The organism is Halomonas sp. THAF5a (genome assembly GCF_009363755.1).
In the GTDB taxonomy this organism is placed as follows: Bacteria; Pseudomonadota; Gammaproteobacteria; order Pseudomonadales; family Halomonadaceae; genus Halomonas.
Window position 1 is genome coordinate 3053244 of the sequence record NZ_CP045417.1, and the last position, 55729, is coordinate 3108972.

The following is a 55729-nucleotide window of genomic DNA, read 5'->3' on the forward strand; positions in this document are numbered from 1 at the left end:
GCTTGAGCGCCTTGAGCACCTTGACCTTCTCGTCGCGGATGGCATCGGCGTCCAGATTGGCCGGCGGATCCATGGCGATCAGGCAGACCAGCTGCAGCAGGTGGTTCTGCACCATGTCCCGCAGCTGCCCGGCCTCGTCGAAGTAGCCCCAGCGCCCCTCGATGCCGACCTTCTCGGCCACGGTGATCTCCACGTGGGAGATATGGTTCTGGTTCCACTGGGTGCCGAACAGCGGGTTGGCGAAGCGCAGCGCGATGAGGTTCTGGACCGTCTCCTTGCCCAGGTAGTGATCGATGCGGTAGACCCGGGACTCGGGGAATACCGCACCGATGGCGTCGTTCACCTCGGCGGAGGAGTCGAGGTCGTGCCCGATCGGCTTCTCGACCACCACGCGGCTCTGGTCGTCCAGGCTGCCGCTGGCCTCGAGATGGCGGCAGATGTCGCCATAGATCTTCGCCCCCACCGAGAGGTAGACGACCATGGGACGATGCAGCCCGTCCTGGCGCCATTCGCGCACGGCGCCGTAGCCCTCGGGCTCGAGAAAGTCGAGCGACCGGAAGTCCAGGCGGGCGAGAAAGCGCTTGGTCACCTCGCGATCGAGCTCCGCGGCCTGCACGTGCGTCTTGAGGGATGCCTCGACCCGAGCCTGGAACCCCGCCCGATCGAGCTCCTGACGCGCCAGCCCGAGCACCCGGGTGCCCGCGTCCAGGAGCCCCTCGCGATCGAGGTGGTAGAGCGCCGGAAAGAGCTTGCGCTGGGCCAGGTCCCCGAGCGCACCGAACAGCGCCAGATCGATTTCAGTACTGCCGGCCTCGGTGGCCCGAGCATGGCCGGGTCGCTTGCGTTGTGTCATGTCCGCCCCGTCTGGTTAACTTACCTAAAAATAGCGCATGCAGCGTAGCTTCTGCAAAATATTTATGTAAGTTTACTACAATCAGGAGTGGCGACGCGATCCTGCCCGCCGCTCCTTTGCGCCTCGCGCTGGATAACCAGCATAATGTAGTTAAATCACCACATCGACCGCGTTTCATTCCGCGCCGCCGAGGGCGCCTCGCCGGAGACTGTACAGCCCATGGTCCGTCACGATCTGCTCGACCGCATCCGCCGCCAGCTCGACGAGCTCAACCGATCCGAACGCAAGGTGGCGGATGTCATCCTCCATGACCCCGCCTCGGCGACGAGCATGAGCATCGCTACCCTGGCCCAGCTCGCCTCGGTCAGCGAGCCCACGGTCAACCGCTTCTGCCGCAGCTTCGACGCCAAGGGCTACCCCGACTTCAAGATCAAGCTGGCCCAGAGCCTGGCCGGCGGCACGCCCTATGTCAGCCAGGCGGTGGAACCGGACGACACCGCCGCGGACTACACCGGCAAGATCTTCGGCGCGACCATCGCGGCCCTCGACCAGGCGCGCCGCGAGGTCGCCCCGGAGCGCATCGAGCGCGTCGTCGACTACCTGACCCAGGCGCGGCAGCTGCACTTCTTCGGCCTGGGGGCCTCCGGCGCCGTGGCCCAGGACGCCCAGCACAAGTTCTTCCGCTTCAACCTCCCGGTCAGCGCCTACGTCGACGTGCTGATGCAGCGCATGGTGGCCGCCGCCTGCCACACCGGCGACGTGGTGGTGATGCTCTCCTGGACCGGGCGCACCCGGGACCTGGTCGACATCGCTCGGCTGGCCCGTGAGAACGGCGCCGTGGTGCTCGGCATCACCGCCCCCGGCTCGCCGCTCGCCGCCGAGTGCACCGAGACCCTGGAGGTCTGGACCCCGGAGGATACCGACTACTACATGCCCATGACCTCGCGGATGATCCAGCTGACGCTGATCGACGTGCTGGCCACCGGCATGACCCTGCGCCGCGGCGAGGACTTCCTGCCCCACCTGAAGAAGATCAAGGACAGCCTCAAGCCGACCCGCTATCCCGCCGACGGCCGCGATCCGGCCTGACGCGATCCGGCCTGACGCGGCCCGGCCCGACGCGAGAGCCGGCATCCCGAGGGTGCCGAGGATCCGCTCGACTTGCCAGGCCGCCGGGCAGGCACAACAATACCCCTCCCGATTTCTACCAGGAGACCGCCCATGCGCTGGATCGCCGCTTCCGCCGCCGCCCTCGCCCTGCTTGCCCAGGGTGCGGCCGCCGACACCTTCCGCTTCACCGCCATTCCCGACGAGGACCAGTCGCGTCTGGTCGAGCGCTTCTCCAAGGTCGCCGACTACCTCGAGGAGCGACTCGACGTCGAGGTGGAGTACGTGCCGGTGAAGTCCTACGGCGCGGCGGTCACCGCCTTCCGCAACGACCAGGTCCAGCTGGCCTGGTTCGGCGGTCTCTCCGGCGTCCAGGCGCGCCGCCTGGTGCCGGACTCCCAGGCCATCGCCCAGGGCGCCGAGGACGCGGCCTTCGAGACCTACTTCATCGCCCACCGGTCGACGGGGCTGGAAGAAGGGGACGCGCTGCCCGACGCGGTCGAGGACATGAGCTTCACCTTCGGCTCCAAGACCTCCACCTCCGGGCGCCTGATGCCCGAGCACTACCTGCGCCAGCGCTTCGGCGAGGCGCCGGACGAGCTGTTCTCCCGGGTCGGCTTCTCCGGTGATCACTCGCGCACCATCGCCCTGGTCGAGGCCGGCACCTACGAGCTGGGCGCGGTCAACTACTCGGTGTGGGACGCCGCCGTGGAGGACGGCCGCGTCGACACCGACCAGGTACAGGTGATCTGGACCACGCCGAGCTACCCGGACTACCAATGGACCCTGCGCGGCGACGCCGACGAGCGCTACGGCGAGGGCTTCTCCGACCGGGTCCGCGAGGCGCTGCTGGAGATGGACGACCCCGAGCTGCTCGACAGCTTCCCGCGCTCGGCCTTCATCCCCGCCGACAACGCCATGTACGCGCCGATCGAGGACGTGGCGGAAGAGCTCGGCCTGCTGCGCTGATGGCGCCGACGGAACACACGAACGAGCCATTGCTGACGCTCGACGGGGTCGATCTCGGCCACGGCGAGCGGGTGGTGCTGCCCCGGGTGCATCTGCACCTGGCACGCGGCGAGCGCGTCGCCCTGCTCGGCCCCAGCGGCGCCGGCAAGTCCACGCTGCTGGCCGCCCTGCGCATGCGACTCGGCGGGGCGGTCGCCTGGTGCCCGCAGCATCACGGCCTGGTGCCGGGGCTGGCGGTCTATCACAACGTCTACATGGGCCGGCTCGCCGAGCATTCGGCGCTGGCTAACCTGTGGAACCTGGTGCGGCCGCTGCGCGGCCCCTGGGGCGAGGTGGCCGCGCTGTGCGAGCGGGTCGGCCTGGACGAGCTGATGCGCCGCCCCGTGGGGCAGCTGTCCGGCGGCCAGCGCCAGCGCACCGCCATCGCCCGGGCGCTCTACCAGCAGCGGGAGGTGTTCCTCGGCGACGAGCCGGTGGCCAGCGTCGACCCCCACCAGGCCCACCGCCTGCTGGGACTGATCGAGCAGCGCCACACCACCAGCGTGATCGCCCTGCACCAGCGCGAGCTGGCGCTGACCCGCTTCGACCGCGTCTGGGGCCTGCGCGACGGCCGGCTGGTGATCGACGCCCCGGCCTCCACGCTGAGCCTTGACGACCTCGACGCCCTCTACCCGGACGCCGACGATACCGCCGCGTCAGCCGAGGCGCCCGAGCCCGCGGCGCCCTCGCCGGAGGCCCTGCCCTGTTCCCGGGGGCGCGCATGAGCGATGCCGCCCTGCCGCGCCGGCCGGCCTGGCTGGCCGGCCGCGCCACGGGCCCGCGCCTGGCCCGCCATACCCTGACGCTGATCGCCCTGGCGCTGCTGCTTGCGCCGCTGGCCGACCTGTCGGTGGTCACCCGGGACCCCTGGACGGAACTCGGGCGGATGCTCCAGGGCCTGGCCTGGCCCGACTTCGCTTCCGTCGAGTCGCCCTTCCACGCCCTGGGGCTGACCGTCTCGGTGGCGCTGTGGGGCACGCTCGCGGGCGTGGTGCTGGGCTTCCCGCTGGCGCTGCTGTTCGCCCGTTCGCGGCTGGTGCGCGCCGGCTGCGCCTTCGTGCGCGCCATCCACGAGCTGTTCTGGGCGCTGCTGTTCCTGCAGGTGTTCGGGCTCTCGGCGCTGACCGCCCTGGCGGCGCTGGCGATTCCCTACGCCGGCATCTTCGCCAAGGTGTTCGCCGAGATCCTCGAGCAGACCCCCCGCGCGCCGGCCGATGCCCTGCCGCCCGGCGTCGGCCGGCTGTCGCGCTTCCTCTACGCCGAGCTGCCGCTGGCCTGGACCCAGCTCGCCGCCTACACCCGCTACCGCTTCGAATGCGGCCTGCGCGCCAGCGTGCTGCTGGGCTTCGTCGGCCTGCCGACGCTCGGCTTCCAGCTCGAGACGGCCTTCCGCGAGGGCCGCTACCCGCAGGCCAGCGCCCTGCTGTGGTGCTTCTATCTGCTGATCGCCACCCTGCCCTGGTGGAGCCACCGGCGGCTGGTGCCGCTGCTGCTGGTCGGCGGCGTCTTCCTGCTCGGCCCCTGGCCGGCGGTGGACGGCGGACTCCTGTGGCGCTTCGTCAGCCAGGACCTGTGGCCCGCACCGCTGCTGGCCGGCGACGGGGCGGGGCTGGTCGACTGGTTCGCCAGCATCCCCGAGCTCGCTCCGGCCATCGGCAACACCCTGCTGCTGGCGCTGCTCGGCACCGTCGGCGCGCTGCTGGTGGCGATGGCGCTGTGGCCGCTGGCCAGCCGCCACTTCGGCCACCCGGCGACCCGGCTGGCCGGCCGCGGGCTGCTGGTGCTGCTGCGCTCGACGCCGGAGCTGATGCTGGCCTTCGTCTTCCTGCTGCTGCTCGGCCCTTCGCTGCTGCCCGCCTGGCTGGCCCTGGCGCTGCACAACGGCGCCCTGATCGCCTTCCTCGCCGCCCGCCACGCCGACGGCCTGGAGCCCGGCATGCCGGGGCTGCCCGCCTCGGGGCGGCTGGCCTACGAGCTGCTGCCGCGGGTCTATCCGAGCCTGCTGGCCCTGCTCTACTACCGGGCCGAGGTGATCCTGCGCGAGACGGCGATCCTCGGCATGCTGGGGGTGGCGACGCTGGGCTACTACATCGACGAGAACTTCCAGTACCTGATGTTCGACACGGCGGCCTTCCTGCTGCTGGTCACCGCCGGCCTCAACATCGCCGTGGATGCGCTCTCGCGCCGGCTCAGGCCCCGGGAGGTGCCGCAGGAAGACCCCTGCCTGCGCTGAGACGATCGCCACGCCGTCCCGCCAACGAAAAAGGCCGACGCGTTCGCGTCGGCCTTTTTCCGTTTCATGGCCGCTCCTGGGAGCGGCGGCTCGAACGCCGGCTCAGGCGTCCTTCACCAGCGCGGTGACCGTGATCTCCACGCGCAGCTCATCGGCCGGCATCGGGGCACAGACGCAGGTGCGGGCCGGGGCATGGCCCTCGGGCACCCAGGCGTCCCAGACGGCGTTCATGGCCGCGAAGTCGCCACCGTCCTTGAGGTAGATCGTCGCCGAGAGCAGATGCTCGCGGTCGGAGCCGATCTCGGCGAGCAGCGCATCGACCCGCGCCAGCATGCTCTCGGTCTGCTCGGTGATGTCGCCGTGGCGGGCCTCGGGGCCGGCCACCTGGCCGCACAGCCAGGCCACGCCGTTGTGGATCACCGCGCGGCTCATGCGGGCCTTGGTGTCGTGACGTTCGATGCTCATGTCGCTCTCCGTGGGAAATCAAGGATGGAATCGCGCGCCACCGCCCGCGCTCGGCGCCGGCCCCGAGGGCCTCCGGCAGGGTCGCGACGGCACATCTTGCCATCGCCGCCGGGCCATCGCACGCTCGGCGTGCCGGCCACTCCCGCGGGTCGACACGACGACACCGGCCCGGGGGCCGGTGTCGTCGAAAGCCGAGGGAGGCGATCAGCGCAGCAGCAGCACCGGCAGGCTGGCGCGGCGCAGCATGGTGGTGGTGGTGCTGCCGACCAGCAGGTGGCGGACCCGGGAGTGGCCGTAGGCGCCCATCACCAGCAGGTCGATGCCGTGCTCCTGCTGGTAGCCGCGCAGGGTCTCCTCGACGTCGCCGGCGCGGATCGCCCCCTCGGCCTCGTGGCCGGCCTCGCGCAGGATCGAGAGCGCCCAGTCCAGCTGGGAGCGGTTGTCCCCGGTCTCGGCGCCGACGATGACCACGTGCACCGGAATGCCGTTGAACAGCGGGCTCCTGGCCAGCATCTCGACTCCCTTGCGGGTGGTCTTGCTGCCGTCGAAGGCGATCATCACCCGCTCGGGACGCGTGAAGGTCTCCGGCGCCATCAGGATCGGCCGGTGCAGGGTGCGCACCACCCGCTCCAGGTTGGAGCCCAGGTGGTCGCTCGCTTGACGGGCGCCCTCGCCGCGCTTGCCGATCACCAGCAGGCGCATGTCGGCCTCGAGGTCGGCCAGGGTCTCCACCAGGGTGCCGTTGCGCTGGCGGGTGGCGGGATCACTCACGCCGTCCTCGACGGCCCGCTCCCTGGCCGCCTTGAGCATCAGCCGGCCCTGCTCCTGGGCCACCTTGGCGCGCTGCTCGTCGAGGTGCGCCAGCTCCTCGAGCAGGTGCTCCCGGGCGCCGAGCCCGAGGTTGCCGGAGAGGTCGGCCTCGGCGGTCTGGGGGTGGTTGTCCACCACGTGCAGGAAGGTCAGCGGTGCGCCGAGCGCGAGGCTCGCCCAGGCCGCGTAGTCGCACACCCCTTCGGAAAACTGCGAGCCGTCGATGGCGGCCATCACCTGTTCTGTCATGGTCTGGTCCTGAAACTGGCGTGAGTAGTCGTCGCTTCCACGTTCTACCGGATCCGTCCGGCGGGTCAATGGCCGCCCATCAGCTTCTCGACGGCCTCCGGGTCGTCATGCACCGCATAGCGGTCGACGATGGTGGCGCTCGCCTCGTTGAGGCCGATCAGCTCGACCTCGGTGCCCTCGCGGCGGAACTTGATCACCACCCGGTCCAGGGTCTGGACGGCGGTGATGTCCCAGAAGTGGGCCCGGGAGAGGTCGATGGTGACCTTCTCGACGGTGTCCTTGAAGTCGAAGGCGGCGCCGAAGCGCTCGGAGGAGGCGAAGAACACCTGACCCACCACCCGGTAGACGCGATGCCCCTCCTCGGGGGTCTCGGCGCCGACGTAGAGGATGTTGCCGACCTTGTTGGCGAAGAAGAGCGCGGCCAGCAGCACGCCGACGAATACGCCGATGGCCAGGTTGTGGGTGCCGACGGTGACCGCCACGGTGGCCAGCATCACGATGTTGGTGCTCATCGGGTGCTTCTTGAGGTCCTTGATGGAGCTCCAGCTGAAGGTGCCGATGGAGACCATGATCATCACCGCCACCAGGGCCGCCATGGGGATCTGCGACACCCAGTCGGACAGGAAGACCACCATCAGCAGCAGCACCACGCCGGCGATCAGGGTGGAGAGGCGCGTGCGGCCGCCGGACTTGATGTTGATCACCGACTGGCCAATCATCGCGCAGCCCGCCATGCCGCCGATCAGGCCGGTGCCGAGGTTGGCCAGGCCCTGGCCCTTGCACTCGCGGTTCTTGTCGCTCGCCGTGTCGGTCAGGTCATCGACGATGGTCGCGGTCATCATCGACTCCAGCAGACCCACCACGGTCAGCATCACCGAGTAGGGCAGGATGATCATCAGCGTCTCGAGGGTGAGCGGCACCTCAGGCCACAGGAACACCGGCAGGGTGTCGGGCAGCTCGCCCATGTCGCCCACGGTGCGGATCTCCATGCCGGAGAGCAGGTAGACCGCGGTCAGCACCAGGATACAGACCAGCGGCGAGGGCAGCAGCTTGCCGACCTTCGGCAGGTAGGGAAAGCCGTAGATGATCGCCAGGCCCGCCGCGGTCATGGCGTAGACGTGCCAGGTAACGTCGGTGAGCTCCGGCAGCTGCGCCATGAAGATCAGGATCGCCAGGGCGTTGACGAAGCCCGTCACCACCGAGCGGGAGACGAAGCGCATCAGGTCGGCCAGGCGCAGGTAGCCGGCGATGATCTGGAAGACGCCGGTGAGCAGGGTGGCGGCCAGCAGGTACTGCAGGCCGTGCTCCTTGACCAGGGTGACCATCAAGAGCGCCATGGCGCCGGTGGCCGCCGAGATCATGCCCGGCCGCCCGCCGGCGAAGGCAATGATCACCGCCATGGAGAAGGAGGCGTAGAGGCCCACCTTGGGATCGACGCCGGCGATGATCGAGAAGGCGATGGCCTCGGGGATCAGGGCCAGGGCCACGACGATCCCCGCCAGGGTGTCGCCCTTGAGGTTGGAGAACCAGCTCCGTTTCAGTGTCTCGTACATGCTGCGGTCCAGTCAGGGGATGGTGGAAGGGCCGTATGGCAGTCGACGCGCGATGCAGGCGTCTTCTCCCCCGCCTGGGCAGGCGCCGAGGGCGGAGCAGGAAGCGTGTCGCTGGAGAAGGCGCGCGGGCGTCGGCGCGCTGCATGCTGCCCGGGCCGATGAGGGCGGGCAGCGCCGAGTTAGAGGGGAGAGAGGCGCCAGGGCGGCGTGGCCGGCCCTGCCGGGGGTGTCATCACGGTCTGCCGACTCCCAGGCTCTGCCTCCGCGGGGCGGCGCGCAGCGAACGTGGCTGACGGCACCCGGCGAAGGCGCCGGAGTCTAGCAGAGATGGGACTAAGGTGCATCCGAGGCGCGCATGTGCTTGAAGGCCTCCATGATGTCCATGGGCAGCGGGAAGACCACGGTGGAGGCGTTCTTGTTGCTCATGTCGCTCATGGTCTGCAGGTAGCGCAGCTGCAGCGCGGCCGAGTTCTCGGACATGACGTTGGCCGCCTCGACCAGTTTCTTGGAGGCCTGCAGCTCGCCCTCGGCGTGGATCACCTTGGCGCGACGCTCGCGCTCCGCCTCGGCCTGGCGGGCGATGGCGCGGATCATGCTCTCGTCGAGGTCGACGTGCTTGATCTCGACGTTGGCCACCTTGATGCCCCAGCTCTCGGCGGAGCTGTCGATGATCTCCTGGATGTCGTCGTTGAGCTTGTCGCGCTCGGAGAGCATCTCGTCCAGGTCGTGCTTGCCGAGCACCGAGCGCAGGGTGGTCTGGGCCAGCTGGCTGGTGGCGTTGACGAAGTTCTCCACCTGGATGATCGCCTTCTCCGGGTCCACCACCCGGAAGTAGAGCACCGCGTTGACCTTGACGGTGACGTTGTCCTGGGAGATGACGTCCTGCTCCGGCACGTCCATGGTGATCACCCGCAGGTCGACCACTTCCATCTTCTGGAGACCAGGGATGATGATCAAAAGGCCCGGCCCCTTCACCGCCTGGAAGCGACCGAGGAAGAACACCACCCCGCGCTTGTACTCGGGCAGGATGCGGATCGAGGCCGCCAGCAGCATGATCAGCAGGACGACCGGAACGAGGTAGGAAAGCAGCATGGTGTCGGCTCCTTGGTTGGGCCGGACGATGCGGATCATCGACCGTGCCGGGCGGGCCTCAGGGCGTCGAGGCCAGCGGTTCGACCTCCAGGGTCAGGCCGTCGACCGCGGTGACGCGGACCGACTGCCCCCGGGCGAGCGGGACGTGGCTGCGCGCCCGCCAGCGCTCGCCCATCAGGCGCACGTGGCCCTGGCCGGTGAAGTCATCGAGGACCCGCGCCTCGCTGCCGACCAGCTCCTCCTGGCCGGTGCGCGGCGGGCGACGCCGCAGGCCGATGAAGCGGGTCATGGCCCACAGCATCAGGCCCGCCGCGAGCAGCGCGATGCCGCCGATCATCGGCAGCGAGATGTTCAGGGTGTCCGCGTCCATCAGTATCACCGATCCGATCACGAAGGCGACGATGCCGCCGATGCCGAGAATGCCGAAACTGGGCATCAGCGCCTCGCCCACGATCAGCCCCAGGCCCACCAGGATCAGCGCCAGCCCCGCGTAGTTGACCGGCAGCACCTGGAAGGCGAACAGCGCCAGCAGCAGCGAGATGATGCCGATGGTGCCCGGCACCAGGCTGCCCGGGTTGGAGAGTTCGAAGATCAGCCCGTAGAAGCCGATGATCATCAGGAAGTAGGCGACGTTGGGGTTGGTGATCACCGCCAGCAGCTTGGTGCGCCAGTCGGGATCGAAGCGCTCGACGGTGAGGCCCGCGGTGGCCAGCACCCGCTCGCCGTCGTCCATCACCACGCTGCGTCCGTCGAGCTGGGCGAGCAGGTCGTCGAGGTCGCGCGCCACTACCTCGATGACGTTTCGCTCGAGGGCATCCCGGGCGGTGAGGTTGACCGCCTCGCGCACCGCCTGCTCGGCCCAGTCGGCGTTGCGGCCGTGGCGCTCGGCCAGCGAGCGGATATAGGCGACGGCATCCTCCAGCACCTTGCGCTCCATGGCCGTCTCGCCGCGGCGCTTGGCCGGCGCCGGGTCGCCCGGCTCGGCGGCCGCCTCGTCCGCCGTCGCCCCGCCCTCGGGCGCCGCGTCGTCGGCGTCCTCCGGGGCCGCCTCTTGGGCGGGTGGTTCGGCCTCCGGGTCGGGCTCGCCGAGGCCCGGCAGGCCGCCCCCGCCGAGCTGCACGGGAGTGGCCGAGCCGAGGTGGGTGGCCGGCGCCATGGCCGCCACGTGGCTGGCGTAGAGCAGGTAGGTGCCGGCGCTGGCGGCCCGGGCCCCCGCCGGCGAGACGTAGAGGGCGACCGGCACCGGGGAGCCGAGCATGGCGCGGATCATGGCGCGCATCGAGGCGTCGAGTCCGCCGGGGGTATCCAGCTGTACCACGACGAGCTCGGCCTCGCGCGCCTCGGCCTCTTCCAGGCCGCGCTGGAAGTAGTCGTCGATGGCCGGCCCGATGGCATCGTCGATGGTCATCGCCAGGGCCACGCCCGACTCCGACGGGGCCTTCTGGGCCTGGGCCTGCCAGGCCAGCAGGACGCCCAGCGCCAGGCACAGCACGCTCAGCCAGAGCAGGACACGACGCTTGGCCGCCGGTCGATTCCCCATCACGCCCCCTCGCCTCGGCATCCCAGGTTACTCCTGTGATGCCGGGCGACGGGATTCGTTCAGGCCTCGCCGTACGCCCCGGGCGTCGTCGCCAGGACGTCGGCACCCGACCCGCGAGCGGTCGCGCTCAGAGGTCGTGGGGCTCGCCGGCCACGCGACGCTGCACCTCCACCATGTAGGCCGCCAGCGAGGCCAGCGCCTCGCTGTCCCAGGCCAGCGGCGCGGCGGCCATCGGGGCGACCATGCAGATCTGCACCATCTCGTCGGCGTGGACCTCTGCCATGCCGAACCGCTCGGCGGCCATCGCCACCCGGTGCGGGAAGGGCTGCTGGAAGGTGGCCTGGTAGCCGGTGTCCTGCCCGTCGCTGCCGTGGCAGCTCGCGCAGGCCAGGCCGTTGCCGCTCAGGGAGGTGTCGTAGTAGAGCGTCTCGCCTCGGGCCAGCATCGCCTCGGGGTTGTCGCCGCGCTCGCTGTAGGCCGGCACGTAGCCCTCGGGCCTGGCGACCACGGCGGCGCCTCCCTCGGCTTCCCCTTCTGCTTCCCCTTCTGCTTCCCCTTCTGCTTCCCCTTCTGCTTCCCCTTCTGCTTCCCCTTCTGCTTCCCCTTCTGCTTCGCCCTCGGCTTCGGCTTCGGCTTCGGCTTCGGCCTCACCCTCCGCCTCGGCGTGATGGCTCGCCAGCAACAGGGACGCCTCGCCCGAGGGGGAGAAGGCCGCCGCGCCAGGAGCGCCGCCCGACGCAGCGCCACCCGACAGATCGCCGCCCGGAGCGGCCTGGAGTGCGGCGCCGCCGGCCACCAGCGCCAGCAGCGGGGCCGTGTAGGCCAGTCGACGCCTCAGGCGGCCCAGCAGCCTGCGGCGTTGTTCGTCGTGCTGTGACATGATCTCGCCCTCCGAGGTTTGTGAGGGGCGCAACGCCGACGATACCGCGCCGCGCTCCCGTTATGTCGCCCCGGGACAGACGGGCTTACAGCCATGTCGTCGAGGTGCGTGTAAGGTGAGGCGCCCTCATGCGACCATCCATGACCATCGTCCCCGAACAAGGAGCGTCATGCCGGACACCGACTCTCGCCGCGACACGCCGCGGGTCCCGTCGACCCTCTGCGACCCGCTGGCCGCGGCCCTGGCCCGCACGGGCCTCGACGCGGGCATCTCCGCGCTGCGCCCGATGGCCGACACCGGCCTCGCCCACCACCATCTGTGGCTCGAGCGGAGCGGGGGCGACTGGGTGGCGCGACTGCCGAAGCAGAGCCAGATGCGCCTCGACCCCGCGGCGAACCTCGCCTACCAGGCGGCCTGCTTCTCCCGCGCCAGCCGCGGCGGCCACGCCCCCGCCCTGCACGGCCTGCTGCCGCCGGACCCGACGCTGCCCCGGGGCGGGCTGCTGGTCGATGCCATCCGCGGCCGCCCGGCGCGCCTGCCCGAGGACCTGCCACGCCTCGCCGAGGCGCTGGCCAGCCTCCACACCCTGGCGGTCCCGGCGACCGAGGCCCGGGCGCCGCTGCTCTCGCCCACGGATCCCTGGGCCGCCATGCGCGAGGAGCTGGACGAGCAGGCGCGCTTCCTCGAGCAGGCGGGTCTCCCGGACGCGGCCCGCGTCCCGATCGAGGCCGAGCTGGCCGCCCTGCCCCGCCGCCTGCCGCCCGGCCCCGGAGCCGAGCCCCGCCTGATCAGCTTCGATGCCCACCCCGGCAACTTCCTGGTCACCGAGGACGGTCGCGCGGTGCTGGTTGACCTGGAGAAGTGCCGCTACGGCCTGGTCGGCTTCGACCTGGCCCACGCCAGCCTCTACACCTCCACCACCTGGGATCTCCATAGCCGTGCCGAGCTGACGCCCGGGGAGGTGGCCGCCTTCTACCACGACTGGCTCGCGGCCACCGGGCTCGCGGGGGAGGTCGAGACCCTGCTGGCGTGCCGGCGCGCCATGTGGCTCTGGTCGCTGACCTGGTGCGCCAAGTGGCGCGCCAGCCATCGGCGGGCTCAGGATGCGCAGCGCCGCGGCGAGGACTGGTCCGCGGCGCTGAGCGACGACGCCCTGATCGCCCACGTGCGCGAGCGCGTCGACCACTACCTGTCGGTGGCCGCCATCGAGCACGTGCGCGGCGAGCATCGCGACCTACAACGCCGCCTTGCATCCTGACGCACGCCCCCTTGCCCCTGTTCACCTTCTCCATGAGGAACTCCACGATGCGCGCACCCTCTCTCCGGCTGGCCGCCCTGCTGCCCGCCCTGCTGACCAGCACGGGGCTCATGGCCGCCCCCGACCCGGCCGACTGGCCGGCCGTGCTCGAGGAGGCCCGCGGCCAGACGGTCTACTGGTACGCCTGGGCCGGCGACCAGCGCACCAACGACTACATCGACTGGGTGGCCGAGCGCGTCGATGAGCGCTTCGACATCGACCTCGAGCACGTCAAGGTCGGCAACACCGCCGAGGCGGTCTCCCGGGTGCTGGCGGAGAAGCAGGCCGGCAACGACACCGCCGGCAACGTCGACCTGATCTGGCTCAACGGCGAGAACTTCGCCGCCATGAAGGAGAGCGACCTGCTGTTCGGCCCCTTCGCCCGTGCGCTGCCGAACTTCGCCCTGACCCGCCCGGCGGACAACCCCGAGGTGGTCACCGACTTCACCCTGCCCACCGAGGGCTACGAGTCTCCCTGGGGCCGGGCGCAGATCACCTACTACTATGACAGCGACGCCTTGCGCGGGAATGGCGACGCCCATGACGCGCTCCCCCAGGACATCGAAGGGCTGCTCGCCTGGGCCAAGGCCAACCCGGGGCGCTTCACCTACCCGCGGATTCCCGACTTCACCGGCAGCACCTTCCTCAAGCAGGCGCTGATCGAGCTCACAGACCGGGACGAGGCGCTCTACGCGCCGGTCGAGGAGAGCGATTTCGCCGCCGTCACCGCCCCGCTGTGGGACTACCTGGATGCCCTGCACCCGCACCTGTGGCGCGGCGGCCGCCAGTTCCCCGCCAGCAGCCCCGAGATGCGCCGCCTGATGGGCGACGGCGCGCTCTCGCTGGCCTTCACCTTCACCCCCTCGGAGCCGGCCGCGGCGGTGGCAGACTACGAGCTGCCCCCGAGCACGCGCAGCTACGTGCCCGACAGCGGCACCCTCGGCAACGTGCACTTCATCGCCATCCCCTACAACTCGCCCCACCAGGCCGGCGCCATGGTCATCGCCGACTACCTGCTGTCCCCGGAGGCCCAGGCGACCAAGCAGGACCTCGACGTCTGGGGCGATCGCACCGTGCTCGACGTCGCCCGGCTGCCGGCGGAGGACCAGGCGCGGTTCGCGCTGGACGCGGAGAACCCGGCGATGCTGCCGGCGGGCGCCCTCGCGCGCACCCTGCCCGAGCCGCACCCCAGCTGGATGACGTCACTGCAGGACGCCTGGCAGGCGCGCTACGTCGGCCGATGAGAACGAGCGCTACCCCCTGCGGTGCGGGCGACGCGGGGCCGACCCCATGATGCTGCGCCTCGCCCCCGCACTGATCGTCACCCTGCTGGTCGCGCCGATCCTGGCGGGCCTCGCCATGGCCCTGCTGCCGGCCTTCGGCTACCTGCCGGCGCTCGGCGGCGAGAGCCTCTCGCTGGCGCCCTGGCGGGCGCTGGCCGCCCAGCCGGGCATCGGCCGCTCGGTCGCCATCAGCTTCGCCGGCGGCCTCGTCGCCACCGCCCTGTCGCTGGCCGTGGTGCTGCTCTACCTGGCCGCGGCGAGCGGCAGCCGGCTCGACCGCTGGATCCGGCGGCTGGTCTCGCCGCTGCTCTCCATTCCCCACGCCGCCGCGGCCTTCGGGCTGGCCTTCCTGATCGCCCCCACGGGGCTGCTCGCACGGCTGGCCTCGCCGGCGCTGACCGGCTGGGAGCAGCCGCCGGACCTGCTGATCGTCCAGGATCCCTGGGGGCTCTCGCTGATCGCGGGACTCGTCATCAAGGAGGTGCCCTTCCTGCTGCTGATGAGCCTGGCCGCGCTGCCTCAGCTCGACGCCGAGCGCCGGGTGGCCATGGCCCGCTCGCTGGGCTACCGCCCCGCCATCGCCTGGCTCAAGGTGGTGGCGCCGGCGCTCTATCCGCTGATCCGCCTGCCGGTGTTCGCGGTGATCGCCTATGCCTCCTCGGTGGTGGACGTGGCGATGATCCTCGGCCCGACCCTGCCGCCGACGCTGGCCGTGTCGATCCTCACCTGGTTCAGCGACCCCGACCTCGAGCAGCGCTTCCTGGCCTCGGCCGGCGCGATCCTGCAGCTCGGCGTCACCGCCGCCGCACTGCTCGCCTGGTTGGGGCTGGAGCGGCTCATGGCGAGGCTGATGACGGCCTGGATCGCCCGCGGCGGGCGCGACCGGGGCGAGGCCGGCCTGCGCCTCGCCGGCAAGCTGCCGATCCTGCTCGCCACCGGGATCGCCTTCGCCGGCGTCGGCGGCCTGGCGATCACCTCGGTGGCCGGATTCTGGCGCTTCCCCGACGCCCTGCCCCGCACCATGACGCTGGATCACTGGGCCCAGGCGCTGCCCGCCCTCGGCGAGCCCCTCGCCTCGACGGCGCTGATCGCGCTGGGCGCCACCCTGCTCGCCGCGGTGCTGGTGCTGGCGGCTCTCGAGAACGAGCAGCGCACCGGGCGCACCGCCTCGAAGGCGCTGTGGCTGCTCTACCTGCCGCTGATCGTGCCGCAGATCGCCTTCCTGTTCGGGCTGGTGGTGGTGATAGAACAGCTCGGTACCCGGCCGTCCCACGGCCTGATCGTCTTCGGCCACCTGCTGTTCGTGCTGCCCTACGTCTTCCTGTCGCTCTCGGAGGCCTACCGGCGGATCGACCCGCGCTGGACCCGGCTCGCCCTGACCCTCGGCGCCTCGCCCAACGCGGTCTTCTGGCGGGTCCGGCTGCCGATGCTGCTGGCCCCGCTGCTCACCGCCTGCGCGGTGGGCCTGGCCGTGAGCATCGGCCAGTACCTCCCCACCCAGCTGCTCGGCGCGGGCCGGGTGAGCACCGTCACCACCGAGGCGGTGTCGCTGGCCGCCGGCGGCAACCGCCGCGTGATCGGGGTCTGGGCGCTGGTCCAGGCGGGCCTGCCGCTGGTGGGCTTCGCGATCGCCATCGGCCTGCCGAAACTGCTATGGTCCCACCGCCGCGACATGCAGGGAGCCCCATGACCACGCCCCATCGACTCGCACTTCGCGACCTCCACATCCGCCTGGGCGACACGCCCCTGGTCGCCCTCGACGCCGAGATCGGCCCGGGCGAGGTGCTCACCGTCATGGGCCCCTCCGGCTCGGGCAAGTCGACCCTGCTGGCCTTCCTGGCCGGCTTCATGGCGCCCGAGTTCGCGGCCTCGGGCCGCATCCTGCTGGACGGCCGCGACATCACGACCCTGCCCGCCGAACGCCGCGGCATCGGCCTGCTGTTCCAGGACCCGCTGCTCTTCCCCCACCTCTCGGTGGCCGGCAACCTGCGCTTCGGCCTCGCCGGCACCGGCGCCGACAAGGCCGCCCGGGTCGAGCAGGCGCTCGCGCACGTCGGGCTGGCCGGGTTCGGCGAGCGCGACCCTGCCACGCTCTCCGGCGGCCAGAAGGCGCGGGTGGCGCTGATGCGCCTGCTGCTCTCGGCCCCCAGCGCGGTGCTGCTCGACGAGCCCTTCTCGAAGCTCGACACCCACCTGCGCCAGGCGATGCGCCGGCTGGTCTTCGAGCACCTGCGCGAGGCCGGCCTGCCGAGCCTGCTGGTCACCCACGACCGCGAGGACGCCGAGGCCGCCGGCGGGCGGGTGATAGAGCTCTCGCCCGCAGGCCGGTGAGGCGATGCCCGGCCGATCCCTCTGGAGCACCGCGATGTCGCCCCCGCCCCGGCTGAGCATCGTGCTGCCGACGCTGAACGAGGCCGCCATCATCGAGGCGACCCTGACCCGCCTGCAGGCGATGAAGGCGGCCGGCGTGGAGCTTCTGGTGGTCGACGGCGGCAGCCGCGACGAGACGCCGGCCCGGGCGCGACCGCTGGCCACGCGGGTGATCGCGAGCGCGCCCGGCCGCGCCCGGCAGATGAATGCCGGCGCCGCCGAGGCCCGGGGCCGAACGCTGCTGTTCCTGCATGCCGACACCGACCTGCCGCCGGGGGCCGAGGCCGCGATCGCCGCGGCGCTGGCCGAGGGGCACGCCTGGGGACGCTTCGACGTGCGGCTGGCCGGGCACCATCCGCTGCTGCCCGTGATCGCCTTCGCCATGAACCGCCGCTCGCGCTGGACCGGCATCGCCACCGGCGACCAGGGCCTGTTCATGACCCGAGCGGCCTTCGACGCCGCGGGCGGCTTCCCCGTTCAGCCGCTGATGGAGGACATCGAGATGTCGCGACGACTCAAGCGGGTCTCGAGGCCGGCCTGCCTGCACGCGCGGGTGACGACCTCGGGCCGGCGCTGGGAGCGAGGCGGCGCCTGGCGAACCATCCTGCTGATGTGGCGGCTGCGCTGGCGCTACTGGCGCGGTGCCTCCCCCGACGACCTGGCCAGGGCCTATCGCCATGTGCGCTGACCCCCGCGACGCCTCCCTGGCGATACTCGCCAAGGCCCCGATCCCCGGGCGCGCCAAGACCCGGCTGATCCCGGCGCTCGGCGCCGAGGACGCCAGCCGGCTCCACGCCGGGCTGCTGCGCCACGCCGTCGCCACCGCCCTGGCGGCGAGCGAGCCTTCGCGCATCACCCTGTGGACGGCGCTCGAGCACGACCACCCGCTGTTCCGCGAACTGGCCGAGCGCCACGGCATCGCGCTTGGCGCCCAGCCCGAGGGCGACCTCGGCGCGCGCATGCACCATGCCCTCGCGGCCATGGGCGCACCGGGGCTCGTGATCGGCAGCGACTGCCCGGCGCTGACCCCGGCGCTGCTGCGACGCTGCGCGGCGGCGCTGATCGAGGCCGACGGCGTCTGCGTGCCGGTCGAGGACGGTGGCTACGCGCTGGTCGGCGCCCGACGCGCCGAGCCCGGCCTGTTCCAGGGCATCGACTGGGGCATGGATCGGGTCATGGCCCAGACCCGCGAGCGCGCCATGGCGATGGGCTGGCGCCTCGCCTGCCCGGCCCGACTCTGGGACGTCGACCGCCCCGAGGATCTCCCCCGGCTGGCCCGCCTGGGCGAGGCGCTCGGCGTCGACTTCCTCGCGCCTCGCCATCAGGGGCACCATGACTCGCGTCCCGCCCTGTAAGGAAGGGCGGCACGACACGACGCAACGCTACCCACGACGCTTTCAACGGAGTATCGCTACACGACGGCAAAACCCTGCTGGTAGACTCGTTCCCCATCACGACGACAAGCGATGGGGATGGCGACCGAGCGATGGACGACAAGGCACACCGAATGGAGCGGCTCACGGCGGTGAGGCCGCGACTGGTCTCCTTCGCCCTCATGCATCTGCGGGATCGAAGCCGGGCAGAGGATGCCGTTCAGGAGGCCATGATGTCCGCCATCGAGAAGAACGACAGCTTCGCCGGGCGCTCGGGCTACGAGACCTGGGTCTTCGGCATCCTCAAGTACAAGATCCTCGACGCCATGCGCGCCCAGAAGCGCCATGGGCAGTGGCAGCCGCTGGCGGACGAGAACGACGACGAGGCGATCGACCGCCAGTTCCAGCAGAGCGGCCACTGGCGGCCAGACGCCAGGCCCCAGAGCTGGGGCGAGCCCGAGGCCGCCTTCGAGAGTGAACGCTTCTGGCGCGTCTTCGACGCCTGCATGATCGCCCTGCCCGACAGCGCCGCGCGGATCTTCTCCCTGCGCGAGCTGATGGGGCTCTCCACCGAGGAGATCTGCCGGGAGCTCGAGATCAAGGAGAACAACTGCTGGGTCATGCTGCATCGCGCCCGGCTGAAGCTGCGCGCCTGCATCGAGCAGGGCTGGCTCGTGGGAGACGCCTCATGATGATGATGTGCAAGGAAGCCACCCGCCTGATGTCGCTGCGCCAGGACCGCCCCCTCAGCTTCCAGGAGCGACTCTCGCTGCGGCTGCACCTCGCCATGTGCGGCGCCTGCCGGGAGTGCGACCGGCAGTTCACGCTGCTGCACGAGGCCGGCCGGCGCTTCGGCCCCGAGGAGAGCGACGAACCGCCGGCTTGAGTCAGCGGCCCGCGGCGGCCCCGGCCAGGCCCTCGAGCACGCCGGCGATCTTCTCCAGGGGCAGCTCACAGCCCTCCAGGCCGTGACGCTCGGCCAGGTAGTGGGGCGAGTTCCACTCCAGGCGCACGCCCTCGTCGGTCTCCCTCACCACCATCTTCTGCGGCAGGTCCAGCGCCATGCTGCCCTGGCACTGCATCATGGGCGTGCCCGCCGCCGGGTTGCCGAACACAAAGGTGCGGGTCGGCGGCAGCGCGAGATCCACGTGCTGCGCATTGGCCGCATGGTCGACCACGGTCATCAGGGTCAGTCCCTTCTCCTCGATCGCCGCGCGCAGCCGCTGGTCGACGCGCTCGAACGCATCGTCCGATGCGAGATGCATGATGCCGTGGGTCTCCGCCTGCACGACCGGCGCCGCGGCCAGCAGCAGGCCCAGGGCCGCCCCGATCATTGCCTTCTTCATGATGTCTGTTCCTTCTCGTTGATGGCCCGCACAGCGTGGCCAACCCCCGCGGCCCTGGCAAGTCCATCCGCCGGGGCGACCGATCAGGGCCGCCGACGACGCTGTAAGGATGGCCCGGCCTCCTCGACCGAGCCCGGTCCCTCGATCCCTGGAGTGCCCCATGACGATTCGATCGCCACGCGTTTCCCGCCAGACATGCCCAGGTCGCCGGACGGGCCGCCGGCGGCTCGCCGCGCTCGCTGCCGGACCGCTGCTGGTCGGGGCCGGCCTGGCCTGGGCGGCCGACGACCTGCACTTCTCGCCGGAGGCGATCCACGACTGGCCGACCCGGGCCTTCGCCGGCGAGACCGAGTACCGGGTCGTCGACCTGGCGGGCACCCGGGCGCTTAGGGCCCGCGCCCGCGGGCAGGCCTCGGCCAAGTACCTGGAGCGCGAGATCGACCTCGAGGCGACGCCCTATCTGCACTGGTGCTGGCGCGTCTCGGAGACCCACCCGGGGCTCGACGAGACGCGCCAGGACGGCGACGACTACCCGGCCCGGGTCTACGTGGCCCGCAAGACGGGGCTGCTGCCCTGGCAGGTGGAGTCGGTGAACTACGTCTGGGCCTCGACCCAGCCGGCCGACAGCGCCTGGCCCAACGCCTTCACCGATCGCGCCCAGCTGCTGGCGCTGCGCAGCGGCGACGCGCGAGTCGGCGAGTGGGTGGCGGAGGTGCGCGACGTCGGCGCGGACTACCGGCGCCTGTTCGGCAGCCGCCCGGCCAGCATCGACGGCCTGGCCCTGATGAGTGACGGTGACAACGCCGGCGTCGATGCCACGGCCTGGTTCACCCACCTCGCCTTCTCCGCCTCGCCCACGCCGCCCGACTGCCCCTGAGGCGCTCAGCCGACGGCGACGCGGCGCAGGCCGCCGTCGCCCCCGACCAGGGGGCCGAGGGGGGACGCGTGCGCTTCGCCGGGCATGCAGACAACCTCCCGTCGCCCGTGGCGCAGGGAAACGAGGGTGAGCATGGTGGTACTTCGGTCGGGGTCGGGGCCGGGGCGGCCCGAAAGCGGGAAAGCCGGGGCCGTCACCCGGGGCGACGGCCCGGCCACTCAGGCATCGGGCGAGGATGAGATCACCCCTCGGCCTCTGCTTCCGCTTCTCCCTCCGCTTCACCTTCGGCCTCGCCTTCCGCTTCTCCCTCCGCTTCACCCTCGGCCTCGGCATGCGCCTCGGCCAGCATCAGGGGCGCCTCCTGGCCGCTGGTGTAGCCGCCGAGGGCCCCCGGGGTCTCGGCGGGCTCGGCGGCCACGGCCTGGAAGGCCGCGCCGCTCGCCACCAGCAGCAGGGCCGGTGCCGTGTCGCCGAGCTGTCGGCCGAGCCGGCCCAGCAGGTGGCGACGTTTCTCATCGTGCGGTGTCATGGTCATGACCTCCTCGATTGGCAGTGTCGGACCGCGGCGTCGACGCTTCCTCGCGCTCGACGTCCGCGTTCGCAACGCACGCGCGACACGCCGGGCGTGTCGCCATGCCACGGGCCGGCCGGCGGGCCGACCCCGTCATCAGCGTCGCCGCGGCGGCGCCGGATGCTCGGGCCCCGCTACTCCCCCGCCGCCGCGGCGCGGTCGACGGGGGCATCGGTCGCCATGCTCTCGGCCAGCCAGGCGGCCAGCGCCGTGCTCGACGGCGCCTCGCTTCCCGCCTCCGCGTCGATCGCGACGGCGCCGAGGGACAGGGTGGCGAGCCAGTCGCCCAGGGCCGTGACGCCCTGGGCCGTCAGTCGCCCCTCACCGGTCAGGCAGTGGGGCAGCAGCGCCCCCAGCGCCTCCAGCATGGCGACCGGGGCCAGAGGCGTCTCGACGTGGGCGCCCGCCGCCAGCAGCACGCCGCGCAGGGTCACGCCCGCCGGGCAGGCCGGCGCCGAGCCAGGCTCTTTCATGGGCGCGTCCAGCGGCTCGGCCCGCGCCGGGTCCGCGAGGTCCAGGCGCACGCCGCGGGTCAGTCGGCCGCCGCCTTCCTCGCACAGCCTCGCGATCAGGGTGCGGCGCGGCGCGCCCTCGGGGAGCAGGCAGAGCACGCCGGTGCCGTCGGGCCCGACCAGCACGGGCGCATCGATCACCGGCCGGTCGGCGCTCGCGACCCGGCGCAGCAGGTGGGCGATCAGCACGGGGACCAACCGGGCCAGGGTCAGCCGTCCGGCGACCAGTCGATCGCCCTCGGCCAGGGCGTAGCCCGCCGCCTCGCGCAGCACCCGCAGCCGCGGTCGCCCGCTCACCTCGCCCTCGACCGGCACCAGTCGCGGCCCGAAGGCGGCCGCAAGCCTCACGAGGGCCGGGCCGCTCGCCGCCTCCAGCCCCCACTCCTGCCCCGCCAGGCGCAGCGTGAAGGCGCGAGGGACGCGGGGCGTGTCGGCCTCGGCGGCCGGCGCGGTCGCCTCCGCGGCCTCCCGCTCGCCCGCCTGGCGGAGCAGGCCGAGGCGGCACCAGTCGTGCAGGGTGGCCCAGACCTCCCGACGCAGGGACTCACGGTCGGCCGTACGCTCGTCGCCCGCCGCCTGGGCGGCGCCCGCCAGCGACTCGACGATGGCCTCGAGGTCGAGCCCCTCGGTCGCCAGCAGCCAGATCAGCGCCGCCGTGTCGTTGGGCCGGTAGAGATCGCCGCGGCGGGTGTCGTAGAGGGCGAGGCACTCCCCGTCGACGATCTCCGCCACGTGGCGCCGGGCCAGACGCGGGGCCGGCAGCGGTTGCCCCGCGAGTCCCGCGGCCAGCCGCCAGTCGGCCAGGCTCGGCAGCGAGAAACAGGGCAGGTAGCGCGCCGGATCGGCGGCCGGCAGCAGCCGCCGGAAGCCCCCGGCGCGCGCCCGCTCCGCCTCGGCCTCGGCGAGGAGCGCCGCGGTCTCGTCCCGGCCCGCCTGCTGGCTCGCCGTCTCGGGGGGCGCCTGGCCGGGGAGGTCGAGCAGCGTCACCAGGTCCCGGACCAGGCCGCCCTTGACGGCCTCCTCGACCCGTCCGCCCGTGTCCGGGGCGGCGCAGATGCCGAGCGACGGGCTCAGGTTGCACTCGAGGATCCAGGGCGTGAGGGTGTCGTCCACCAGGCAGTCGAGGCCCAGCAGCTCGTAGCAGCCGCGCGGGTCGGCGCCGGCCTCGGCGGTGCGGGCACGCATGGCGTCCACGGCGGAGATCGCGGTGAGCGCCACCAGGTCCTCGATGCGCGCGAAGAGCGTCGCGTCGTCGTGCCCCTGGTCGCTCAACCAGGCCCGGTAGCGATCGAGGTCGATGAACTCCACCGGCACCTCGGCGTCGGTGTTCAGGGCGTTGATGTCCGGATTGGTCAGCTGGCTGAAGGGGTTGTCGGCATCGTCGGGGTCCCAGGGCTCCGAGGCCAGCTTGGCGAAGCCCTGGCGGTAGAGATAGACGCGCAGCGGATCGAGGGAAGCGATCAGCACATAGAGGCGCAGCACGTACTTGTGGCCACGGATGGTGTGGGGGTTGGCCAGGTACGCCTGCACCAGCCAGTCCCGGGCCAGGGGCGCCTCGGCGACGTCGGTGAGCACGCGCACGCCCTTGCCCTTGGAGGCATTGGTGGGCTTCAGGATCCAGCGCTGCTCGGGGTGATCCTGGGCGGCCTGCTGCAGCGCGTGGTAGTCATCGGGCATCACGTAGGCGCGGGGAAAGAATGCCAGCCGCCGGGCCAGGGCATGGTCGGGCCCGTGGCTCTCCCTGAGGCGCTCGCGCAGGGCGGCCAGGCTCTCGTGCAGGCGACTCTTGACGGTGAGCGCCGCATTGCCCGGGAAGTGGTTCATCCGGCGCGTCGGCGAGACCCGGCGAAACTGCCCGGCCTGGGGCATGCCGGTGATCCAGGCGGCGTCCCAGTCATCCTCGTCACCGGCCCGCCAGCCCAGGGGCTCCAGGGCCTCCCGGAAGAAGCGATCCTGTTCCTCGGCCCGCTGGCCGCCCAGCCAGAAACGTCTCGGCGAATGCTGCTGCGTCATGCGCGGGTTCTCCTGTGCGGCCCTGGGGGGATGCCGTGGTGATGGTCACCGGTCGTTCGGTCGCCGGGGCTCGGTGCTCCTTACAGCGATAGCAAGTGTCGAGCGATCTGTCGCGTCTCGAGACGCTCGACCCATCGGCAAGCAGGGCACGAGCTCGCGATGGGCAACGGCCAAGGCCGCCGCCTGTCGGACACGATGACGCCCTGGCCGGTCGTCCCGGCCAGGGCGTCATCGTGCGGGGCATCTCGGGGCGACGCTCGCCGGCTCAGCCCAGCCGCTCGGCCAGGGCGTCGAGATCGGGCACGGTGAGGTCGGGGTCGATGCCCCAGGGATCGAAGGGCGCATCCGGGCTGCGCCGCACCCAGGCGGCGTGCAGGCCGGCGTGGCGCGCGCCGATCACGTCGAAGGCGTTGCTGGAGATCAGCCAGGTGTCGCCGGGCTCGCTCTCCAGGCGATAGCGCAGATGGGCGTAGACCGCCGGGTCGGGCTTGAAGCGCTTGACCTCATCGGCGCTAACCACGTCGTCGAAGTGCTGGCGCAGGCCGGACTGTTCGAGCAGCCCCTCGACCGCCTCGCGTCCGCCGTTGGAGAAGGCCACGCAGCTCATCCCCGCCGCGACGAGGCGCGCAAGCGCCGCCGAGGCCTCCGGGAAGGCCGGCAGGCGCGCATAGACGCCCATCAGGTGCTCCTTGTCGGTCTCCGAGAAGCGCGTCTGCAGGGCGCGATCGGTGAACTCCAGCGCCTCGCGGGTGCAGCGGGCGAAGTCGACGTAGGCCCCCATCAGGCCGCGGCGGAAGCTGTACTCGAGCTGCTTGTCGCGCCAGCGCCGCGAGAACTCGGGCGCCAGGTCCGAGCGCTCCTGTCCGGCGAGGCGAAGGGCGAGTTCGTCGACCACGCCGTGGGTATCGATCAGGGTCCCGTAGACGTCGAAGGCGAGTATCGTGGCCATCTCCATGCTCCTTCCATCGGTTAAGGTCTCAAGCGTGCGCCAGGCGGGCCGCCGCGACAAGTCGTCGGGCCGGTCTCAGCCGGCCGCGAGCCGCGACAGGGCGAAGCCCGCGATGGCGGTGTCCTGCACGCCGGTGCCGGTGAGGTCGCACACCGTGATCGTCGCCTCGGAAAGCCGCAGGCGCTGGCCCTCGGCGATCACCCGGCCCAGCTCATGGACCTTGAAGGGCGCCTCGCCGCCGGCGAAGGCCTTGAGCTCGCCGTTGACCTCGCTCTGGGCCCGGGTGTCGCAGACGAAGGCGTCGGCGCGGGTCAGTACCGAGGCGTCGAGCTCGCGCTTCTCGGGGCTGTCCGCGCCCATGGCGGTGACGTGCACCCCTTCCGGGAGGTTCCGGGCGTGAACGAGCGGCGTGCTCGACGGGGTGGCGGTGACGACGATGTCGGCCGTCGCGCAGGCGCTCGCCACCGCGTCGTGCACGGTCACCGCGAGCCCCGCGGCGCGCAGCCGTTCGGAGCAGGCCTCGGCGCCCTCGCGGCGGCGCGCCCAGAGATCCACGGTGTCGATGTCGCGCACCAGCCGCAGCGCGAGGACCTGCTGCTCGGCCTGCTCCCCCGCGCCGAGCACCGCGACCCGGCGGCTGTCCGGGCGCGACAGGTGCTTCGCCGCGATGGCGCCGGCCAGCGCCGTGCGCACCCGGGTAAGGTAGCCCTCGTCGAAGAGCACCGCCTCCACCTGGCCGGTACGGGCCGAGAACACCATCATCAGGCCGTTGAGGCTCGCCAGGCCCAGCCGCGGATTGTCGAAGAAGCCGGGGCTGACCTTGATGGCGAAGCGTTCGGCGCCGCGGATATGGGCGGTCTTGACGTCGACCTCGCCGTTGGCCTCCTCGATGGCCATGGAGAGGATCGGCGGCTGCACCACCTCGCCGCGACCCAGCGCCGCGAAGCCCGCCTCCACGGCGGCGAGGGCCGCGTGGTCGAGGCCGACGGCGGCCTCGATGGCCTCGCGCTGATAGAGCTGCATGGAAAAACCTCCAGACACAAGTCAGGGAGTGGCAAGTAGAAAGTAACAAGTGGAAAGGCATGCGTGGCCAAGCGGCCAAGCGGCCAAGCCCAGGCTCATGTAGCCAAGCCCAGGCTCATGTGGCCAGTGACAGATCGCAAGAGGCGCGTTCTACTCGCTGCCCACTCCTTGGCGGCTCGGCGCTTGCCACTTGGGGCTGTCCGCAGGGCATTCAGCGTCCCGCCAGGGCCCGGGCGCGGTCAAGGGTGGCAAGCGACACCGCGTTGCCGGAGAGGATCAGCGCCACGCGCTGGCCGCGCACGTCGAGGCCGTGCTCGCTCAGCGCCGCGAGCCCCACCGCGGCGGCGCCCTCCACCAGCACCTTCTCGTGCTCGAGGAGCGTCACCATGGCCTCGGCGATGGCGCGCTCCGAGACCTGGCAGTGGTCGTCCATCACCTCGCGCACCAGCGCCAGGGTGCAGCGGTTGTCCGCCCCGATGCCGCCGCCCAGCGAATCGCCCAGGCTCTCGACCTCCTCGACCGCCACCGGGCGGCCCGCCTGGAGGCTTTCCCACATCGCCGCGCCCCGGGAGAGACTCACCCCGGTGACCCGGCAGGCGGGGCGGATCGCCTTCACCGCGGCGCCGATACCGCCCAGCAGGCCGCCCCCGGAGAGCCCGACGATGACGCGGTCGAGATCCGGGGCGTCCTCCATCAGCTCCAGGCCGATGGTGCCCTGCCCCGCCGCGACCAGGGGATCATCGAAGGGCGGGATCAGCGTCATGCCGCGTTCGCGCACCTGCCGGTCGACCTCCTCGAAGGCCTCGTCCTGGCTGGCCCCGACGCGCCTCACCTCGGCGCCCAGCGCCTCGATGGCGGCGACCTTGTCGGGCGGCACCAGGTGCGACAGGCAGATCGCCGCTGGCACGCCCTGGCGCGCGGCGGCGTGGGCCACCGCCCGGCCGTGGTTGCCGGTGGAGGCGGTCACCACCCCGACCGCCAGGGCCTCGCGGCCGTGGCGTTCGATCAGCGCGGCGATCATGTTCGTGGCCCCGCGCAGCTTGAAGGCCCCGGTGGGCTGCAGGGTCTCGAGCTTGAGCAGGATCTCGGCATCGAAACGCGCCGAGAGCGCCGCCGAGCGCACCAGCGGCGTGCGCACCGTCTCGCCGGCGAGGCGGCGGCGCGCCTGGTAGAGATGCGCCAGGGTGACCCCGTGGTGATGCATCCGGTTCTCCCACAACGGCGTCGCCGCGGGCGAGCCCGCGGCGACGAGGAAAGATGGCGCCGGCCCCGGGCGGGACCGGCGCCGGACGGGCCGTCAGGCGCCGGTGACGGCCAGGCCCTTGACGGCGCCCTCGCGGACCAGCTCGTCGAGCACCGCATCCACGGCGCGACGGGCCCGGGCGACGATCTCGTCGACCTCCTCGCGACTGGTGGTCAGCGGCGGCGCGAAGCCCAGGATGTCGCCCTGGGGCATGGCGCGGGCGATCAGGTTCTCCTCGAGCGCCGCGGCGGCGATGCGCGGGCCGACCTTGAGCGCCGGGTCGAAGTCCTGGCGGCGGGCAGGGTCGGCGGCGAACTGCAGCGCCGCCAGCATGCCCACGCCGCGCACGTTGCCGACGATGGGGTGGTCGCCGAAGGCGGCCTGCATCTGCTGCTGCAGGTAGGCGCCGGTCTCGGCGGCGTTCTGGGTCAGCCCCTCGCGCTCGATGATCTCGAGGTTGGCCAGGCCCGCGGCGCAGCCCAGGGCGTGGCCGGAGTAGGTCCAGCCGTGGCCGATCGGGCCGTACTCGCCGGTGCCGGCTTCCAGCACCTTCCAGACGCGATCGCCGACGATCACCCCGGAGAGCGGCTGGTAGGCGCTGGTCAGGCCCTTGGCCACGGTGATCAGGTCGGGCTTGATGCCGTAGAAGTGGCTGCCGAAGTCGGTGCCGATGCGCCCGAAGCCGCAGACGACCTCATCGGCGATCAGCAGCACGTCGTACTTGGCCAGCACCGCCTGGATCTCGGTCCAGTAGCCCTCCGGCGGCGGCACGATGCCGCCGGTGCCGAGCACCGGCTCGCCGATGAAGGCGGCCACGGTGTCCGGCCCCTCGGCGAGGATCATCTCCTCGAGCTTGGTGGCGCAGTGCCTGGAGAACTCGCGCTCGCTCATGCCCTCGAGCTGTGCGGCGCGCTGGTAGTAGAACGGCGCCTCGGTGTGACGGATGGTGTCGATGGGCAGGTCGAAGTGGTCGTGGAACGCCTTGAGGCCGGTCAGCGAGCCGGAGGCGATGCCGGAGCCGTGGTAGCCGCGCATCCGCGAGATCACCTTCTTCTTCTGCGGCAGCCCGCGCACGTTGTTGTAGTAGCGCACGATCTTGAGCTGGGTCTCGTTGGCATCAGAGCCGGACATGCCGTAGTAGACCTTGGACATGCCGGGGCCGGCGAGCTCGAGGACCTTCTCGGAGAGCGCGATCTGCGGCTCGTTGGAGTGCCCCACGTAGGTGTGGTAGTAGGAAAGCTCGAGGGCCTGGCGATAGATCGCCTCGGCCACCTCGGTGCGGCCATAGCCGATATTGACGCAGTACAGGCCGGCGAAGCCGTCGATGAACTCGCGGCCATCCTTGTCGACGATGTGGATGCCCTTGCCGCCGCTGATCACCCGGCCCGGCGCGTCGCCATGGGCGAAGTCGCGCAGGTGGGTGGAGGCGTGGAAGGTCACCTTGCGGTCGCGCTCGATCAGGTCCCGGTGCTGCTGGCTCATCGTGTTCTCTCTTTGATCATCGAAGGCTCCCCGCCGCGGCGGGGAGGGTGGTGATAACGATCTGGCATGGCTCGGCGCCCTTGCCGTGGCGCCCGGGCCTGCGGCTCAGCTCCCGGAGACGGAACCCAGGGCGCCGAGACAGTAGTATTTCGTTTCCAGGTACTCGTCGATGCCGGTGACGCCGCCCTCGCGGCCGAGGCCGGAGTGCTTGACGCCGCCGAAGGGCACCGGGGGGCCGGTCATCTTCACCGAGTTCACCGCCACCATGCCGAACTCCAGGGCCCGCAGGACCTTCCAGATGCGGCGGATGTCGTGGGTGTAGAGGTAGGCCGCGAGGCCATACTCGGTGTCGTTGGCCATCTCGATGACCTGGTCGTCGTCGGCGTAGGCGGTGATCCCGGCCACCGGCGCGAAGCTCTCCTCGTGCCAGATCTTCATGTTGGCGGTCACGCCGGTCAGCAGCACCGGCATGAAGAAGTTCTCGCCCGGCGCCTGGCTCTGGTCGCCGGCCATCAGGGTCGCGCCCTTGGAGATGGCGTCGTCGACGATGGCCGCGGCCTTCTCCACCGCCTGGCGATGGATCAGCGGGCCCAGGTCGACCTCGCTCTCCAGGCCGTTCCCCACGGTCAGGGCCGCCATGCGCTCGGCGAAGTGCGCGACGAAGTCGTCGTGGATCGACTCGTGCACCAGGATGCGGTCCGCGGCGAGGCAGTCCTGGCCGGCGGTCTGGAACTTGGCCGCCACCGCGGCGAAGGCCGCCTCCCGGGGATCCATGTCCGGCCCGACGATGAAGGGCGCATTGCCGCCGAGTTCCAGCGAGACCCGCTTCACGGTGTTCGCGCTCTGCTCCAGCAGCAGCCGGCCGACCCGGGTGGAGCCGGTGAAGGAGAGCGCCTTGACGCGCTCCTCGGCGCACAGGATCCGCGACACCTCGGGCGGATCGCCCAGCACCACGTTGAACACCCCGGCCGGGATGCCGGCCCGCTCGGCGAGCTCCGCCAGGGCCAGCGCCGAGTACGGGGTCTCGCCGGCGGGCTTGACGATCACCGTGCAGCCGGCGGCCATGGCGGCGGCGGCCTTGCGGGTGATCATCGCCAGCGGGAAGTTCCAGGGCGTGATCAGCGCGGCGATGCCCACCGGCTCCTTGAGGGTGCCGAGCGCCGCGTTGGGGATGTGGCTCGGGATGGTCTCGCCGAAGGTGCGCTTGCCCTCCTCGGCGAACCAGCGCACGAAGCTGGCCCCGTACTCCACCTCGCCCCGGGCGTCGGGCAGCGGCTTGCCCTGCTCGAGGGTCATGATCAGGGCGAGGTCCTCGCGGTTCGCCTGCAGCAGGTCGTACCAGGCGAGCAGCCGCTCGCAGCGCTCGTCGGCGCGCAGCGCGCGCCAGTGCACGAAGGCCGCCTCGGCGGCATCCACCGCCGCGGTGATCTGGTGCGACTCCAGCCAGGGGATGTGACCGAGGGTCTCGCCGGTGGCCGGGTCGACGACGGCCTCCTCGCGGTTGCCGTCGCCGTGGGTCCACTTGCCATCCACGTAGGCGTACTGACGGAACAGCCGCGGATCGCTGAGCTTGCTGGACAGAGTCATGCGCTACCTCCCCTGACGCGCCGGCGCGTGTCGGCGCCGGCGATGTTTCGGCGCGGCTCTGGGCGCCGAACGAACGAAGAAACGGTCGAGCCGTCTGTCGCGGGGTCGCGGGACGGCTCGATGGGTACAGGATAAGGGCGATGGCGGGACGAGACTTTTCGTTCACCGACGAAAACGACGCAGGATTTTTTGTCCTGCGCCGCTACGCCGCGGTTTTTTCTGTTGGCGCTTTTTCCCCTGGCCTCGGAAGTCAGCCCAGGGGCGGGTTATTGAGGGCCTCCTCGCTGAACACCAGCAGGCCGAGCTCCGGTCGATAGCCGTGGATCTCGGTCACATCCAGGGCCTGCAGGAAGTGCAGGATCTCCTCGCTGACCACCTGCCCGGGCACCAGCACCGGGAAGCCGGGCGGATAGGGGATCACGAAGCTCGCCGAGACGACGTCGCGGCCGTCGCGCATGCGGGCCTGCAGCTCGCCGTTGTCGAAGCGCAGGTACTCGGTGTTCTCCTCGTCGTAGCTCAGGAAGTAGGCCCGGCGGATGTCGCCCTCCGGCGTGCCGTCCTCGGCCTGGGGGCGGAAGGCGTCGTGGAAGCGGCTGAAGTCGGGCAGCGGCGGCAGCTCCTGGGTCAGCGAGTGGATGCGGTTCTCGATGATCTTGCGCTCGGGGCGACTGCTCTCCTCCCAGCGATACTCAAACTCCTTGGCCAGCTTGATCAGCACGTCGAGCAGGTAGGCGATGGCACCCCGGGAGGTGCCGATATTGGTCATGAACAGCACGGTGTTGCGCGAGGTCTTGTTGATCTGGATGCCGTACTTGTTCATCAGGTATTCATTCTTGAAGGTATCGCCGTCGATGCCGGTGGCGCCGATGGCGATGGTGATGCGACTGGGGTCGACGACGAACTCATCGTTGGCCCAGGCCTCCTCCATCTTGTTCCAGCCGGTGACCGGGTCGTAGAAGGTATCGACGCCGGACTCGCGGTACTCCAGCGGCACCATGTCGCGGTTGATCAGCACCCGGAAGTACTTCTGCAGCAGCGGGTGGGTATAGAGCTGCTCGCGCAGCGACAGCGCGGCCTCGACCTGGGCGTGCACCAGCTCGAAGCCCTCCATCTCGGCCTGCATGCGCCCCACGTCCAGCGAGGCGATGATCTGGTAGTTCGGCGAGGTCGAGGTATGGGTCATGTAGGCCTCGTGGAACGGCGCCTCGACCTTCTGGCGATAGTCCTGATCCCAGATGTGGATCATCGAGCCCTGGCGCAGCGAGGTCAGGGTCTTGTGGGTGGAGTGGGTGGCATAGGCGCGGATGCGCGCGGTGTCGGGGTCGGGCATCAGGCGCCGATCGAGCCAGGTGGCGTCGTCGTCGGGATCGAGGGCGTCGAACTCGGCCTTCCAGGCCGCGTACTCCTCGCGGTAGGCGGCGCTGCGGTAGCGGTCGCGCAGGGTGCGGGCGGCATGCATGGCGGTGCGCGGCCGGTAGGTGGGGTTGAAGCCGGCGAAGGCGAACCACGCCTCGTCCCACAGGAAGACCAGGTCGGGCTTGATCGCCAGGCACTCCTCCATGACCCGCCGCACGTTGTAGACCACGCCGTCGAAGGTGCAGTTGGTGAGCAGCAGCATCTTGACCTTGTCGAGCTGGCCCGAGCGCTTGTAGCCGAGCAGCGTCTTCTTGATCTCGCGCAGCGGCACGGCGCCGTACATCGAGTAGTCGTTGAGCGGGTAGGAGTCCAGGTAGCTGACGTGGGCGCCGGCCAGCACCATGCCGTAGTGGTGCGACTTGTGGCAGTCGCGATCGATCAGCACGATGTCCCGGGGCTTGACCAGCGCCTGCACCACGATCTTGTTGGCGGTGGAGGTGCCGTTGGTGACGAAGAAGGTCTGGCGCGCGCCGAAGGCCCGGGCGGCATACTCCTGGGCCTTCTTGATCGGCCCGTAGGGCTGCAGCAGGGAGTCGAGCCCGCCGGAGGTGGCCGAGGTCTCGGCGAGGAAGATGTTGATGCCGTAGAAGTCGATCATCTGCCCCGCCCAGTGGGAGCGGGTGACCGACTTGCCCCGGGAGATGGGCATGGCGTGGAAGACCCCGGTGGGCTTCTTGCTGTACTCGCGCAGGGCGTCGAAGAAGGGCGTGCGGTAGCGCTTGTCGATCGCCCGCAGGATGGTGTGGTGCTGCTCGATGTAGTCCGTCTCGCGATAGAAGATGCGGTTGAAGTGACGGATGTCGCGGCTGGCCGTGGCCTCCACGTCGCCGCTGGTGACCAGGAACTGGTCGATCTCGGGACGCAGCTCGTGGATCATCGAGCTGAGCAGGATGCTGCGCTCGGCCTCCGACTGCTGCTCCAGGGACTGCTCGGAGAGCCCCTCCAGGTAGCTGCGCAGGGCGCTCAGGTTGTACTTCGACTTGTAGGGAAACTCGTAGCGGATCAGGCAGGCCTGGATATTGGGATTGACCAGTACGGCGATCAGCGCATCCTCGAAGCTTCTCACCGTGACCACGTCGTAGACGAAGCGGTCCTCCGGGCGGCGCATGCTGTGGAAGGCCTCGCGGACCACCTCCTCCTCCGGCGCCGAGAGGTTGTCGACGATCAAGAGCTCGAAGTAGGGCTGGGCCGAGCTGTTGGAGGCGGGGTGACCATGGCGCAGCTGCGCCAGGGCGTCGAGGGTCTCGAGGTCCTCGGCATCGGCGTCGGACTCGGAGAGGTCGACGTGGCGGCGCCGGTAGGACTCGCTGATCAGCGCCCGCACCAGGCGCTTGACCACCTTTTCCAGGAGGCCGTACTCCTCGCGGTCGAACAGCGCCCAGAGGTGGCGGAAATCCTCCTTGGAGGGGAAGGCGTGGTAGTCCTCGATGATCTCGAGCCGCGTCAGCTTGACGTCGATCGCCTTGACCAGGTTCCGGGCCCGGCTGCCGTCCTCCAGGCCGACCAGCTGGCCGAGATCGCGCTTCAGCGCATTCCAGGTGTCGGCACGCAGCTGGGAGATCTTGTGGTAGAAGCCCAATGCCGTGTAGGGCGTCTCGGTTTGCGTCATCTCTTGCATGGCAACACCCATCCATGTTCGTTGTTGTTGAAGAGGCGCGGTGGTTCCGGGATCAGCCGGAGTGCAGACCTCTCACCCCATAGCGCACGGTGATCCGCTCCTCGGGGAAGTGATCGAAGCCCAGGTCGAGGGTCAGGCCGGGCCAGTGGAACTGCGCGCGCCCCGCCGCCGGTCGGTAGACCGCGGTATAGACCGTGCCCAGGCCGCGGCGGTAGTCGTGGCGGAACAGCGGCGGCGACGCGAAGGCGGCGATCAGCCGCTCCTCGGTGGTGGCCTCGTCGTCCACCAGGATCGACAGCTGGCGCTCGCGGATCAGCGTCTCCGAGGCCAGCGCATGGGCGTACCACTCGATCTTCTTCTGGTGGTTGGTCGCCACCGGCACCCGGCGGATGCTGGCGCGACGGTCCGGGCCGATCATCGCCGTGACGTAGCGACCGGCGGAATCGGCGACGGTGATGTTGTAGGCCATGTGGGTGGGGATCCTCGCCAGCACCTCGGCGGCCTCGGGCACGCTGTCGCAGAACTCCAGCAGGTAGCGCAGGATGATCGGCGCGCCGAACCCCTGCCCCACCGACTTGCGCCCGCCGAAGGCCAGCGACACGGCGAGCCCCGCGTCGTTCATGCCGTCGAGCACCCCCCACAGGCAGTCCGTCATGGCGATCACCCGCCGCGCGTTCCAGTGGGTGTAGAGGATGGTCCCCTCGCACAGCTCCGGCGGGTAATCGTAGTTGCGCGCCAGCACCGTCGAATCGGGGCTCGCCAGCACCGCCTGGGAGCAGCCGGTGATGTAGGGCGGCGGCTGGTAGAGGCTCAGGAAGCGCGCGGCGAGATCCCCGCCGCCGGCCAGATCGCAGAGCGCCCGATAGGTATCGAGCAGCTCCGGCATGTGCCGGCGCAGGGCGTTGTAGCAGGCGAGATACCCCGGCCGCTCGCGCTCCCCCTCGCTCAGGTACCACTGCTCATAGGCCGGCCAGTGGTGGGCGAACAGCGCCTGCCAGCGCGGCCCCGCCGTCGCCTCGTGCACGGTGCGAAAATCGAGCATCTTGTCCATCTCGCCCGGCGGCACCTCCCGCGACGAAGGGGAAACGTTCACGCTGTTCACAGGATCTTGAAGTTGCCGCCGCCGACGGCGTGGCTGACGGCCACCTCCTCGACCACCGGGTCCTGGAGCGACTGGCCCGCGTACTGGCCGCGGATACCGTCGATCCATGCCTTGGCGCGCGCGTTGAGCTGGAAGTCATCATCCATCAGGCGCCCGCGGGTGATCAGGATGCCGAGGTCGGCGCCCTCGTAGCGGAAGTCGCCCGCCCCGCTGATGCGCAGGAAGAAGCCCTCGCTCTCGTCCTCGGCGGCGTGGGGGTGGTAGTTGTAATGGTGGTAACCGATGCTGCCGTCGGCGGCCATCTTCCAGACCCCGGTGCGCGGCGCCTGGGTCAGCAGGTCGACGCTCTCGTCGGTGTGCTTGATGACCAGCTGGCTCCAGCTGTCGACGCTCTCCGGATGCGCCCAGCGCTCGTTGATCTCGTTGATGTCGAGATCGAAGTCGACGTCGGAGAACTCCAGCAGGTGAAACAGGAACAGCGGGATGTCGGAGTGGGCGAAGGCCGCCACGTTGGTCAGCGAGCTGGCCCCGGTGACCCGCGGGTTGAGCTCGCCGAGATAGACCTCACCGTTGTCCATGTCGATCAGGAAGTCGAGCTCGAAGTAGCCGCGATAGCCCTCCTCGCGCAGCGCCTCACCGAACTGGAAGGTGTACTCCCGCGCCTTGTCGCGGATCGACTGGTCGAAGGCCCCGGCGAACATCTCGTTGCCGCACCAGCCGCCCTTGTAGGGGGTCAGCGTCTTGAACCCGACCAGCTCGGTCATCAGCGGGCCGACCACGGTGCCGCAGCGGGTGGCGCAGGCCTCGATGGCCGAGCCGCGACAGTTGATGCGCTTCATGATCTTGACCTCGGCCTCGGCCTCGATCTCCTCGGCGTGCTTGTAGTAGTCGTCCTCGCTGGAAATGAAGAAGGTGGTGTGACCGGAGTCGCCGAAGGCGGTCTGCACCACGAGGTCGTCGCCGAGCTCCCGGCTCACCTCGCAGAGTTCCTGGTAGCTGCCCACCTTGGCCAGCACGTTGGGCACGCTGGGCACGCCGGCCTTGTTGCCGATGCGCACCGTCTCGATCTTGTTGTCCATCCGCGAGCGCAGTGCCGCCGGCGGGAAGGCCACCTGGAGGCCGAGCTGCTGGCAGACCTCCTCGGTGTGCTCGTCGAACATCAGGAAGGCGGCCACGCCGGCGTTCTCGCCCTGGGCACGGGACTGGATGAAGTCGATGACCTCCTTGTGCTCGAGGAGGTAGTTGTTGATGTCCTCGATGCTCTCGAAGTCGCGGGGGAACTTCTCCTTGGGCACGAAGACGTTGCGCTGCTGGCCCTCGAAGCAGTCGATGTAGTTGATGTGGCGGAAGTTGCCGACCCAGTCCCCGATCCCCAGCAGGTTGAAGTTGGTGGCCGAGATGAAATAGATCGGCTCCTTGTTATTCAGGAAGTGGCGGCGGACGTCGGCAATGGTTGTTATCTGGCTCATCGTGGTCGCTCCATCGGTTACGGGGGAGGCGCCAGGCGCCTGGTGCGCGGCAGGAGCCGCCGGGGAGTTGCCCAACAGGCGGCGCAGCCATCGAAGCAGTGGGTCCAGCATGGTCTCTCCTCGTCACTGCCCCGCCCGCAGGCGAGAGATCAATAGTCCTCGACGTTGGCGCGGACCGGCTTGGCCAGCGGCCCCAGGGTGTCGAGGAAGGGGGTGGAGCCGGTCTCGCTGCGGTAGAGCGAGAAGTCCACCTTGCGATCGCGGAAACTCTTCAGCGGCTGTCCCAGGCCTCGCAGCCCCGCCTCGCGCTCACGGCGCACCCGCGTCATGTCGACCTCGATCGGCATGATCTCCTCGCCGATGCCGGCCTGGTGTATCACGTCGCCGGAGGGGCCCACCACGATCGAGCGACCGTTGCCGAGGGCGCCGGCGCCGTTGATGTCGAAGAAGTAGCACTGGTTGACCGCCGCATTGGTGCGCGCCATCGACAGCTCGATATCGCGGTCGATGGTGTCGGTCATGGTCGGGTGCAGGATCACCTCGGCGCCCATGGCGGCCAGGGTGCGGGTGGTCTCGGGGAACCACATGTCGTAGCAGATCGAGACCCCGAAGCGACCGACGTTGGGCACGTCGAAGACCACGAACTCGGTGCCGCTCTCGACCCCGACCTCATAGGGCCGGAAGGGGAACAGCTTGCGGAAGCGGTTGACCACCTGGCCATGGGGGTTGATGACCGACAGGGTGTTGTAGATGCCGTCCTCGGCCTGCTCGAACATGGAGCCGGGAATCAGCCAGATGCGGTGCTGCTCGGCGATCTGGCAGAACATCGCCTCGGCATCGCTGGGCAGCGGCGTGGCATGATGCGTCGAGGCGCCCATCGGCATCAGCTCGCTGAACAGCACCATCTGTACCTGGGGGAAGCGGCTCATCAGCACGTCGATGCGATGGCGCATGGCGTCGGTGTTGTCACCGTGGTGCAGGGCGTGCATCTGCACCCCGGCAATCGTGAAGTAGGACATAGGAGCTCTCTGCGTCAGGCGATCTTGAACACTTCCGGGGCACTATCGCACACGAACCGGCACCAGCGGATGCATGCCGGCAGGATCGCCCGGCCGGGTGGGCACACGCCCACCCTCTAGACCAGCTTATGACACATGTTCCGACCTCACATCAACGCTGACATCGCGCTCGACGTGAATTCGTTCAGGCGAGATCGTCGGGACAGAACCCCGGGGCGGGACGCTTCACCGTCTTGGTGACGATGTAGGTGAAGTAGCGCTCGATGCCGGCCTCGCCGCTCAGCCAGGCATCCATGCGGCGCTGGTAGGCATCGATGGAATCGGCCTCGAACTTGATCAGGTAGTCGACGCCGCCGCCGACGGCCACGCACTCGGTGACCTCGGGGGTGGCGTGGACCAGGGCCTCGAAGCGGGCGAAGCTCTCGGCGTTGTGCGCCTTGAGCTCGATCTGCACCCACACCGGGGTGCGCTTGACCAGGGCGTCGGGGTTGAGGCGCGCCGCGTAGCCCTCGATGATGCCGGCCTTCTCGAGCCGCCGCACCCGCTCCCAGCAGGGGCTGACCGAGAGGTTGATCGCCTCGGCCAGCCGCGACTTGGTGATGCGCCCGTCGCGGGAGAGGATCTCGAGGATCTTCAGGTCGTAGCGATCGAGCTTCATGCCAGCGACTCGACCACCTCGGCGATCACCGCGATGGTATCGCCCATGTTGACCTGCGCCGGGAAACGCCGCGCCATCAGCAGCCCGTCGCGCTCGGCGCGATACTCTACCGGCGGTGTGCCGCTGCGCGTCATGTCGTAGACCCGGGCGATCACCTGCCCCTTCTCCACCGGCTCGCCCAGCGCCAGGGTCAGCTCCAGGAGGCCGGAGTGCTCGCTCTGCACGTAGCAGCTGGCATCGGGCATGTCGAGGTAGACCTGGGGCTCGGCCGGCATCTCCACCCGGCCCTCGATCAGCCCGTAGTGGATCAGGACGTTGCGCACGCCGCGCTCGGTGATGGCCAGGCTCTCCGGCGTCGAGGTGCCGCCGCCGCCGAGCTCGGTGGCGACGAAGATCTTGCCCTGGCGCTCCACGGCGGTATCGAACAGCGCCTCGGCGTCGAGCTCGAACATCATCATGGCGTAGGGCGCGCCGAAGGCCTTGGCGCCCTCCAGCGCCCGGCGCTGCTGGTCGGCATTCTCCAGCACGTGGGAGGCGCCGAAGGGGATGATGTCCAGGGTGCGCCCGCCGGAGTGCAGATCAAGCACCACGTCGCTCATCGGCACCATGACCCGGGTGAAGTAGTCGGCGATCTTCTCGGTCACGCTGCCGTCCGGGTCGCCGGGGAAGCTGCGGTTGAGGTTGCCGCCGTCGAGCCCGGAGGTGCGCTTGCCGGCCGTCACCGCCGGGGTGTTCATCATCGGCACGATGATCACCCGGCCGCTGACGTCGGCCGCCTCGAGGGAGCTTGAGAGCTTCATCAGCGCGGTGATGCCCTCGTACTCGTCACCATGGTTGCCGCCGGTCAGCAGCGCCGTGGGGCCCTCGCCGTTCTTGACCACGGTGATCGGGATCATCACCGCTCCCCAGGCCGACTCGTCGTTGGAGATCGGCAGCTTCAGGAAGCCGTGCTGCACGCCGTCGGCGTCGAAGTCGACGGTGGCGGAAATCGGGCTGGGACGCTTGGTCATTATCTGAGACTCCTTGCTCTCTCGCGGCAGGCGACACCACTGCCGCTGCGCCGCTCGGGGCTGATCCGGCAGCAAGCCTGCGAGGAGGCGCTGTAAACCCATCCCTGGGCGCTTCCGACGCCATCCCTGGCGTAGGACCTCCTCTTCGGCTTGCTCCCGGCGCCCCTCGCTAATCGTTAGGGGTTGCTCGGCTCGTACTCACTCAGCGTACGAATAACTGGCGCGGGAAGTCGGCCAGAGTCTCGCAGCCGGTCTCGGTGATCAGGATGCTCTCGGTGATCTCCAGGCCCCAGTCGTCCTCCCACAGGCCCGGCATGAAGTGGAAGGTCATGCCCGGCTGCAGGATGGTCTCGTCCGAGGGGCGCAGGCTCATGGTGCGCTCGCCCCAGTCCGGCGGGTAGCTGATGCCGATGGGGTAGCCACAGCGGGCGCCGCCGCGGTCGAAGCCGTACTTGTCCATGGCCGAGCCCAGCGCCATGGCGATGTCCGCGGTGCGATTGCCCGGCTTGGCCACCGCCAGGCCGTTCTCGATGCCTTCGAGCAGCGCCGACTCGGCGCGCACGAACTCCTGGGGCGGCCTGCCCAGGAAGACGGTCCGCGACATCGGGGCGTGGTAGCGCTTGAAGACGCCGGCGATCTCGAAGAAGGTCCCCTCGCCCTCGCGGAACGGGGTGTCGTCCCAGGTCAGGTGCGGGGCGGCGGCGTCGGAGCCGGTGGGCAGCATCGGCACGATGGCGGGATAGTCGCCGCCATAGATCCTGCCCTGGTCGTCGCGCCAGCCCTCGATGGCCACCCGGTAGATCTCCGAGACCAGCTGGCTCTTGGGCAGGCCCGGCTCGATCACCTCGAGGATGCGGGTATGCATGCCCTCGACGATCTTCGCCGCCACCCGCATGTACTCGATCTCCTGGGGGGACTTGATCGCCCGGCACCAGTTGACCAGCGAGTTGGCGTCCATGAAGCGGGCGTGGGGCAGCTCGCGCAGCAGGCTCTGGTAGGCCTTGGCCGAGAAGTAGTAGTTGTCCATCTCCATGCCGACCACGCCCTCGTGCCAGCCGCGGTCGGGCAGGATGGTCTGGGCGAGGTAGTCCATGGGGTGCATGTCCGGATTCTGGACATAGTGATCCGGGTAGTAGGTGATGTTGTCCGGGTCGATCCAGCAGGTGCGCAGGGCCCCGTTGGCATCCATTCGCCGGCCGTACCACACCGGCTCCCCCTCCAGGCCGACCAGCACGCACTGGTGGACATAGAAGGACCAGCCGTCATAGCCGGTCAACCAGGCCATGTTGGAGGGATCGCTGACGATCAGCACGTCGATACCGCGGCTGGCCATCTCGGCGCGCACCTTCCACAGGCGGGTCGCGTATTCTTCACGAGTGAAGGGCAGGGAAACCTGAATCATGAAGCCACTCGCCATCGCATCATCAACAAATCGGCCCTCTCTGCGTCGAGAAGGCCGGGCCGGGTGCCGCATCACTGCCGAGGGACCCCGGTCATGGGCCGGGGGCGCGTCGCACAGTCGATCACTTATCTAAGGGCAGGTTACTGCCAACCCACGGTAGGCGGTCAAGCATTTATTGGCGGGCGCCGACGCCGCGCCACGAGCGCCCCGCGGCCAGGGGGATGCCGCCCGCGTCCTCCGGTTCGAGCGGGGCTTTACTTCGCGTCGACGAAATCGGGAAGATGGCGCGAACGCCCATACGTGACCCGGAGGTTCCCATGCGAGTGCTGGTCCATATCGACGACGCCGAGCAGTGGCGCCAGGCCCTGGCCGACCGGCTGCCCGAGGCCGAGGTGATCACCAGTGCGGCGCCGGCCGAGCAGCGACGCGGCGCGGACTACCTCGCCGTCTGGAAGCCCTCCGCCGAGCTGCTGCGCGAGCCGGTGGCGCTCAAGGGCATCGTCAACCTCGGCGCCGGGGTCGATGCGCTGCTCAACAACCCCGCCCTGCCCCGGGAGGTGCCCATCGTCAAGCTGCGCGATGCCGGCATGTCCGAGCTGATCGGCGACTACGTGCGCTACGGCCTGCTGCACTTCCAGCGCGACTTCGACCGTTATCGCCGCCAGCAGGCGCACCACCAGTGGCGGGAGCACGCGGTGATCGACAAGGCCGACTGGCCGGTGGGCGTGCTGGGGCTGGGCGCCATCGGCGCCAGGGTGGCGGCCATGGTGGCCGCCGACGGCTTTCCGGTGCATGGCTGGAGCCGCTCGCCCAAGACGCTGCCCGGCATCCACTGCCACCACGGCGACGAAGGGCTCGCGGCCCTGCTCGAGCGGGTCAGGAGCCTGGTGCTGCTGCTTCCCGACACCCCGGCGACGCGACACATCATCGATGCCGAGGCCCTGGCGCGCCTCCCCGAGGGGGCGAGCCTGATCAACCCGGGCCGCGGCACCCTGATCGACGAGGCGGCGCTGCTCGATGCCCTGGGGGAAGACAGCGCCGCGGCGGAGGGCGAGGGCCGGCTGCGCGGCGCGCTGCTCGACGCCTTCCCCGAGGAGCCGCTGCCCGAGGCGAGCCCGCTCTGGTCCCACCCGCGGGTCATGATCACCCCCCACATGGCCGGGCCCACGCCCCTCGGCGAGGCCCTCGACCAGGTGGCCGAGGCGCTGCGCGCCCTGGAGGCCGGCGCCCCCATCGACACCGTCGATCCCGGGGCCGGCTACTGAGCGACGGATCGGGGCGGCGCGCCCCTACAACTCCGGCGACGCAGCCCCTACCCTGAGGAGGAACACCCGACGACCTCCCGGGAGGTGCGTGATGAGCCTGATCGAGCCCTACGGGCCCCGCGACGCGCTGCTCGTCGTGGACCTGCAGAACGACTTCTGCGAGGGCGGCGCCCTGGCGGTGAACGGCGGCGCGGCGCTGGTGCCGGGCATCAATGCCGAGATCGCGGCGGCCCGGAAGGCGGAGGCGCTGGTCGTCGCCTCCCGGGACTGGCACCCCGTCGATCATGTGAGCTTCGCGCATCGCGGCGGCCCCTGGCCGGTGCACTGCGTCCAGGACACCGACGGGGCGGCCTTCCACCCCGACCTCGCGCTGCCCGCCGACGCGGTGCGGGTCAGCAAGGCCACGGCCTTCGATGCCGACGCCTACTCCGCCTTCGACGGCACGGGCCTCGCCGGCTACCTGCGCGACAAGGGCATCGAGCGGGTGATCGTCTGCGGCCTGGCGCTGGACGTCTGCGTCCGGGCCACGGCCCTGGATGCCCGCCGTGAGGGCTTCGCGGTGCGCCTGCTCGAGGCCCTCTGCGCCGCGGTCGACCCCGCCGCCGAACAGGAGGTGCGCCAGGCGCTGATCGAGGCCGGCGTCGAGGTGCGCCCATGAACGAGCCGACGCCGCTGACGGTCGAGGAGGACGAGCTTGCCCTGCTCACCGACCTCTACCAGCTGACCATGACCCAGGCCTACTGGCAGGAGGCCATGGAGGGCGTGGCCACCTTCAGCCTCTTCTTCCGCCGGCTGCCGCCGGAGCGGCGCTTCATGCTCGCCTGCGGGCAGCAGCACGCCGCCGCGCGGCTCGCCCGGCTGCGCTTCGGCGATACCGCCCTTTCGCGCCTGGCCGATACCGGGCTGTTCGCGGCCGGCTTTCTCGACTGGCTGGCCAACTGGCGCTTCGAGGGGGACATCTGGACCCTGCCCGAGGGCACGCCGGTGTTCGCCAATGAGCCGCTGCTGGAGGTGGAGGCCCCCATCGCCCAGGCCCAGCTCCTCGAGAGCCTGGCGATGAACCTGGTGCAGCTGGAGACGGTGCTGGCCTCCAAGGCAGTGCGCGTGGTGATGGCGGCGCGGGGCCGGCCGGTGGTGGACTTCGGCCTGCGCCGCATGCACGGCATCGACGCCGCGGTGCGCGGGGTCCGCGCCTACCGCACCGCCGGGCTCGCCGGCACCAGCAACGTGCTCGGCGGCCTGCGCCACGGCCTGGCGCTCAACGGCACCATGGCCCACAGCTACGTGCTGGCCCACGACAGCGAGCGGGAGGCCTTTCGCGCCTTCGCCCGCCACTACCCCGGCACCACCCTGCTGGTCGACACCCACGACACCCTGGAAGGGGTGCAGAAGGTGATCGCGCTGCTCGGCGAGGAGCCGGCCCTCGCGGTGAAGGCCATCCGGCTCGACTCCGGCGACCTGGGTGAGCTCGCCCGGGGCGCGCGACGGCTGCTCGATGCCGCCGGCCATGACGAGGTGCAGATCGTCGCCAGCAGTGGCCTCGATGAGGCCCAGATCGACACCTTGCTCGAGGAGGGCGCGCCCATCGACGCCTTCGGCGTGGGCACCCGGATGGGGGTCTCCGCGGACGCCCCGGTGATCGACCTCTCCTACAAGCTGGTCGCCTACGCCGGCGAGCCGCGCGTCAAGCACTCGCCGGGCAAGATCAACCTGCCCTGCCCCAAGCAGGTCTATCGCCGCCGGGACGACCGGGGCCGCTACCTCGGCGACGTCATCGCCCTGCGCGACGAGCCGGTCGCGGCCGGCGAGCCGCTGCTGCGCCCGCTGGTCAAGGCCGGCCGGCTGGTCGAGGCCGAGATGGCCCGCGCCGAGGCGGCCCGGGAGCGGGTCGCCGACGCCCTGCCCCGCTTCCCCGCCGACGTCAGGCGCCTCGCGGCGGGCGCGAGCGACTACCCGGTCACCCTGAGCCCGGGGCTCGAGCGCTGGCAGTCGCGCGCCTGAAGACGGCCGGATGACGACGCTCCCCAGGCGTCTGCTTCACGGGCCCATGCCGGGCACCGATGCATCGAGCAGGCGCACAGCACCCACGCAAGGACCCAGGGCACGGTGCTAGGCACCCTGCCCTGGGTCGTGAGTATTGCTCTTGATGGCCGCACGCCCGGCGGACGGCGCCCGCCGGGCGAGACGCTTAGAGCGGCTGCTTGGTCGGCCGGATGATCAGCTCGTTGACGTCGACATCGGCCGGCTGCTCGATGGCGTAGACGATCGCCCGGGCGATGGCATCGGCATCGATGGCCATCTCGTAGAGCTCGTTGACGCCCTTGGCGGTCTCCTCGTCGCTGATCGTGGAGGTGAGCTCGGTGGCCACCGCCCCCGGCGAGATGTTGGTGGAGCGGATCTCCTCGCCGCCCTCCTGACGGATGCCCTCGCTGAGCGCCTTGACCGCGTACTTGGTGGCGCTGTAGACGGCCGCGGAGGGGAAGACCACGTGGCCCGCCACCGAGGAGAGGTTGATGATATGGCCGGCGTGCTGCTCGCGCATGGTCGGCAGCACCGCGGCGATGCCGTAGAGCACGCCCTTGATGTTGACGTCGACCATCTGCTCCCACTCGTCGACCTTGAGCTGGTCGAGGGGCGATAGCGGCATCAGGCCGGCGTTGTTGACCAGCACATCGATGCGGCCGTAGGCCTCCTTCGCCGCCTCGGCCAGGGCCTCGACCTGGTCGCGGTCGGTGACGTCGGTGACGCGGTAGACCGCCTCGCCACCCTGCTCGACGATGGCATCGCGCAGTTCTTTCAGGCGCTCCTCGCGGCGGGCGCCCAGCACCAGCTTGGCGCCGGCCCTGGCCAGGCGATGCGCAGTGGCTTCGCCGAGGCCGCTGCTGGCCCCGGTAATGATCACGACCTTGCCTTGAATCTCGGACATCGATACGGCTCCTGTGCGGTGATTCGTGAGACGGCCCTTCTAGACCGGTCTACTATAAACGAGGGAAAACTCGAGTCTCGCGAGACGCCGCCCTCCCGGGGTATCGGGAGGGCCGCCCGTCGGGCTAGGGCGCCTCGGCGGCTGCGTTGGCCGCCGACGGTGCCGGGACCGACTCGCGCCCCAGCACCTCGAGGAACAGCACCTGCTCGAAGGCCTCCATGGGCGCCTGGGACTTGGTGGTCTTGGCGCGCAGCATGGCACCCTGCCAGCCGGCCAGGATGAAGACGGCCAGGCGCTCGACGTCGAGCGTCTCGACGATCTCGCCTTCGGCCCTGGCCTCCTCGAGGCAGGCCACCAAGTGGCGTTCCCACTGGCGGAAGACCTGGTCGAGCCGAGCGCGAAACGCCTCGCTGCGCGAGGAGAGCTCCTGGCCGAGGTTACCGATCAGGCAGCCTCGCGCATGGTCACAGGAATGCATGTCGGCTCGGCCGACATCGAAGTAGCGTCGCAGGCGTGCCAGGGGCGGCTGGTCCGGCGCCTGGAGGATCGCCGCCAGGCGCTCATCATACTCCTCGGCGAAGGCGTCGATCACGGCCAGGCCGAAATCTTCCTTGCTCGAGAAGTAGTGATAGAAGGAGCCCTTGGGGACCCCCGCTCGGCTCAGCACCGCGTTGATGCCGGTGGCGTTGAAGCCCTGCTCGGCGATCAGCTCGGCGCCGATCTGGATCAGCTTGTCACGGGTGGCTTGCGTCTTCATGCGATGCAGAATAGACCAGTCGTCTAGTGACGTCAAACCCCACCGCCATCGTCACGTCAGCAGGGTGGCGAACTGCTTCAGCCAGGCCGGGTGGGCGGGCCAGGCCGGAGCGGAGACCAGCATACCACTGGTGACCGCCTCATCGACCGCGATCTCGGCGAAGTCGCCGCCGGCCAATGGCACACCGCGGGAACCCCGCGGCCCGCGGGGACTCTCAACCCTGCCGCCCCTGGCCCTGGAATGCCGTCATGTCCTCACCGTCGTCTCGCCGCCGCCTCCCGCTGCTTTCACCGCTGTTGCCCTGGCTGCTGCTGATCTTTCTGTTGCCGGGCGGCGCCGATGTGAACGCCGCTGAGCCGCGCCCCTTCGACGCCCGCTACCACCTGGAGGTCGACGGCTGGCCGAACGCCACCATCGAGCACCGTCTCTCCCGCGACGGCGGCCAGTGGCTGAGCGACATGCGCGCCGAGATGGCCCTGGCCCGGGGCCGCGAGCGCAGCCGCTTTCTCGCCGGCGAGGCCGTGCGCTCGCTGTACTACGCCAGCGGCTACAGCCTGCTCGGGGTCGGCAAGCGCTACGCCCTCGACCACGAGGCCCTGGCCCGGCTGCCCGACCGCCAGGCGGCGCTCTTCGCGCTGTCGCGACGGGCCGCCGAGGGCGCCTGCTCCGCCCTATGCGAGCTGCGCTACCTCGACCACCGCGGCCGCGAGACGCGCGTCGAGTACCGGATGCTGCCGCCCGCCACCCTCTCGCTGCCGGCGGGCAACTTCGCGGCCGTGCGGGTGGACGTCGTCGAGCCCGACGAGCCGGATCGCTGGCTGCGCTTCAGTTTCCATCCCGGCGTGCCCGGCCTGCTGCTGGCCATGGAGTACCACCGCCACGGCGAGCGGCGCAGCCGCCTGGCGCTGACCGCGCTCGACCTGCCCCCGCGCTGAGCGCGCTTCCGCCCCGAAGGGAAATTGACTAGAGTGGGCGGCTTTCGGTCGCCGCCGGCGACCCCGACGGGAAGGGAATCTCGATGCTGAGCGGTCTCATGATCGTGCTGTTGCCCCTGGTGCTGGGCTACCTGGTCCGGGTCCGCGATCCGCGGTGGGTGGCCACGATCAACCACGGCGTCAACGCCTCGATCTACGTGATCCTGCTGCTGATGGGGGTGAGCCTCGCCGGCCTGGACGACCTGGGCGGCCAGCTCTCGCGCCTGGGCAGCCAGGCGCTGCTGCTGTTCGCGGTGATCTCGACCTGCAACCTGGCGGCGCTATGGTGGCTGTCGCGCCGGCTGGGCCTCACCGCCGGCACCTCGGCGGTGGTCGCCGGGGCGCCCACCAGCAAGCTCGCCGCCATGCTCGGCTCGCTGTCCCTGGTGGCCGTGGTGGTGGCCGGCGTGGTGATCGGCCTGCTGCTCGAGTGGCTGGCCGGCAGCGGCCTGTTCGCCCTCGCCGAGCGCCTGGCGGAGGGGGTGCTCTACGCGCTGCTGGCACTGATCGGCTGCCAGCTGCGCAACTCCGGCATGCCGCTGCGCCAGATCGTGCTCAACCGCTTCGGCCTGGCCATCGCCCTGACCCTGGCCGGAAGCTCCCTGATCGGCGGCCTGCTCGCCGCCCCGCTGCTCGACCTGGCCTGGCACCAGGGGCTCGCCATGGCGGCGGGCTTCGGCTGGTACTCGCTCTCCGGCATCCTGATCGGCGACCAGCTCGGCCCCCTGCTGGGCGGCGTCGCCTTCTTCAACGACCTGGCCCGGGAACTGCTTGCCTTCGTGCTGATCCCGCTGGTGATCCGCCGCCATGCGGCGCTGGCCATCGGCTATGGCGGCGCCACCTCGATGGACTTCACCCTGCCGGTGATCCAGCAGCACGGTGGCGTCGCCTGCGTGCCGGTGGCGGTGGTCTCGGGTTTCATCCTCTCGCTGCTCTCGCCGCCGCTGATCCTCTTCCTGCTCACGCTGTGAGGCAAGGTCAGGCTTGCCGGCCCCCGCCGAGTGCGCAAGGCTGTCGGCGACCTGCACATTGCCTGCACAGAGCCTGAACGAAGGCTGCACGTCCGGCGGCGAGAATGTCCGCGCCCCACGCCGCCTCTCGACTCCGGAGCCTGCCCATGCGCGCGCCTCGTCTTCCCCGCCCGGCCGTCTCGCGACTCGGGATCAAGCTGTTCGCGATCATCCTGGTCGTCAACGTGGCCATCTCGGGGCTGGTCTTCCTGGCCGTCTCCCGCAGCCTCGACCAGGGCTTCATCGAATACCTCGACAAGACCCAGACCCGCCGCGCCGAGACCCTGGCCGAGGGGCTCGCCGAGGAGTGGGCGCGCCGCGGCGACTGGCAGTGGCTGCGCCAGTCGCCGCGCGCCTGGCATCGCCTGGTGCGCCACCAGCTTTGGCCCGGCGACATGCCGCCGCCGGAGGGCATCGAGCGGGGCCTGGGCGATCCCCGGGACTTCGTGCTCCACGACGCCGGGGGCCTGCCGGTGATCGGCCTGCCCCCGGACGGCGACCAGGAGGCGGCGGAGCTTCGCTGGCTGCCCATCGAGAGCGGCGGCGAGGAGGTCGGCATGCTCGGCTACCGGCCACCCCAGCAGCTGATGGCGCGCATGGATCGCATCTTCCTCTCCCGCCAGCAGCGCAACCTCGGCATCATCGTCGCCGCCCTGGGGCTGGCCTCGCTGCTGCTGGCCGGCGGCCTTTCCTGGTGGCTCGGGCGCCGCACCCGGGGCATGGCCCGGGCCACCCGTCGCCTCACCGAGGGCGACTACAGCACCCGCCTGGCCGAGCACGGCCGCGACGAGCTGTCGAGCCTCGCCCACGACTTCAACGTGCTGGCCGCGACCCTGGAGGCCAGCCGCGAGGCGCGCAACCGCTGGGTCTCGGACATCGCCCACGAGCTGCGCACGCCGCTGGCCGTGCTGCGCGGCGAGATCGAGGCGATGCAGGACGGCATCCGCGCCCTGGACGCCGACAACCTGCACTCGCTGGCCCAGGAAGTGGGCCAGCTGGAGCGCCTGGTCGCCGACCTGCGGCTGCTCTCCCAGAGCGATGCCGGCGCCCTGGAGGTCCAGCTCGCCCCGCTGGACCTGGCCGAGAGCCTCGCCTCGCGACTCGACGAGGCCAGCGGCTGGCTCGACGACAGCGGCATCCGCCTCGAGCGCGAGATCGACGGGCCGGCCTGGATCCGCGGCGACGTCCAGCGCCTGCGCCAGCTGTGGAACAACCTGATCGACAACACCTGCGCCTACACCCGCGCCCCGGGCCGGCTGCGCGTGCGCCTGACCGGTCGCGACGGCGAGGTGCGGGTGACCTGGGAGGACAGCGCCCCCGGGGTGCCCGAGGCCGAGCTGCCGCGCCTCACCGAGCGCCTCTACCGGGTCGAGGGGTCGCGCAGCCGCGCCAGCGGCGGCAGCGGCCTGGGACTCTCGATCGCCACCGCCCTGGCCCGCGCCCACGGCGCCCGCATGGAGGCCTCGCCCTCCCCGCTCGGGGGGCTATGCTGGACCCTCACCTTCACCGCCATCCAGGACCCCGCCTCCAGGGAGGACACCGCATGAGCACCCACGACACCGACCCGGCCCAGATCCTGATCGTCGAGGACGAGCCCAAGATCGCGCGCCTGGTCACCGATTACCTGCAGGGCAGCGGCTTCACCAGCCACCACCTGGCCCACGGCGACGCCGTGCTGCCCTGGCTCGAGGGCCGCGGCACGCGACCCGAGCTGATCCTGCTCGACCTGATGCTGCCCGGCACCGATGGCCTGACGCTGTGCCGGGAGGTGCGCCAGCGCTGGCCGGAGATCGCCATCGTCATGCTCACCGCCCGGGTCGAGGAGGTCGATCGCCTGCTCGGCCTGGAGCTCGGTGCCGACGACTACATCTGCAAGCCCTTCAGCCCCCGGGAGGTGGTGGCGCGGATCAAGGCCGTGCTGCGGCGCAGCCGGGCGGCCCAGGATCCCGCCCCGGGCGGCGGCAGCGACCTGGTCCTCGACGACGAGGGCTGGCGGGCCCTGGCCGACGGCCAGGACCTGGGACTGACCGCGGTGGAGTTCCAGCTGCTCAAGGTGATGATGCGATCGCCGGGGCGCATCTTTACCCGCGAGCAGCTGATGGATCACATGTACCGTGACCATCGCATCGTCTCGGAGCGCACCGTGGACAGCCACGTCAAGAAGCTGCGCCGCAAGATCGCCGAGACCTGGCCGGAGCGCGAGGTGATCCGCTCGGTCTACGGCGTAGGATACAAGTACCAGCCGGAGGAGTAGGCAGGGGCAGGCGAGCACCGCGCCCCCACCGGGGGCTAGACTGGAGAGGCCGGCGAGTTCACGACTCTTGCACCGTCGCTGCATGCCGGCTGCACGCCGAGCGACGACACTGCCAGCGTCAACCAAGGAGAACTGCCATGACACGCGCTTTCACCCGTACCCTGCTGGCCCCCGCCCTGCTCGCCGCCGCCATCGCCCCCCTGGCGCTTTCCGCCGGCGCCGCCCCCCAGGAGGGCGCCCACCACCGCGATCATGCGCCACATCATCAGCAGCATGAGCAGCGCCGCCAGGCCCTCTATGAACGGGCCGGCATCGACGACGCGACGCGCGAGGCGCTGGAAGCGGCCCGCCGGGAACACCGCGAGGCCCTCGAGGAGCTTCGTGAATCGCACCACCAGCGCATGGACGAGATCCTCGACGACGAGCAGCGCGAGGCCCTGTCCGAGGCGCGCCGCGACCTGCAAGAAGAGCACCGCGCCGAGCGCCGCGAGGTCATGCAGCAGCGCCTGAACGAGCTGGTCGACAGCTGGGAGATCTCCGATGCCGATCGCGAGGCGCTGCGCGAGGCCCGCGAGGCGATCTACGCCGACATGCAGGCGCTGCGCGAGCAGGCGTTCGACTCCCGCCAGGCACGCCGGGAGGCCATGCACGCGCTGCGCGAGGAGCACCAGGCCGCGCTGGCCGAGATCCTCAGCGACGACCAGCTCAAAGAGATGCGCGAGGCCCTCGCCCCGCACCGGGGCCACGGCATGTCCCCCCGCGGCCACCACGGCAGGAATCCACACGACATGGACCACCACGGCCACGGCGAGCGCGGGGAGGCGCCGCACCACCACTGAGCCCGGCGCGGCCCTCGAGAAACCGGCGCGGCGACTCTTCGGAGTCGCCGCGTCGTTGCGTTGCCGTCGATCTGCCCTCACTCCCGGGCGCAGAGCTCGTGGAGCCAGTCGCGGCAGGCCGCCAGGGCGGGGTTGCCCAGGGCATCGGCCCGGTAGGCCAGGTAGTAGTCGACGCCGGCCGGCAGCCAGGGCGCGAAGGGGGCCACCAGCCGCCCCGCCCGGAGCTCCTCGCGGACAAGGCTGAAGGGGCCCAGCGCCACGCCCCGCCCGGCGACCGCCTCCATGATCGCCAGGGTCCAGACGCTGAAGCGCGGCCCCGAGCGGGCGTCCACCTGGGGCGCGCCGGCCATCGCCAACCACTCGCGCCAGCCGGTCACCCGGGGACCGGGGTGGGGGTCGAAGATGTGCAGGAGCCGCTGGCGGCCGAGGTCGGCGGGCTCGGTGAGCGCCTCCTCGCCCTCGAGCAGCGCCGGCGCGCACACCGGCGCCAGGGTCTCGCGCAGCAGCAGTTCGGAGACCACCCCCGGCTCCCGGGACGGCCCGAGGCGCACCGCCAGGTCGACGTCCTCGCGGCGCAGGTCGACGTTGCGCTCGGTAGCGCCGATGCGCACATCGACCTCCGGATGGCGCGCATTGAACTCCCAGAGCCGCGGCACCAGCCACTGCGTCCCCAGCGACGGGGTGACGTTGAGGGTCAACACCTGGCCCGCCTCGCGGCTCTGCAGCACCCGGGTGGCCTGCTCCACCCGGTCGAAGGCCTCGCTGAGCTCGGGCAGGTAGCGCTCCCCCGCCTCGGTCAGCGCGAGGCCCCGGGCATGGCGGACGAACAGCGCCACCTCGAGCCAGGCCTCCAGCGCCCGGACCTGCTGGCTGACCGCCGAGGCGGTGACGTGAAGCTCCGTGCCGGCGGCGGCGAAGCTCTCGTGACGGGCGGCGGCCTCGAAGGCGCGCAGGCCGTTGAGCGGGGGGAGTCGGCGCATGGATGACCCTTAGCTTTTCTTGTGCATCGATGTAGCAAATCGCGTTTGTCAGCATAGCACTGGCGCCCTATTTTACGTGCCGGCGCCGGACCCGGCGCCGAGTCGACAAGCCCCACTTTTTCTTTCGCCATCCACTTGTTCTTTCGTCAGGAGCCCCCCATGGCGATCACGGCCCCCCGTTCCGGTACCACCACCGTCTCCGCCGCCTGGAGCCTCTGGGCGCTGCTGCTGGGCGTCGGCCTGCTGATGCTCGGCAACGGCCTGATGGGCAGCCTGCTGGGCATGCGCGCCGCCGAGGAGGCGTTCGGCAACACCGCCACCGGCGTCATCATGTCCTCCTACTTCGTGGGCTTTCTGGCCGGCTCGACGCTGACGCCGCGCAAGCTGCGCGAGGTGGGCCATATCCGGGTCTTCGCGGCCCTGGCCTCGATCACCTCGATCGCCATCCTGGTGCACGTGATGGTGATCGATCCCTGGATCTGGGCCGGCATGCGCCTGGTCACCGGCTTCGCCTACGCCGGGCTCTACGTGGTGACCGAGAGCTGGCTCAACGGCTACGCCTCGAACCAGCTGCGCGGCCGCCTGCTGGCCTTCTACATGGTGATCAGCTACCTCGGGATGGGCGGCGGCCAGCTGATGCTCAACCTGGCCGATCCCAGCGGCGTGATCCTCTTCCTGCTGGTCTCGATCCTGGTGTCGCTGGCGCTGGTGCCGATCCTGTTGAGCCACACCCCGCAGCCGGACAACAGCCAGCCGGAGTCGATGAGCCTGCGGCGGCTCTGTCGCCTCTCGCCGCTGGGCACCATCGGCTGCCTGCTCACCGGCATCGCCAACGGCACCGTGTTCGGCATGGGCGCGGTCTACGCCACCCGCGCGGGCATGGCGGTGGACGAGGTCGCCGCCTTCATGGGCGCCTTCATCCTCGGCGGGGCACTGCTGCAGTGGCCGCTGGGCAAGCTGTCGGACAAGACCGACCGCCAGAAGGTGATCGTCATCGTGGCTGGCCTGGCCACCCTGCTGGCGCTGGCCGGCCTGACGGTGGGCGCCGACGCGCCGCTGCTGCGCATCGCGCTGGGGGCGGCGCTGGGCGGCACCAGCCTGACCCTCTATTCGCTCTGCCTGGCCAGCGCCAACGACGACCTGACCCCGAGCCAGGTGATCGCGGCCAGCAGCAGCCTGGTGCTGGCGCTGGGCATCGGCGCCACCCTCGGCCCGGTGAGCACCGGCCTGCTGATGGAGTGGCTCGGGCCCGAGGGCTTCATGTGGGACATGGCGGCGATCCACGCCCTGCTCGTCGCCGTGGGCCTCTACTGCCTGGTGCACTACCCGAGCCGCGCCTCACAGACCCACGGCCACTACGTCGCCATGCCGGCCGGCAGCGCGGCGCTGGGCACCACCTGGGCCGAGGAGGCCGCCAACGAGGCCGAGCAGCTGGAGCTCGACCTCGAGGCCGAGCCCGCGGCCGCCGTCGAGGCGCCGACGGAGGACGACGGCGCCGCGGCGGATCACGCCGCCCCCGCATGACCGCCCCATAGGGCCCAAGGACCGGCATGACCGGCGTCCCGATGGCCGCAAGGCCTCGGGACGGCGAGCTCCGCCGACACGCGTCCGCCCTGCGCCGCGACCCCGCCCCCTGATCACCGATCCCGCTTGTCGCCCGGCCCCTGTGCCGGGCGTTCTCGTTCCTGACCGAGCCCTTCTTCCCCAGGTCAGGCTTGAAGTTCCACGGCAAGAGCTTTATTTTAATTGAACATTCATTCAACAAAAGAATTCCCCCGACACAGGAGTCCTGCATGTCGCATGCATCCTCTCTTCCCGAACGACGAGACCGGCTCAATCCCGTCGTCTTCCACGGCAGCATCGCCGGCATCCTGGTGTTCCTGGTGCTGACCATGCTCTTCACCGAGCAGGCCGGCGCCCTCTTCGACGCGGGCCTGGCCTGGGTCAACGAGACCTTCGGCTGGTACTACATGCTGGCGGCCGTGATCTATCTGGTCTTCGTGGTGGTGATCGGCTTCTCCCGGGTCGGCTCCATCCGCCTGGGGCCCGACCACTCCCGGCCGGAGTTCTCGCTGGTCTCCTGGGCCTCGATGCTGTTCGCCGCGGGCATCGGCATCGACCTGCTGTTCTTCTGCGTGGCCGAGCCGCTCTCGCACTACCTGATGCCGCCCGACATGGCGCCGGAGAGTGCCGCTGCCCTGCGCAATGCGGTCCCCCAGACCTTCTTCCACTGGGGCCTGACCGGCTGGGGCATGTACGTGCTGATGGGCATGGCACTGGCCTATTTCAGCTACCGCCACCGCCTGCCGCTGGCCATCCGCAGCGCCCTCTATCCGCTGCTCGGCCAGCGCATTCACGGCCCGATCGGCAACGCCGTCGACATCACCGCGGTGATCTCCACGGTGTTCGGCATCGCCACCAGCCTCGGTATCGGCGTGATGCAGCTCAACTACGGGCTGACCTTCATGTTCGACGTGCCCGAGAGCCTGACCACCCAGGTCGTGCTGATCGTGCTGGTGGTGATCCTGGCCACGCTCTCGGTGGTGACCGGGGTCGAGAAGGGCATCCGGCGCCTCTCCGAGTTCAACATGCTGCTGGCCGCCGGGCTGCTGCTGTTCGTGCTCTTCCAGGGAGAGACCCTGCGCCTGCTCGATGCCCTGGTGCTCAATGCCGGCGACTACCTCGGCGGCTTCCTCGCCAAGAGCTTCAACACCTACGCCTTCGCCGGCGACGATGCCCAGCAGTGGATGGGCTGGTGGACCATCTTCTTCTGGGGATGGTGGATCGCCTGGACCCCCTTCGTGGGCCTGTTCCTGGCCCGCATCTCCCGCGGCCGCACCATTCGTGAGTTCGTCATCGGCGCCCTGCTGATTCCGCTGGGCTTCATGATGGCCTGGATGTCGATCTTCGGTAACAGCGGCATCGACCTGGTGGCCAACCAGGGGCTGGTCGAGCTGGGCGAGCAGGCCCTGAACTCGCCCCAGACCACCATCTACACCTTCCTGGAGCAGTACCCCTATATCGGCGTCACGGCCTCGGTGGTGACCGTGCTCGGCATCGTCTTCTTCATCACCTCGGCGGATTCCGGGGCCCTGGTGCTGGCCAACTTCACCTCGATCCTCTCCGACGTGAACCATGATGCCCCGATCCGGCTGCGGATCTTCTGGTCGATGGTGATCGGCCTGGTCACCATCGCACTGCTGATGGCGGGCGGGTTGAATGCCTTGCAGAGCGCCGTGGTGATCACCGCCCTGCCCTTCTCGCTGGTGATCTTCGCCATCATGGCGGGCATGACCCGGGCGCTGAAGCTCGAGAGCAGCAAGGCCGAGGCCCGCCGCCAGGTCAGCGGCACCGCCCCGGGCGGCGACTGGCGCGAACGGCTCGACCGCGCCCTGGACACCTCGAACCGGGCCGGCGCGGCCGCGACCATCGAGCACGCCATTCGTCCGGCCCTGACCCAGTTCGCCGCCGAGCTGACGGAGCGGGGGCAGCAGGCCTCGGTGAACGAGGAGCGCCTGGAGGACGATCCCCTGCCGCGTCTGACCCTGCAGGTGGACTTCGACGCGGGGCAGAGCTTCGTCTACCAGGTGGGCGCCAACCGCCTGCGCACGCCGAGCTTCCTGCCGGTGGACGACGACTACTACGTGCGCCTCGACGTCCACCTGGTCGAGGGCGGCACGGGCCAGGACCTCAACGGCTACACCCGTGGCCAGGTGATCGGCGACGTGCTCTCCGAGTACGAACGCCACCTGCACTTCCTGGCCCTCTCCGGTGCCGACGGCAACGTCCAGGCCATGCCGGGCGCCATGGGCGAGCCTCCCGCCAGCGCCTCGCCGGCCTGATCACGCCGCCCCCAGCGGCCATCCACAACGGCGACGCCAGCGGCGTCGCCGTTGTCGTTTCCGGCCCGTCTGGAGAGGCCGATGGCCCTGCCCAGGGGCGGCATGGCAGGCGCGAGAAAAAGCCCGCGGCCGTCATGGCCGCGGGCGAGGATCGGAACAGCAGGCGAGGCGGGCCCGTCGGGCGACGGGCCCGGCCATCAGAACCAGACCTCGGTCTGCACGCCGAAGGTCCACTGGCTGCCGGTGAAGTCCTCGCTGCCCAGTGAATCGTCGCCCGAATAGGCGTTCAGCTCCTCGTCCCAGTCGCTCCAGGAAGCGAAGGCGCGGATCTCGGGCCGCTGCCAGAAGCCGCCCACCTGGGGCTTGAAGGTCGGAGCAAAGGTCACCTTGGTGTAGTCCCCCTCGACGGCATTGCGCGCCCCAAATCCTTGCGGGTCGAGGTCCATCCACTGGTAGCTGGCCTCGTACTGCATCTCGAAGTTCTGGGTCAGCTCGTTGGCCAGGCGCACGTTGAGGGTCGCCCAGTCGTACTGGTCGCCGTCGACGTAGCGGTCCTCGCTGGTCTCGGCGAGGATCGCCGGGGCCACGCGCCACTTGGGCGCCAGGTAGGTGGTGCCGTAGAGGGCCAGGCGGGTCGAGGCGGCGTCCTCGGTCAGATTGCCGTCGGAGCCGAGGCCCTTGACCTCGGCGCCCAGGCCCTGGCCGTGCAGCACCGCGGCCTTGTAGCTGCCCTCCCCCAGGCCGAAGAAGCTGTCACCGTGATAGGCCACCATGGTGTGAAAACCGTTCTCGGCGGCGTGGTCGCCGCTCTCGAGCAAGCGCTCGTCGTTGTCGGCGGCGGACATGCCGTTGAGCATCCACTGCCAGTTGCCGAGGTAGTTGTTGGAGGTCAGGATCAGGTTGTCGGTGCTGCCGCTGTCATCCCCCGGCGACTCCCGGGTCACGGGGAAGTCGCTGAAGCTGCGGCCATAGAGCGAGAGGTTGGACGTCCAGCCGTCGGCCAGCTGCATGTCGTAGATGCCCGCGCCGGTGCCGGACAGGAAGACGACGTCGCTGTCGAGCCAGTGGATATCGAAGTTGTCGCGGTCGAAGCGCTTGCCGGCCCAGATGGAAGCGTTCTCGAAGGCACCGGTGAAGCTTGGCAGGTCGCTGAACTCGGCATAGACCTGGCGCACGTTGAGGTTGGACTCGTCGGCGGTCCAGTCGTTGCTGGTGGTCACACCATCGGCGAACATGGTGGTGTAACGCGCCTTGGCCCCGTTGTCGAAGCGCATCCGGTAGTTGAAGATCGCCTCGGCGTAGGTGTCCGGCTCGTTGCCCAGGCGTCCTACGGCCCCGCCCAACGAGCCTGCCGGCGTGAAGTAGGGTCCTCCCTCGGCGCTCTTGCCATCCTCGCCGATCAGCAGGCCGGAACGGGCGTAGGCGTTGAAGGAGAAGCCTTCCTCGCCACTGGCCTGAAGCTCGACCTTGGC

The 55729-nt window shown here is 70.5% G+C and carries 49 protein-coding genes and 1 pseudogene (2 of these 50 only partly in view); 23 read left to right on the plus strand and 27 right to left on the minus strand.

All coding sequences use genetic code 11. The features are described from left to right. Positions 1-853: the 5' portion of a glucose-6-phosphate dehydrogenase gene (gene zwf, locus FIU83_RS13820; protein ID WP_152484577.1), read on the minus strand. Its footprint begins 659 nt before the window's first position; only the first 853 of its 1512 coding nucleotides appear in the window; the start codon lies at positions 851-853; its stop codon lies off the left edge, out of view. A 219-nt stretch (positions 854-1072) separates the two neighbouring features. Here zwf and FIU83_RS13825 point away from each other — a divergent pair, with 219 nt between their 5' ends. The 4 genes from FIU83_RS13825 (at position 1073) to FIU83_RS13840 (ending at position 5201) form a co-directional block, all read left to right on the plus strand. Further along, the gene (locus FIU83_RS13825; RefSeq protein ID WP_152484578.1) at positions 1073-1942 is read left to right on the plus strand and encodes a MurR/RpiR family transcriptional regulator; all 870 of its coding nucleotides are present in this window, start codon (positions 1073-1075) and stop codon (positions 1940-1942) included. Positions 1943-2074: 132 nt separating this feature from the next. After that, positions 2075-2929: a putative selenate ABC transporter substrate-binding protein gene (locus FIU83_RS13830; RefSeq protein ID WP_152484579.1), complete on the plus strand. Its 855-nt coding sequence runs from the start codon at positions 2075-2077 to the stop codon at positions 2927-2929. A 29-nt stretch (positions 2930-2958) separates the two neighbouring features. After that, positions 2959-3693 carry an ATP-binding cassette domain-containing protein gene (locus FIU83_RS13835; RefSeq protein WP_253939481.1) on the plus strand — a complete coding sequence of 245 codons (735 nt, stop codon included), beginning with the start codon at positions 2959-2961 and terminating at the stop codon, positions 3691-3693. After that, positions 3690-5201 (plus strand): ABC transporter permease, encoded by a 1512-nt coding sequence (locus tag FIU83_RS13840; protein ID WP_152484581.1) that lies wholly within the window; start codon positions 3690-3692, stop codon positions 5199-5201. The genes FIU83_RS13835 and FIU83_RS13840 overlap by 4 nt, the downstream gene beginning before the upstream one ends. 102 nt (positions 5202-5303) lie before the next feature. Here FIU83_RS13840 and FIU83_RS13845 read toward each other — a convergent pair whose 3' ends face one another. The 6 genes from FIU83_RS13845 to FIU83_RS13870 form a co-directional block, all read right to left on the minus strand. Next, positions 5304-5666, minus strand: coding sequence for a RidA family protein (locus tag FIU83_RS13845; RefSeq protein ID WP_152484582.1), 363 nt, complete (start codon positions 5664-5666; stop codon positions 5304-5306). Between the two features lie 204 nt (positions 5667-5870). Further along, entirely contained in the window at positions 5871-6725 is an 855-nt protein-coding gene (locus FIU83_RS13850) for a universal stress protein (RefSeq protein WP_152484583.1), read from the minus strand. A 65-nt stretch (positions 6726-6790) separates the two neighbouring features. Further along, positions 6791-8278, minus strand: coding sequence for a SulP family inorganic anion transporter (locus tag FIU83_RS13855; RefSeq protein WP_152484584.1), 1488 nt, complete (start codon positions 8276-8278; stop codon positions 6791-6793). A gap of 333 nt (positions 8279-8611) precedes the next feature. After that, positions 8612-9370: a slipin family protein gene (locus FIU83_RS13860; protein ID WP_152484585.1), complete on the minus strand. Its 759-nt coding sequence runs from the start codon at positions 9368-9370 to the stop codon at positions 8612-8614. Positions 9371-9428: 58 nt separating this feature from the next. Beyond that, positions 9429-10910, minus strand: coding sequence for a nodulation protein NfeD (locus FIU83_RS13865; protein WP_152485379.1), 1482 nt, complete (start codon positions 10908-10910; stop codon positions 9429-9431). 127 nt (positions 10911-11037) lie between these two features. Next, entirely contained in the window at positions 11038-11790 is a 753-nt protein-coding gene (locus tag FIU83_RS13870; protein ID WP_152484586.1) for a hypothetical protein, read from the minus strand. Positions 11791-11959: 169 nt separating this feature from the next. On the opposite strand from FIU83_RS13870, the gene FIU83_RS13875 reads away from it, so the two are divergent. The 8 genes from FIU83_RS13875 (at position 11960) to FIU83_RS13910 (ending at position 18999) form a co-directional block, all read left to right on the plus strand. Further along, the gene (locus tag FIU83_RS13875; RefSeq protein ID WP_152484587.1) at positions 11960-13048 is read left to right on the plus strand and encodes an aminoglycoside phosphotransferase family protein; all 1089 of its coding nucleotides are present in this window, start codon (positions 11960-11962) and stop codon (positions 13046-13048) included. 47 nt (positions 13049-13095) lie between these two features. After that, on the plus strand, positions 13096-14331 hold the full coding sequence (locus FIU83_RS13880) for an ABC transporter substrate-binding protein (RefSeq protein ID WP_152484588.1): 1236 nt from the start codon (positions 13096-13098) through the stop codon (positions 14329-14331). 49 nt (positions 14332-14380) lie between these two features. Beyond that, positions 14381-16060 (plus strand): ABC transporter permease, encoded by a 1680-nt coding sequence (locus FIU83_RS13885; protein ID WP_152485380.1) that lies wholly within the window; start codon positions 14381-14383, stop codon positions 16058-16060. Continuing rightward, a complete protein-coding gene (locus FIU83_RS13890; protein ID WP_152484589.1) occupies positions 16057-16701 on the plus strand; it encodes an ATP-binding cassette domain-containing protein in 645 nt (214 codons plus the stop codon). Before FIU83_RS13885 ends, FIU83_RS13890 begins: the two co-directional genes overlap by 4 nt. A 34-nt stretch (positions 16702-16735) precedes the next feature. Then, positions 16736-17428 (plus strand): TIGR04283 family arsenosugar biosynthesis glycosyltransferase, encoded by a 693-nt coding sequence (locus FIU83_RS13895; protein ID WP_172976090.1) that lies wholly within the window; start codon positions 16736-16738, stop codon positions 17426-17428. Continuing rightward, complete coding sequence (locus tag FIU83_RS13900; protein WP_152484591.1) at positions 17418-18095, plus strand: TIGR04282 family arsenosugar biosynthesis glycosyltransferase; 678 nt, start codon at positions 17418-17420, stop codon at positions 18093-18095. The genes FIU83_RS13895 and FIU83_RS13900 overlap by 11 nt, the downstream gene beginning before the upstream one ends. A gap of 152 nt (positions 18096-18247) precedes the next feature. Then, on the plus strand, positions 18248-18805 hold the full coding sequence (locus FIU83_RS13905) for a sigma-70 family RNA polymerase sigma factor (protein ID WP_301538581.1): 558 nt from the start codon (positions 18248-18250) through the stop codon (positions 18803-18805). Then, positions 18802-18999 (plus strand): zf-HC2 domain-containing protein, encoded by a 198-nt coding sequence (locus FIU83_RS13910; RefSeq protein WP_253939482.1) that lies wholly within the window; start codon positions 18802-18804, stop codon positions 18997-18999. The genes FIU83_RS13905 and FIU83_RS13910 overlap by 4 nt, the downstream gene beginning before the upstream one ends. A gap of 1 nt (position 19000) precedes the next feature. Here FIU83_RS13910 and FIU83_RS13915 read toward each other — a convergent pair whose 3' ends face one another. Beyond that, positions 19001-19459: a DUF302 domain-containing protein gene (locus FIU83_RS13915; RefSeq protein WP_253939483.1), complete on the minus strand. Its 459-nt coding sequence runs from the start codon at positions 19457-19459 to the stop codon at positions 19001-19003. A 160-nt stretch (positions 19460-19619) separates the two neighbouring features. Here FIU83_RS13915 and FIU83_RS13920 point away from each other — a divergent pair, with 160 nt between their 5' ends. Next, a complete protein-coding gene (locus FIU83_RS13920; RefSeq protein ID WP_152484593.1) occupies positions 19620-20336 on the plus strand; it encodes a DUF3047 domain-containing protein in 717 nt (238 codons plus the stop codon). 241 nt (positions 20337-20577) lie between these two features. Here the strand turns inward: FIU83_RS13920 and FIU83_RS13925 are convergent, their stop codons facing one another. The 14 genes from FIU83_RS13925 to doeA form a co-directional block, all read right to left on the minus strand. Beyond that, positions 20578-20865 (minus strand): hypothetical protein, encoded by a 288-nt coding sequence (locus FIU83_RS13925; RefSeq protein WP_152484594.1) that lies wholly within the window; start codon positions 20863-20865, stop codon positions 20578-20580. A 176-nt stretch (positions 20866-21041) separates the two neighbouring features. After that, on the minus strand, positions 21042-23432 hold the full coding sequence (locus FIU83_RS13930; protein ID WP_152484595.1) for a PqqD family peptide modification chaperone: 2391 nt from the start codon (positions 23430-23432) through the stop codon (positions 21042-21044). A 265-nt stretch (positions 23433-23697) separates the two neighbouring features. After that, positions 23698-24381 carry a haloacid dehalogenase type II gene (locus FIU83_RS13935; protein ID WP_152484596.1) on the minus strand — a complete coding sequence of 228 codons (684 nt, stop codon included), beginning with the start codon at positions 24379-24381 and terminating at the stop codon, positions 23698-23700. A gap of 75 nt (positions 24382-24456) precedes the next feature. Next, on the minus strand, positions 24457-25404 hold the full coding sequence (locus FIU83_RS13940) for a cyclodeaminase (protein ID WP_152484597.1): 948 nt from the start codon (positions 25402-25404) through the stop codon (positions 24457-24459). Positions 25405-25615: 211 nt separating this feature from the next. Then, positions 25616-26608, minus strand: a complete 993-nt coding sequence (gene eutB, locus FIU83_RS13945) for a hydroxyectoine utilization dehydratase EutB (RefSeq protein ID WP_152484598.1) — start codon at positions 26606-26608, stop codon at positions 25616-25618. Positions 26609-26701: 93 nt separating this feature from the next. After that, positions 26702-28129, minus strand: coding sequence for an aspartate aminotransferase family protein (locus FIU83_RS13950; RefSeq protein WP_152484599.1), 1428 nt, complete (start codon positions 28127-28129; stop codon positions 26702-26704). A 105-nt stretch (positions 28130-28234) separates the two neighbouring features. Beyond that, a complete protein-coding gene (locus tag FIU83_RS13955; protein WP_152484600.1) occupies positions 28235-29716 on the minus strand; it encodes an NAD-dependent succinate-semialdehyde dehydrogenase in 1482 nt (493 codons plus the stop codon). Between the two features lie 250 nt (positions 29717-29966). Beyond that, complete coding sequence (locus FIU83_RS13960) at positions 29967-32750, minus strand: aminotransferase class I/II-fold pyridoxal phosphate-dependent enzyme (RefSeq protein ID WP_152484601.1); 2784 nt, start codon at positions 32748-32750, stop codon at positions 29967-29969. A gap of 52 nt (positions 32751-32802) precedes the next feature. Further along, positions 32803-33843, minus strand: a complete 1041-nt coding sequence (locus FIU83_RS13965; RefSeq protein ID WP_253939484.1) for a C45 family autoproteolytic acyltransferase/hydolase — start codon at positions 33841-33843, stop codon at positions 32803-32805. 5 nt (positions 33844-33848) lie between these two features. Then, complete coding sequence (locus tag FIU83_RS13970; RefSeq protein ID WP_152484602.1) at positions 33849-35321, minus strand: biotin carboxylase; 1473 nt, start codon at positions 35319-35321, stop codon at positions 33849-33851. Between the two features lie 149 nt (positions 35322-35470). Next, entirely contained in the window at positions 35471-36340 is an 870-nt protein-coding gene (locus FIU83_RS13975) for a carbon-nitrogen hydrolase family protein (protein ID WP_152484603.1), read from the minus strand. Positions 36341-36524: 184 nt separating this feature from the next. Further along, complete coding sequence (locus FIU83_RS13980) at positions 36525-36998, minus strand: Lrp/AsnC family transcriptional regulator (protein WP_152484604.1); 474 nt, start codon at positions 36996-36998, stop codon at positions 36525-36527. Then, the gene (gene doeB / locus FIU83_RS13985; protein ID WP_152484605.1) at positions 36995-38008 is read right to left on the minus strand and encodes a N(2)-acetyl-L-2,4-diaminobutanoate deacetylase DoeB; all 1014 of its coding nucleotides are present in this window, start codon (positions 38006-38008) and stop codon (positions 36995-36997) included. Before doeB ends, FIU83_RS13980 begins: the two co-directional genes overlap by 4 nt. Positions 38009-38210: 202 nt before the next feature. Next, positions 38211-39410: an ectoine hydrolase DoeA gene (gene doeA, locus FIU83_RS13990; protein ID WP_152484606.1), complete on the minus strand. Its 1200-nt coding sequence runs from the start codon at positions 39408-39410 to the stop codon at positions 38211-38213. Between the two features lie 317 nt (positions 39411-39727). Here doeA and FIU83_RS13995 point away from each other — a divergent pair, with 317 nt between their 5' ends. The 3 genes from FIU83_RS13995 to FIU83_RS14005 all read left to right on the plus strand — a co-directional run bounded on the left by FIU83_RS13995 (position 39728) and on the right by FIU83_RS14005 (position 42676). Next, positions 39728-40675, plus strand: coding sequence for a glyoxylate/hydroxypyruvate reductase A (locus FIU83_RS13995; protein WP_152484607.1), 948 nt, complete (start codon positions 39728-39730; stop codon positions 40673-40675). A 91-nt stretch (positions 40676-40766) separates the two neighbouring features. Continuing rightward, positions 40767-41333: a nicotinamidase gene (locus FIU83_RS14000; RefSeq protein WP_152484608.1), complete on the plus strand. Its 567-nt coding sequence runs from the start codon at positions 40767-40769 to the stop codon at positions 41331-41333. After that, entirely contained in the window at positions 41330-42676 is a 1347-nt protein-coding gene (locus FIU83_RS14005; protein ID WP_152484609.1) for a nicotinate phosphoribosyltransferase, read from the plus strand. The genes FIU83_RS14000 and FIU83_RS14005 overlap by 4 nt, the downstream gene beginning before the upstream one ends. 187 nt (positions 42677-42863) lie before the next feature. On the opposite strand, the gene FIU83_RS14010 is transcribed toward FIU83_RS14005, so the two are convergent. From FIU83_RS14010 to FIU83_RS14020, 3 genes and pseudogenes are all read right to left on the minus strand, one after another. Beyond that, positions 42864-43601, minus strand: a complete 738-nt coding sequence (locus FIU83_RS14010) for an SDR family oxidoreductase (protein ID WP_152484610.1) — start codon at positions 43599-43601, stop codon at positions 42864-42866. A gap of 124 nt (positions 43602-43725) precedes the next feature. Beyond that, on the minus strand, positions 43726-44358 hold the full coding sequence (locus FIU83_RS14015; RefSeq protein ID WP_152484611.1) for a TetR/AcrR family transcriptional regulator: 633 nt from the start codon (positions 44356-44358) through the stop codon (positions 43726-43728). 51 nt (positions 44359-44409) lie between these two features. Next, positions 44410-44541, minus strand: a pseudogene (locus tag FIU83_RS14020) (protease); the annotation flags it as partial. Between the two features lie 65 nt (positions 44542-44606). Between FIU83_RS14020 and FIU83_RS14025 the strand changes: the two are divergent. The 5 genes from FIU83_RS14025 (at position 44607) to FIU83_RS14045 (ending at position 49435) form a co-directional block, all read left to right on the plus strand. Further along, entirely contained in the window at positions 44607-45293 is a 687-nt protein-coding gene (locus tag FIU83_RS14025; RefSeq protein WP_152484612.1) for a hypothetical protein, read from the plus strand. An 83-nt stretch (positions 45294-45376) separates the two neighbouring features. Further along, entirely contained in the window at positions 45377-46303 is a 927-nt protein-coding gene (locus tag FIU83_RS14030) for a lysine exporter LysO family protein (protein WP_152484613.1), read from the plus strand. A 146-nt stretch (positions 46304-46449) separates the two neighbouring features. After that, positions 46450-47889: an ATP-binding protein gene (locus FIU83_RS14035; RefSeq protein WP_152484614.1), complete on the plus strand. Its 1440-nt coding sequence runs from the start codon at positions 46450-46452 to the stop codon at positions 47887-47889. Continuing rightward, positions 47886-48596 carry a response regulator gene (locus FIU83_RS14040; RefSeq protein WP_152484615.1) on the plus strand — a complete coding sequence of 237 codons (711 nt, stop codon included), beginning with the start codon at positions 47886-47888 and terminating at the stop codon, positions 48594-48596. The genes FIU83_RS14035 and FIU83_RS14040 overlap by 4 nt, the downstream gene beginning before the upstream one ends. A 137-nt stretch (positions 48597-48733) precedes the next feature. Next, positions 48734-49435 carry a hypothetical protein gene (locus FIU83_RS14045; RefSeq protein ID WP_152484616.1) on the plus strand — a complete coding sequence of 234 codons (702 nt, stop codon included), beginning with the start codon at positions 48734-48736 and terminating at the stop codon, positions 49433-49435. Between the two features lie 77 nt (positions 49436-49512). On the opposite strand, the gene gcvA is transcribed toward FIU83_RS14045, so the two are convergent. After that, a complete protein-coding gene (gene gcvA / locus FIU83_RS14050; protein WP_152484617.1) occupies positions 49513-50415 on the minus strand; it encodes a transcriptional regulator GcvA in 903 nt (300 codons plus the stop codon). A gap of 159 nt (positions 50416-50574) precedes the next feature. Here gcvA and FIU83_RS14055 point away from each other — a divergent pair, with 159 nt between their 5' ends. Beyond that, a complete protein-coding gene (locus FIU83_RS14055; RefSeq protein ID WP_172976091.1) occupies positions 50575-51939 on the plus strand; it encodes an MFS transporter in 1365 nt (454 codons plus the stop codon). A 269-nt stretch (positions 51940-52208) separates the two neighbouring features. Next, entirely contained in the window at positions 52209-54257 is a 2049-nt protein-coding gene (betT, locus tag FIU83_RS14060) for a choline BCCT transporter BetT (protein WP_152484618.1), read from the plus strand. 197 nt (positions 54258-54454) lie between these two features. On the opposite strand, the gene FIU83_RS14065 is transcribed toward betT, so the two are convergent. Beyond that, positions 54455-55729 carry the 3' portion of a carbohydrate porin gene (locus tag FIU83_RS14065; RefSeq protein ID WP_152484619.1) on the minus strand. The gene runs 231 nt beyond the window's last position, so only the last 1275 of its 1506 coding nucleotides appear in the window; its start codon lies beyond the right edge, outside the window — the gene reads right to left on this strand; its stop codon occupies positions 54455-54457.

What these genes read in the sequence shown, in the direction of transcription:
- FIU83_RS13825 (WP_152484578.1), top strand. Translation starts at nt 1,073, where the DNA reads ATGGTCCGTCACGATCTGCTCGACCGCATCCGCCGCCAGCTCGACGAG.
- FIU83_RS13830 (WP_152484579.1), top strand. Translation starts at nt 2,075, where the DNA reads ATGCGCTGGATCGCCGCTTCCGCCGCCGCCCTCGCCCTGCTTGCCCAG.
- FIU83_RS13840 (WP_152484581.1), top strand. Translation starts at nt 3,690, where the DNA reads ATGAGCGATGCCGCCCTGCCGCGCCGGCCGGCCTGGCTGGCCGGCCGC.
- FIU83_RS13845 (WP_152484582.1), bottom strand. Translation starts at nt 5,666, where the DNA reads ATGAGCATCGAACGTCACGACACCAAGGCCCGCATGAGCCGCGCGGTG.
- FIU83_RS13850 (WP_152484583.1), bottom strand. Translation starts at nt 6,725, where the DNA reads ATGACAGAACAGGTGATGGCCGCCATCGACGGCTCGCAGTTTTCCGAA.
- FIU83_RS13855 (WP_152484584.1), bottom strand. Translation starts at nt 8,278, where the DNA reads ATGTACGAGACACTGAAACGGAGCTGGTTCTCCAACCTCAAGGGCGAC.
- FIU83_RS13860 (WP_152484585.1), bottom strand. Translation starts at nt 9,370, where the DNA reads ATGCTGCTTTCCTACCTCGTTCCGGTCGTCCTGCTGATCATGCTGCTG.
- FIU83_RS13865 (WP_152485379.1), bottom strand. Translation starts at nt 10,910, where the DNA reads ATGGGGAATCGACCGGCGGCCAAGCGTCGTGTCCTGCTCTGGCTGAGC.
- FIU83_RS13870 (WP_152484586.1), bottom strand. Translation starts at nt 11,790, where the DNA reads ATGTCACAGCACGACGAACAACGCCGCAGGCTGCTGGGCCGCCTGAGG.
- FIU83_RS13875 (WP_152484587.1), top strand. Translation starts at nt 11,960, where the DNA reads ATGCCGGACACCGACTCTCGCCGCGACACGCCGCGGGTCCCGTCGACC.
- FIU83_RS13880 (WP_152484588.1), top strand. Translation starts at nt 13,096, where the DNA reads ATGCGCGCACCCTCTCTCCGGCTGGCCGCCCTGCTGCCCGCCCTGCTG.
- FIU83_RS13885 (WP_152485380.1), top strand. Translation starts at nt 14,381, where the DNA reads ATGCTGCGCCTCGCCCCCGCACTGATCGTCACCCTGCTGGTCGCGCCG.
- FIU83_RS13890 (WP_152484589.1), top strand. Translation starts at nt 16,057, where the DNA reads ATGACCACGCCCCATCGACTCGCACTTCGCGACCTCCACATCCGCCTG.
- FIU83_RS13895 (WP_172976090.1), top strand. Translation starts at nt 16,736, where the DNA reads ATGTCGCCCCCGCCCCGGCTGAGCATCGTGCTGCCGACGCTGAACGAG.
- FIU83_RS13900 (WP_152484591.1), top strand. Translation starts at nt 17,418, where the DNA reads ATGTGCGCTGACCCCCGCGACGCCTCCCTGGCGATACTCGCCAAGGCC.
- FIU83_RS13905 (WP_301538581.1), top strand. Translation starts at nt 18,248, where the DNA reads ATGGAGCGGCTCACGGCGGTGAGGCCGCGACTGGTCTCCTTCGCCCTC.
- FIU83_RS13910 (WP_253939482.1), top strand. Translation starts at nt 18,802, where the DNA reads ATGATGATGATGTGCAAGGAAGCCACCCGCCTGATGTCGCTGCGCCAG.
- FIU83_RS13915 (WP_253939483.1), bottom strand. Translation starts at nt 19,459, where the DNA reads ATGAAGAAGGCAATGATCGGGGCGGCCCTGGGCCTGCTGCTGGCCGCG.
- FIU83_RS13920 (WP_152484593.1), top strand. Translation starts at nt 19,620, where the DNA reads ATGACGATTCGATCGCCACGCGTTTCCCGCCAGACATGCCCAGGTCGC.
- FIU83_RS13925 (WP_152484594.1), bottom strand. Translation starts at nt 20,865, where the DNA reads ATGACACCGCACGATGAGAAACGTCGCCACCTGCTGGGCCGGCTCGGC.
- FIU83_RS13930 (WP_152484595.1), bottom strand. Translation starts at nt 23,432, where the DNA reads ATGACGCAGCAGCATTCGCCGAGACGTTTCTGGCTGGGCGGCCAGCGG.
- FIU83_RS13935 (WP_152484596.1), bottom strand. Translation starts at nt 24,381, where the DNA reads ATGGCCACGATACTCGCCTTCGACGTCTACGGGACCCTGATCGATACC.
- FIU83_RS13940 (WP_152484597.1), bottom strand. Translation starts at nt 25,404, where the DNA reads ATGCAGCTCTATCAGCGCGAGGCCATCGAGGCCGCCGTCGGCCTCGAC.
- eutB (WP_152484598.1), bottom strand. Translation starts at nt 26,608, where the DNA reads ATGCATCACCACGGGGTCACCCTGGCGCATCTCTACCAGGCGCGCCGC.
- FIU83_RS13950 (WP_152484599.1), bottom strand. Translation starts at nt 28,129, where the DNA reads ATGAGCCAGCAGCACCGGGACCTGATCGAGCGCGACCGCAAGGTGACC.
- FIU83_RS13955 (WP_152484600.1), bottom strand. Translation starts at nt 29,716, where the DNA reads ATGACTCTGTCCAGCAAGCTCAGCGATCCGCGGCTGTTCCGTCAGTAC.
- FIU83_RS13960 (WP_152484601.1), bottom strand. Translation starts at nt 32,750, where the DNA reads ATGCAAGAGATGACGCAAACCGAGACGCCCTACACGGCATTGGGCTTC.
- FIU83_RS13970 (WP_152484602.1), bottom strand. Translation starts at nt 35,321, where the DNA reads ATGAGCCAGATAACAACCATTGCCGACGTCCGCCGCCACTTCCTGAAT.
- FIU83_RS13975 (WP_152484603.1), bottom strand. Translation starts at nt 36,340, where the DNA reads ATGTCCTACTTCACGATTGCCGGGGTGCAGATGCACGCCCTGCACCAC.
- FIU83_RS13980 (WP_152484604.1), bottom strand. Translation starts at nt 36,998, where the DNA reads ATGAAGCTCGATCGCTACGACCTGAAGATCCTCGAGATCCTCTCCCGC.
- doeB (WP_152484605.1), bottom strand. Translation starts at nt 38,008, where the DNA reads ATGACCAAGCGTCCCAGCCCGATTTCCGCCACCGTCGACTTCGACGCC.
- doeA (WP_152484606.1), bottom strand. Translation starts at nt 39,410, where the DNA reads ATGATTCAGGTTTCCCTGCCCTTCACTCGTGAAGAATACGCGACCCGC.
- FIU83_RS13995 (WP_152484607.1), top strand. Translation starts at nt 39,728, where the DNA reads ATGCGAGTGCTGGTCCATATCGACGACGCCGAGCAGTGGCGCCAGGCC.
- FIU83_RS14000 (WP_152484608.1), top strand. Translation starts at nt 40,767, where the DNA reads ATGAGCCTGATCGAGCCCTACGGGCCCCGCGACGCGCTGCTCGTCGTG.
- FIU83_RS14005 (WP_152484609.1), top strand. Translation starts at nt 41,330, where the DNA reads ATGAACGAGCCGACGCCGCTGACGGTCGAGGAGGACGAGCTTGCCCTG.
- FIU83_RS14010 (WP_152484610.1), bottom strand. Translation starts at nt 43,601, where the DNA reads ATGTCCGAGATTCAAGGCAAGGTCGTGATCATTACCGGGGCCAGCAGC.
- FIU83_RS14015 (WP_152484611.1), bottom strand. Translation starts at nt 44,358, where the DNA reads ATGAAGACGCAAGCCACCCGTGACAAGCTGATCCAGATCGGCGCCGAG.
- FIU83_RS14025 (WP_152484612.1), top strand. Translation starts at nt 44,607, where the DNA reads ATGTCCTCACCGTCGTCTCGCCGCCGCCTCCCGCTGCTTTCACCGCTG.
- FIU83_RS14030 (WP_152484613.1), top strand. Translation starts at nt 45,377, where the DNA reads ATGCTGAGCGGTCTCATGATCGTGCTGTTGCCCCTGGTGCTGGGCTAC.
- FIU83_RS14035 (WP_152484614.1), top strand. Translation starts at nt 46,450, where the DNA reads ATGCGCGCGCCTCGTCTTCCCCGCCCGGCCGTCTCGCGACTCGGGATC.
- FIU83_RS14040 (WP_152484615.1), top strand. Translation starts at nt 47,886, where the DNA reads ATGAGCACCCACGACACCGACCCGGCCCAGATCCTGATCGTCGAGGAC.
- FIU83_RS14045 (WP_152484616.1), top strand. Translation starts at nt 48,734, where the DNA reads ATGACACGCGCTTTCACCCGTACCCTGCTGGCCCCCGCCCTGCTCGCC.
- gcvA (WP_152484617.1), bottom strand. Translation starts at nt 50,415, where the DNA reads ATGCGCCGACTCCCCCCGCTCAACGGCCTGCGCGCCTTCGAGGCCGCC.
- FIU83_RS14055 (WP_172976091.1), top strand. Translation starts at nt 50,575, where the DNA reads ATGGCGATCACGGCCCCCCGTTCCGGTACCACCACCGTCTCCGCCGCC.
- betT (WP_152484618.1), top strand. Translation starts at nt 52,209, where the DNA reads ATGTCGCATGCATCCTCTCTTCCCGAACGACGAGACCGGCTCAATCCC.